A 57,671-nucleotide genomic window follows, 5' to 3' on the forward strand; every position below is an offset into this window, starting at 1 on the left:
TCAAATATCCTTTTTTACTACCCCTAAATCCCCTGAAGGGGACTTAAGCCTCCACTTTAGGGGAGGTTTGGAGGGGTAAAACGAAAGTAAAATAAGAAACTGTAAGTTTACTTGTTCACAAAAATACTTTTTGGACACCCTCTTTTTTATGATTATCAATCAAATTCAACGGGCACAACCAAAGTTGTTCTAACGGGCTTACCACGTTGCACACCAGGGCTCCATTGATCAAGTTCTGAAACAAGCTGTATTGCGTACTTTGCTTCTTTATCATTCGATCTATTAAGTGCTAAAATATTACTTAGTTCACCTTTGTGACTCAATTGAAACTGAACATCAACCGTTCCTCTTAAATCAGCATCTTCTTTTACCTGCTCGATTCGAGTATATAAAGTTGCAAAATAGGTTTCCAAACCACCTTGATACGAAGGCATATTTTCAACAACATAAAATACAGGTTTGCCATCCTTACCACTTGGTGGTGGTGGAGGAGGCGGAGGTAATTCACCTTTCTTTTCACCAGTTGGAGAAGGTAGTGGCGGAGGCGTCATTTTACCTTTGTATTTCTTTCGATATAATGAAGCATCTAATTTAAAGGCCGACTCTCTCATTACAACAATCATGAGTTCCTCCTTCTTCACATTTACCTCTTTGGTTTCCATTCCAACAAACGAAAAAACCAACTTATCTCCTGGAGTGACCTCCAACTCAAACTCCCCATTAATATCAGCGACACAACCATTAGTTGTTCCTTTAACAACAACACTAGTACCTGGCAATGGAAAGCCTACCAACTTATCTATTGATTTACCAGTATTCGGATCCAAAACGGCTTGCACTTCTTGTAAAAGGACTTCTCCTTTCACAATAAAAGTTTCCTTCTTACTTTGGTCTACAATTTCACTTGCAGGCTTATCACCTGACTTTAATTCATACACAGGCTCACTAAAAGCCCACAATAAACCGCCAATAAAAGGCAGCACCATCAGCAACTTTAGAAGTCGCCATTTGGATTTTCTGTCATTTTTCATCATTTTTAGTCTTCGTTTATTTTGGGAGAACCGGAAGTGATTGGCTAGCACTGATACTTCCGCTCCCATTGTTTCACTAATAATTGTTTGAATATATTCATCCTTACGAAAGCCTTCGTCCAAGACTTTTTTATCGGCAATAAATTCCAAATTCTGCTTAATTAATCGGGCGTAAGCCCAAGTAAATGGGTTAAACCATAAAATCACAAGCATTAGTTCGCTTAGCATTACATCCAACCAATGGCGCTGCTTTAAATGAACCATCTCGTGTACCATTATCTGCTCATTATCTCGCGACAGATATGATTCATCTTTCACAAAAATTCGATTGGCAAATGCAAATGGTGTATCCACCTTAGGGTTAAGACATATAATTACACCGTTCTTTTTAATTTTAACAGATTTATATGCAAGCTTAACTAATTTCAGAAGATTAAATAAAACTCTGGCTCCAAGAAAGAATGAAATGCTTAGGTAAATATATGGCAGAATAGATATCCAATTAAAATCAGGCTTTTCAGGTATATGTGGGGCAGAAGCTCCAACGGATTGTGCTTGTACAGGAATAAAACCAGCTTGCTCATTTATGCTTTCAACAATTACCACATAGTTGATCTTAATAAGTGGCAATATGATAGCTGTTATCAGTCCCAAAAGAAGAAACCACCTATTTATTGAATAGTGTGCATCATTCCGAAGAAAAAATTGATACACCGCATAAAACAAAATCAACACAAGAGCCGATCGAGATATTAGAAGTAAAGATTCCATCATGGTAATTTATTTATTTTGATTCTGACTCTTTCAACATTGCCTCAAGATCCTCCAAGGTCATGTCATTATCTTTTGCAAAGAAATTGGCAAAACGCGCAAAACTTCCACCAAAGTAATTAGTCATTAAATACTTCATTTGATACGATGAGTATTGCTCTTTTGAAATAAGCGGATAATACACATAAGTATTTCCCATTGACTTATTATCAACAATGCCTTTCTTCTTTAGCACCTTTAAAACCGTGGCTACCGTATTATAAGCGGGCACCTTAACACTAAAACCGTCAAGAAGCTCTTTTATGGTGCCTTCATTTAGTTGCCACAATATTTGCATCACTTCTTCTTCTGCCTTTGTTAATTGTTTAATTTCCATATCGATAATAAAAACACATAAACTACTACAATTATAATACTATATTTATAGTATTGCAAGACAAATGTGATATTTAATTAAATAACATGCTCTAATAAATTAAACCCAATCTATGCATTTGAAATAAAAATTTAAGCCCAAATGCATAGCGATAAAGTAACTCATCCATTTTGGAGAAAAACCAAAATGGTGATTTTCTAGATCGGGGTTAATCCTTGCTAAATGCAGATAGTTCGTCATTACATGACTCCTACTGCATAACCCGGGTTAAAATAAAAAACTTGTCCTTAGGCTAATTAGTGGAGAATTATAAGGAAAATAAAGGATCTATAATGGCAGTTTAAAAGTAAATTTCGACCCTAGGCCTTCCTCCGATTGCAACTCAATAGAACCTTCAAGTAATTGTACCAAGTTCTTCGTTATGGTTAAGCCTAATCCATTCCCTCTGTTAAGATTACTAACGTCATTTCCTACCTTTAGGAAACGCTCAAATATTTGTTTTTGATAGACTTTATCGATACCAACGCCTGTATCTTCCACATAAAATAATATGTATCTATCTTGCACTTGAAAACCTAACTTAACGTAACCTTTACTTGTAAACTTTAGTGCATTACTAACCAGGTTATTTAATATTTGCCTAAGCCTAAACTCATCGCTAACAATGGTAATATTATAAGACGGCACTTCAAGAATAAACTCAAGATCTTCTTTATTTTTATAGTAATCTGAAGTAAGGTAGTTATTATGAATTTGCTCCATTATATCACCAACAAGTATTCTACTTTTAACAATCTTTAGTTGACTTGATTCAATCATCGAAATATCAATGATATCATTTAATAAATGCAGTAAATCATCACCATTGGATTGAATCATATTGGCAAACTCAGTCCTTTCTTCCTCATTAAAATCCCCTTCTAACAACAATTCAGAAAAACCAACAATCGCATTCATTGGCGTTCTAATTTCATGACTCATATTTGATAGAAAGGCTGTTTTGAGTCGATCTGCCTCTTCTGCCTTCAGCTTTGAATTCAGCAACTCTTCTTCCGTTTGCTTATGCTCTTCAATCTCCTCTTCAAGACTTTGTGTACGCTGTTTAACGCCTCTCTCAAGCTCTTCATTAAGCAATTGCAATTTCCGCTTAAGCTTAATATTCGACAAATACCTAAAGTAAATAACGCCTGCAATAAGTATTAAAAGAACCGTAAAAAACACAAAGCTAAATAGGTAGTTTTTGTTGCGAGCTATTTCCAAATCCCGTTCGGCAATGTTCTTTTTTAAAACCAGCTTGTCTTTTTCAACCTGCTGTAAGGTATAATCCAGTTCCAATTGTGCAATCCTATTTAATTGATCAACCGTAAGTACCGAATCCTTCATTTGAGAATACAAAACATGTTTCTCAAGGCTTTTCTTGTAATCTCCCTTTTTCCGATATATTTCAGATTGAACCAGATAGTCCTCCATCAATATCTTTACTAAATTCGATTGCTCTGCCAAATTGATACTTTCGTTTAAACTGGCATTGGCCTTATTTAACTGGCCTTTTAAAAGAAAAGTCTTTGCCTGATTTTTTAAGGTGATTGCAGCTAAGTTAGCAAGTTCATATCTGTAACTCTCTTTCAAAGAAAGTTCATAATAATAAAGAGCACTATCTAATTTTCCAGATGTACGGTAGACATTTCCAATATTATTCAATACAGCACAGTGCCTCTCTTTTAATTGTAAAGTAACAGGCGCATAATTCAGCGCTTTTCGATAATAAATAAGCGCAGAATCATTTTTTTGTTGATACCAGAAAAATGAACCAACTGAGTTGTATACGGTTGCCAATAAATCTGAATGCACTTTATCTCCAAGCTCAATAGCATTAAAATATAACTCCCTCGCTTTGGGATAATCATTTAGATTACGATAAAGAATTCCTAAATTATTAATTGAATGAATTAAACCTGTCGTATCTTTTTGTTCGATGAATATATCTTTCGCCTTCAAATGATATTCCAATGCCTTTTCGAAGGCTCCACCGTATCGATATATACTCCCAATATTATCTAAACATTTGGCAATACCTAATTCAAAATTAGCCACCGTATAAAACTTCAAAGCCATGCTCATATTTGTAAAAGCAGTACGGTTTTGGCCTTGTAGCTGTTGATTTGAAGCGAGCCTAAAATAAGCATCGGCCAACTGTAGCGTATCATTAGCTAGCATTGCCTTATCAATATTTTTTTCTGAAGCTACCCTTTCTTCCGAAAATGAGATTTGCTCTGAGTTATTTGATGCACCATTCGTATAACCAATCGTATCCGAAACATTATTACCATCATTAGCTACACATGGCAGATTTGTCGCAACTATAATAAGAATAGTTAAAACCAGATATCTAATAATGTCAGTTACTTTCATGTGTCTATATTTTATTTTTCAATGGCCACATGGAACTCGCCACAATAGTCATTCCCCTGTGTGAGAAAACTTTTCTCATTGCTCGTTTCATCTGTTTATATTTTTGTTTTTAATGGTCTCCCGATAGCCATCGGGATTAGCCATGCTCCTGCGCGAGATAACCACTCTGATGGCTCGTTTCATAGACACAAACAAGTAGTATATCACGCAAATATAACAATATTAAAAAAGAAAAAGTTTCCAGAATGTAAAGAGGCTAGCACTGTGTTTGCTGAAGTAAACTCTTCTCAATTTATAAAAAGAACTGTAGAATAAAATTCTACAGAGGTAATTTAAAGGTAAATCGCGATCCTTTGCCTTCCTCGGAATAGAGTTCGATTGAACCATTAAGTAGCTGAACCAAATTTTTGGTAATTGTAAGTCCAAGACCATTGCCGCGGTTAAGGTTCGTCACATCATTTTTAACCTTTAAGAAACGCTCGAATATTTGTTTCTGATAAGCTCTATCAACACCAACCCCGGTATCTTCAACGTAAAAATAAACATTTTTATCTTTGGTAAAGAAACCGAGCTCAACATGTCCTTCTTTGGTGAACTTAAGAGCATTGCTAATCAGGTTATTTAAAATCTGTTTGAGCCTAAAAGCATCACTGTTAATAGTTAGATTCATTGCTGGTTTTTCAAGTCTAAATTCAAGCTTATGCTTTCCTGTAAGATCGTTAGATTTCAGAAAACTACTGTAAACCTGCTCTATCAAATCACCCACCACAACATCACTAAGCGATATTTTAAGCTGACTTGATTCAATCATCGATATATCAATAATATCGTTTAATAAATTTAGCAACTCATCTCCGTTGGACTTAATCATCTTTGCAAAGTCCATACGCTCTTCTGCATCAAAATTAGCATCCAGCAACAATTCTGAGAAACCAATAATTGCATTCATTGGTGTTCTAATTTCATGACTCATATTTGATAAGAATGCTGTCTTCAAACGATCAGATTCCTCAGCTGCGACTTTCGATTTCTCCAATTCCTGTGTTCGCTCCATTACTTTTTCCTCTAGATCCTTTGCAAAATCCTCAAGCTGAGATTTCTGAAAAGCAATTTCATCTCGATGCTTATTAGCAATGTTTCGTTGAATTTCAATCTCCCTGGTTCGATTAATCACCAACTTCTCAAGTTCTTGTTTAGCCGCGCCAAGTTTACGAATGCGGTATCGAATAAAATAAACCACAACAAATAAAACTATAACGCTTACAAGTACTATAAACCATGGCTCCAGCCACCAAGGAGGATGCACTTCAATGGTTAAAGATTTTGTATTATTACACAAAACCCTGTCTGAATTGGTTGACCTAATTTCAAGCGTATAGGTATCAGGAGCCAAATTTATAAATGTTAGGTGCCTCTGTTTTCCCAAGGGAATCCAGCTCTCTGAATTTGGCAACATCCTATAATAATAATCTATCTGAACCGGATTACTGTAGTCTAGGGCAGCAAAGTCCAACCTGAAAAAGCGCTCATTAGAATCAAATTCTATTCGATCGGTATTTATTATCGTCTTTTTTATTACACCATCATGCCATCTTGCCGTATCTTGTATTGTAATACTGTTATCGTACAACTGCATAGTTGTAAAATATAGAGGTGGCTCAAAATCAGATCGCTCAATCTTTTCAGGATCAAATATGGTTACTCCATTTATACCTCCAAATGCAAACCGTCCATCTTTAAGCCTTAATCCAGCATTATTAAATTCATTACTCTGTATGCCATCATGTACATCATAATTTACAACTTCTTCCGATTCAATATTAAAGCATGACAAACCATTATTGGTCGAAATCCACAGCTTATTATCGTGTTCAAGCGTTTGATAAACATGTGCATTATTAAGCCCATTACTTGCATCAATTCTGAGAACAACGTTTAAAGTATCATCCAACATATTAGCTCCACTACCAGTACTAACCAATATTCTTCCTTTTTCATCCTCATGAACGGAGTTTATGTAATTACTACTTAAAGAAGTGCTATCGTCTTTATAGTGATAAAGCGAAGTAAAGTCATCTGATTTAAAATTATAAACATTTAAACCGCCATAAGTTGAAATCCAAAAACGTCCTTGACTATCACTAAAAACATCCCAAATGACTGAACTACAAATATCATTTTCATTTGGACCATAATAGTATCGTGTAAACACACCTGAATCATCATCCAAACGAGCCAAACCCATAGCTGTACCAATCCATATTCGATTCAGTTTATCTCGAGCTATGGCATATATTTCTTTGTCAGGAATACCCGATTTATTTTGCTCAGAATACGTATAATGTACTTTCGAAGCAGTTGTCGTATTATACTTATACAAACCTGTTGATGTACCTATCCATAAATAATTTGGCTTTTCGAAATAAAGAGCCCAAACAGAGAAGTCTACACCTTCACCATTTATAAAAACACTTTTGTAAGAATTAAGCCTACTATTCCAACACGTTAATCCCACATTAGTACCAATCCAAATTTCATTATTAGTACCCTCTGCCAGTGCATAAACCGAGCGCCCAACTATACCATTATCATCCGTACCTTCTGTTATATGCTGAAACTTTTCTCCATCAAGGTTAACATGAAACAAACCACTACTCTTAGTACCTATCCACATATGGTTTCTATCATCAACAAAAAGGTCAATAATAAAATCATCAGGCACAAAGCTTTCGCTGCCAAAATTGTATTCAGTAATAATTCCCTTCGAATTTACATTACGAATACCACTACCCGATGTACCTATCCATAGGTCGTTTTCTACGCCCTTTGCTATTGATTTTACTATTGTATTTCTAAAGCCAATAAACTCATAAGTCGAGTCTTTCATGCAAAATCGATGCAAACCATCGTCGCTTGCAATCAATATATCACCATTATAATCTTCGGCAATGCGCGAAATGATATTAGAGTTCCCTGATTGTTCCTCAAACAGCGTATTATAGAAGGAATAAAAACGTTCGTTAGCGCGATCAAACTTTACAATACCTCTACCGTAGGTTCCTAACCATATATCATTAGCCGAATTAATCACAAGGCTAGTTATTGTTGTATTGGGTATCGAATATTCATTATCCTTCTGATATTCATAATTCTTAAACACCTCTGAATCCGGATTAAACTGACATAAACCATGCGAGGCTGCAACCCAAAGCATTCCTTTATTATCAAGAGCTATATCAAATAAATAATCAGAAATAATTGAGCCTGAATCATTCGAATACGTAAAATGCTTTAGTTTTTCTGTATTGTAATCAAAAACACTTAAACCTCCACCATTGGTACTAATGTATAACTTATTGCGCGATACATCTTCAACCATTTTCGTAACAGTCCCATTTATTAAATCAGTTTCTCGATTAGAACCTTCTTTAATAACACTTACTCCCACGCCATCATATCGATTAACGCCATCTTGTGTACCTACCCAAATAAAACCACGTTTATCCTTTAATATGGTATGTACCGTATTCTGAGACAGACCATTGTCGATTGAAAACTGCTTGGGCGAGTAATTCTTATCTTGCGCATTCAATTGATTTAAGGCAAACGTTAAGGCAAGCACAATAATAGTTGCGCATATCCTCACTCCCTTTTTCACAATCCTACACATTAAAAATCGCACGTAATTAATCATATCTGTGTTTGGCAATTTCAATCTACACAAAGTCATCTCTACCCAAATATAATAATTTGAAACAGTAACACAAACCCTAACTTACCTAACTATAAATCTGAAATACATTATCTAATTACCATAAACAATTAATAACGGCTATGCATACATACAGCATAGCGCACTTACATTTCTGAAAACTGTTTGGAATAAAATTCTTACCTTTTGCAAGTATTATATAATATCAACAACCCAAATCATACGTAAAATGATAAATTTTAATCTCAAAAAGGTGACTATACTATTTATGGTCTCCGGCATTCTTATGTTGCCATCTGGATTGATGGCTCAAAAAAAGAATAAAGAAAAAGACAGTGCAAAAGACACATTAATTACCAGCGGTTTAGTTTCCGGGCTGAAACTTCGAAACATCGGACCTGCATTTACCTCAGGTAGGATCGCCGACTTTGCGGTTAATCCATGTAATCACTCTGAATTTTATGTAGCAGTAGCCAGTGGCAACATCTGGAAAACAAGCAATAATGGCATCACCTTCGATCCTGTATTTGACAAGTATGGCACTTATTCAATTGGGTGTTTGGCCATGGATCCTAACAACTCAAATGTGGTATGGGCTGGCACTGGAGAAAACAATCACCAACGCGCATTAGGCTATGGCGATGGTGTGTATAAAACTGTTGACGGTGGCAAATCATGGACAAATATGGGTCTGAAAGAATCGCGCCAAATAGGCATGATTTTGATCGATCCTCGTAACTCAGATGTGGTTTATGTAGCTGCCGAAGGTTCGGCCTGGGGATCAGGTGGAGAACGTGGCTTATATAAAACTATTGATGGTGGTAAGACATGGGAGAAATCCCTTGATATAAGCATCCACACAGGTGTTAACAATATTATTTGCGACCCTCGCAATCCGGATATATTGTACGCCACAACCGAACAACGACGTCGTCATGTTCATACTAAAATTGGTGGTGGACCTGAATCAGCAGTATACAAATCAACTGACGCAGGTAAGAACTGGCGTAAGCTTAAAAGCGGATTACCTACCGAGCATATTGGTGGAATGGGTATCGCTATCTCGCCTCAAAATCCTGATGTACTATATTTAATCATTGAAGCTGCCAACAAGGCTGGTGGTTTTTTCCGGACAAGTGATCGCGGTGAATCATGGAAAAAAATGAGTGACCACCATTCCAGTGGACAATACTATAACGAAATATTCTGTGATCCTGTTGAATTTGATAAGGTTTATTCAGTTGAAACGTTTTCGCATGTCACCAAAGATGGTGGTAAAACTTGGACAAAATTAAGCACAAAAGATCGTCACGTAGATGACCATGCACTTTGGGTAGATCCAACCAACAATAAGCATTTCATGATTGGTGGCGACGGTGGTGTTTATATCACCTACGATGATGGTGACAACTGGAGACAAGTGAGCAACCTGCCAATCACTCAATTTTATCGTGTAGCTGTTGATAATGCTGAACCATTCTATAACATTTATGGGGGAACACAGGACAATGCAACTCAAGGTGGCCCAGTACAAAACACCAGTACTTTTGGTGTAACAAGTGGAGAATGGATTGTTACCGTTTTTGGTGATGGATTTTGGTCACGCATTGACCCAACCAACCCCGACATTGTATACAGCGAGTGGCAGTATGGAAACGTTGTTCGTTATGACAAAAAAAGTGGTGAAAAAATCAGCGTTAAGCCACAACCAAAAAAGGGTGAATTGACTTATCGTTGGAACTGGAATGCCCCGCTTATTTTAAGCAAACACAATCACAAAACCTTATACATGGCTGCCAATAAGGTGTTCAAAAGTGTAGACCGAGGCAATACATGGGAAGTGATTTCAGAAGATTTAACAACACAGATTGATCGCAATACTTGGCCAGTAATGGATAAATACTGGAGTTCTGATGCTGTGGTGAAAGATGTTTCTACTTCACAATTTAACACAATTGTTTCTCTGGACGAATCGCCTGTTAAAAAAGGATTGATATATGCAGGAACCGACGACGGACTGATTCAGGTAACTGAAGATGATGGAAAAACTTGGCGCAAAATCGCTTCATTTCCGGGTGTTCCTGAATACACTTATGTGAGCGATATTTATGCATCTCGTTTTGATGAGAACGTTGTGTATGCCACTTTCGATAACATGAAACGAGATGATTTTAAACCATACATTGTTAAAAGTAACGATAAAGGTAAATCGTGGATCGCTATTTCATCGAACCTACCTGAGAATGGAACGGTTCATACACTTGAGCAAGATTTCAAACGCAAAGAATTACTTTTTGCTGGAACAGAGTTTGGTGTTTTCTTTTCGATTAACGAAGGTGAATCATGGGTACAGTTAAAATCAGGAATTCCAACAATAGCTGTGCGCGACTTAGCTATACAAGAACGTGAAAGCGATTTAGCAATGGCTACTTTTGGTCGCGGATTTTATGTACTCGACAACTATTCGCCATTACGTGAATTAAGTGAAGAGTTAACTAAAAAAGAGGCTCATCTTTTCGAAATTAAGGAAGCCGACTTGTATATGCAAACAGGAAAAATTTATGGCCAAGGTGCAACCTATTACGGTGCCAAAAACCCTGTATTTGGTGCAACTTTTACTTTTTACCAAAAAGAAGTACCACAAACCAAGAAGCAAATTCGACAAAAAAAGGAGAAGGAATTATTTAAGAATGGAGAGCGAATTCCTCAAACTAGTCTGAAACAATTGGATGACGAAAGTAAAGAAGTTCCGGCTTATCTACTTATTACCATTAAAGATGCCGAAGGAAGTATCGTTCGTACCATGACGAAGAAACCATCGAAAAACATTACACGATTCACATGGGATCTTCAATACAACAGTCCAGAAATTATCAAAACTAAGAAGTTTGATCCATTCAAAAAGACTGAAGGAGGTATCTTTGCATTACCAGGAAAATACACCGTTGAAATCAACCAGGTAAAAGATGGGGTAAGTACTCTACTAGCTTCAGCCAAAGAGTTTGAGGTGAAAGCACTAAACAACACTACTCTTCCGGCCAAGGATAGAGCAGCCATGGTAGCTTTCCAAAAAGAAGTTAGCCAGCTCTCAAAAGCAATTAGTGGAAGTATGCGCTTAACATCTTCTCTTTTAGATGAAGTAAGAGACATGAAACAAACGGCCTTAACATTGCCAGGTGCACACGATGAGTTACTTCCAGCCTTATCATCTCTTGAAAATGAACTTAACGAAATCATGTTCAAATTCAGAGGAGCTAAAGCAAAAGCTAGTTGGGAAGAAATTCCTCCGGCTGATATGCCAATTTACAATCGTTTAAACAGCGTTATTTGGGCACAAATCAATAGCACATCTGATATTACCGGCACGTCAAATATGTCTTACGAAATTCTTAAAGAAGAATTTCCTCCAGTACTGGAGCAGCTAAGTACACTAGCTAAAACAAAGATAATTGACGTTCGTAAAATGATGGATCAGCTAGATGCACCATATACAGAAGGAAGAATTCCTGTATGGAATAATTAACCGAGATATAAAACACTTTAAAATAACAAATTACAAAACAGACCTTATTATTAAATAGGGTCTGTTTTTTTTATCAAAGCATTTTATTTTATTGTGTTGGTTTCATATATTTACTCCCTAATTAATTTAAACAATTAAAATCTAAAATGACAACAAGAGCCATTTTGCCGCATATTGGATTCGGCAACGTTAAATTCGGAATGGAAGAACACGAAGTATCAAGTTTAATTGGTGATCCTGATGAAACAGAAATTCAAAACTATGGCGACGGAGGCGAAGCTAATGTACTTTATTACGACGATCTCGGTCTTTCAATGTCTTTCGACAACGAAGAACAATTCAAACTTGTAGAAATTTCTTTCGAAAACGAAGCTTTTGTACTACATGGTACAATTAAGGTAGGAATGTTAAAAGAAGACTTCCTTAAAGCTCTCGAAAATCTAGAAATGGGCGACTATGATAGTGAAAAGATGGATGACGAAGGTTTTGAAAACATGGAACAATTAACCTTCGAAAAAGAAAATGTTAATGTTTGGATTGAAGGCGATAAGGTTTCTACTATTCAAATAGGACCAGAATTTGTTGATGACGAAACCATACGTTGGCCAGCAAGAGAAATTACAGAAGATTAAATATTTCAAGTCCTGCTGAAGCAGGACTTTTTTTTTCATTCGTTGAACCGAAGTATACCGTATTAATTACCCTCGCTTAATTCTTAGATCAATCTTTTTTCTATTTATTAGATTAAACCCCTTATTCTTTCATGGAAGAAAACAATCTATTCACGAAAAAAAAGCGGTCATTACCCAAGAAGCCAAAGGAAAACGAAACTAATTAAGCGACTGTCCGTTTCAAACAGTAAACAAACATTTTGGAGATAAGTAATAATCTCTTATTTTTACAGACAAGTAAAAGATATAAAAGATGAAAAAGATTTCGTTAGTTGCCGTTGTTATACTTTTTGTTGCATTAGGAATGAGTTCTTGTAAAAGTACTGAAGACTGCCCTGCATATAGCTCTGTTGAAACAGAACAAACTGCCGAAAGAGCATAAGGAAACAACCCAAAAAAAAATTACAAGTAACATGAATAAGATGTATAAATCTTAATTTATGTTACTTTTTTTATGTCCTTTTTTAACAAAACATCACACTTTTACCAGATTTTCTTTCTAATCGTAATTTTATGCGGATTTTTATAAAATCATTCTCATATTTCTTGATGATTTAATTATGAATTGCTACTTTTGTGACGCATTTTTGAAGACCTTATAAAACAATTCTTAAAAAAGCAATAAAATGTCAAAAATCAAGATTGGGATTAACGGCTTTGGCCGTATCGGACGCTTCGTTTTCCGTCAAGCTGTAGCAAAAGGAACAGTTCAAGTTGTTGCTATCAACGATTTGATTGATGTAGATTACATGGCTTACATGTTAAAGTATGATTCAACTCACGGTCGTTTCGACGGTACTGTTGAGGTAAAAGACGGTAAGTTAATTGTTAACGGTGACGAGATCCGTGTTTCTGCCGAAAGAAACCCTGCTGACATTAACTGGGGTGCTGTAGGTGCTGACTATGTTGTTGAATCAACTGGTTTATTCTTAACTAAAGAATCTGCACAAGGACACATTGATGCCGGTGCTAAGAAAGTTGTAATGTCTGCTCCTTCTAAGGACGACACGCCTATGTTTGTTATGGGTGTTAACAACAAATTGTACTCTAGCGACATGAACTTTGTTTCTAACGCTTCTTGTACTACAAACTGTTTAGCTCCTATTGCTAAAGTACTTAACGATAACTTCGGTATTGTTGACGGTTTGATGACTACTGTACACGCAACTACTGCAACTCAAAAAACAGTTGACGGTCCTTCAGCTAAAGACTGGAGAGGTGGACGTGGTGCTGGTCAAAACATCATTCCTTCTTCTACTGGTGCTGCTAAAGCTGTAGGTAAAGTAATTCCTGAGCTTAACGGTAAATTAACTGGTATGGCTTTCCGCGTACCAACTCCTGATGTATCAGTAGTTGACTTAACAGTTAATTTAGCTAAAGGTGCTTCTTACGAAACTATTTGCGCTGCAATGAAAGAAGCTTCTGAAGGAGAATTAAAAGGTATTTTAGGTTACACTGAAGATGCTGTTGTTTCTAACGACTTCATTGGTGAAACTCAAACTTCTGTATTCGATGCTAAAGCAGGTATTGCTTTAACTGACACTTTCGTGAAAGTTGTATCATGGTACGACAACGAAATGGGTTACTCAGCTAAAGTATGTGAATTAATTGAGTACATGGAATCAGTAAAATAATTCATTTTACACCATATAAGAAACGCCTTCATTTTTATGGAGGCGTTTTTTTGTGCTTTTTTATCGAATTGATCTACTAGGATTGAAAGAACCTAAGGTCTTAACAAAGAATTGATAAAAAAAGGATATTCTGGTTATGGAAATAATACCGATTACAAACCAAAACGATTGATAAAAAATCAATCTGTGCCTTTTGTATCGGCATTAACCATTGTAATTAGCAAAATGCTTTATCAATCATTTTGGAATACAACTGGTATAAGGTCAATTGTATGCAAACTAAAAATACCTGATAGAACGCATACTACCCTCCTCTTCTTTCTTCTTTCTTAAAAATCGTCTATCCTTATTACGGCGAATCATTGAGAATGAATCAAAATTTAGCGTAATCTCATGGCTTCCTTTGGTGATACCAACATTACCAATCGGAAGATCATAGGAATAGGCTATTTGGAATGTTTTATTAATTCGAAAACCGGCCAAAAAAGCAACTGCCTGATCTATTCGATATGAAACACCTGCCGAAAAGGATTCTTCGTAAAGCATTTGCATATTAATATCGAAACTACTGGATTTTCCAGCCATTCGCCAAAGCATTGAAGGTTTGAGGTATACTTTTTTACCCAAGCCAAATCCATATCCAGTAGAAAGATACAAACTACGCCGTGTTTGCATCACCACATTGGACACTTCTCCAACTTTATACTTGTTTTCTAAAACATAAGGCATTGACACTCCAAAATAGAAAGTGGGTGTATACACAAAAGCTCCTGCTCCAAAATTCGGACTAAAAGCATTAGTAACATCATTTATAAAACTCGGATCATCCTGATCAATGACTTCCAACTTATCGTTTGACAAGTTAAAATAATCGCCAGTTGCACTCACTCCCATCGACAAAAACATATCGTGCCGTAAACGAACCAAATAAGCATAGTACAGATTTAATCGGTGATTTTGTATCGGCCCTGCTTGATACGACTGAAATGCTCCACCCAGCGATACCTTAGACTTATTTAAGGGAGAATGCGCTGCCACCCAATAATTAACTGGCGCCCCCTTTATTCCCATCCATTGATGGCGCGCCACCAAATTCATTGAGAAAGCATTTCGCACTCCGGTATAAGCAGGGTTAATGATCAGTTGGGAATTAATATATTGCGTTGATAAAGGTTCTAATTGCGCACGACTTTCAATGGCTAAACCTACCAGCAAAAATAGCACTAACCTGATTCTATATAACTCATAAGCCTTTAATTTCATATCAGTGACTTAAGTATATATAACCAGTGAAAGAATCGTTAAAACCAGGTATAGTAAAAACGTAATAATAAGTGCCCGCATCAAGTAATTTGCCAGAAAATGCACCTTCATTTGCAACTCCATCCCAATTATTCAGATAATCGTCTGACGAAAAAACCAACTGCCCCCATGCATTAACTATTTGCACCTTTATATTCGCGTAAGTTTTAAAATCAGGAATATAAAATAAGTCATTTAAGCCATCTCCATTAGGCGAAAAACCATTGGGAATAAAGAAATCCGTTGTTCCATCATGCTGAACTGTAAATATCACCCATGCATTACTACAATCGTTATCAGCATCGCACAATACATATTGAAGCGAATCCTTTCCTCCATATGTTCTATTAAACGACGGGATAACTTCATTATTCTCATCTAAATAAGCATCACCATGTTTAACGTTTTGAAGAATATCAACCGTAAATGGAAAATCACCATTAATAATGTCGTTATTTAAAATTGGAACAGTTATTTCAGTTCCATGTAGATAGGTTACCGTATCGTTAACTGCAATTGGTTTGAAATCAACATCATCAACAATAATATCTACTGTAGCCCAATCACAGGATCCATGTACATTACACACTTCATAGGTAAAGACATCATTACCATGAAAAGATAAATCAGGTGTGTATTTTATAGTATTATCATCGTTAACTATTACAGTACCATTGGAAGGAAGCGATTTCACCACCAAAGACTTAATCCCATCAAATAAGCCGAAATCATTTTTAAGCACAGGTATATCAATGATGTCATCCTCATTGATACGAGCCTTATCATCATTGGCAAAAACTTCTGCCTGAGTCGCAGGTTTAATTGTATTATGCTGCGAAGTGGCAGTTAATAAAAAACCAAGGTAAACAACTAAAAATAAAACTAGGCGTTTCAAAATTAAACAGGCTTTGTGTGATAGTTTGGGATATAAAACTAATTAAACCCTTAGTCATTGCAAACAGAAAAGTGAAATAATGAAAAAATACGCTAAACGCATATCGGGATATCAAGTTTAGTAACCTAAGAACTTATAGTTATACTTCTTACTCCTTCTAATTTTTGAACAAGGAATAGCTCCCTTACTTTTATTCCTGCAAATACGATAACTAACTACTAATTGATAGTTCGAACCATAATCAATTTGTGAAGTGGTTAACCCCAACTGATATTCAAGCCCCACACTAAATTGTTGATAGACTATACCCGCTGTAACGGCCATTCCTAAACTTTTTCCAAACTGATGATCCATTGTTCGGCGATACGACAACAAGCCCCAAGTAGAAAAGTCCGGATCAGGCGTAGGTAAATACGCTTTCAGGTTTAAATCCATTCGACTATCTGTTAAAGCATTTCGGCGATACATAATAAGAGGTTCGAGGTACAAATCCCTGTCTGCTACTTTAAAACTTCCACCAGCATGAATATGCATATCCATTACACGTCGAGGCTCCATAGCTCCTTTGTACATTGGATTATTCTCGGGAATAATATTTGTAAATGCAACACCAGCATGCAATTCGTTATATTTCAATAAGGCACCAGCGCTGGCATTAAAACCTAAACCACTTTCGCCCGCACTCTGAATAACCGGATCAAAGGCATCGCCACCGGTAAATCCGCTCATATCCAAGGATGTTTGTTCCAGCATCATGGCTAAACCAAACGAAAGGGTCATTAGCTTGTTGCGCTTCTTTTGCAGCAGTACCTCGTACGAAAATGCCTGGTGCAAGCCCATCTCTTTATGAAAACCATTTCTATCGTTATACACATACGTACCAGAACCCAAATGACCAGTAACAGGCATTTGAAAACTCAATATTTGAGTGGTTGGTGCCAACTCGGTACCAAGCCATTGCTTTTGATAAAAACCACTTGCTGTGATGCAATTTTTCTGAAAAGCTGCCGCAGAGGGGTTCATCTGAAATAAATCGTATACATACTGATTTGTCAGATAATACTTTTGCCCATTAACCACCGACAAAGTGATAATGAGGCTTATCATTATTAATTGAAGCCTTTTCATCTCTTATTAGCGCTTTAGGGTTAGGTTGCCTTTTAAGATTTTTTGTACAGGATTTAACTCGATAACATACCAATAGTCATCTGATCGAACGTGCTTGCCAAGATAGGTACCATCCCAAGCAGGTTCTGATGCCAAATACTTTATCAATAATTTGCCGAAACGATCATAAATTCTAATCTCTGAATCAGGCAAGCGTTCAAGTCCATCAATCTGCCAACGATCGTTAAAACCATCACCATTTGGAGTAAAGAAGTTAGGCACATCAATATCTAAGATGTTATTAAATAAAACAGTTTCTGCTACCAAACAGCCATTATCATCCTCACAATATAAAACATGTTCTCCATTCTCCAGGTTACGGAAGACGTTCTCAGATTGAAATTCATTGTCATTAATGGCATATTTATATGGTTCTGTTCCTCCTTCGGGATATAGAACTACCTGAGCGTATATTGATGTATCAAGTCGTGCAATTACAGGAGTTTCGTTAACAACTAACTGCATTGTATCGGCATAAGTAAAACATCCATCATCACCTCGAATCCAATATTCACCGGCGTTGTATATCTCTAATAATGGATCAATTGAACCATCGCTCCACTCCCACATTTCCAGAATTGGATCCGCTTCTAAGCTTAAAGTATCCACACTACAGATAGATGTATCTGGCAATAATTCTATTTCAGGTGTTGGCATTAAGGTTACCAACTTGGTATCGAAACCATAACAGCCTGCATCATTTCTAACAATAACACGATTAATAGAATCAGCTGCTTCGGCATAAATCCAAGATGTACTCTCTCCATTTTTCCATGAATAGTACGGGAAATTTTCGTTCACTGCCACAATTTCGGAACTCAGATCCAAAGGACATATTAAAGTATCATTCCCTAAACTAAACTTAGGCACTGGATAAAGATTTACACGAACCGAATCTGTATTGCTACAACCATTTACATCTGTTATAGTCAATTCATATTTACCTCCATCTATTACCTGAATATTTTGAGTTGTTTCTCCCGTTGACCACAGGTAAGAATAATTACCAGCGATATTTCCTAATTCTACTGAAGTACCAGGACATACACTATGATCTGCTCCTAAGTCAAATATGGGAGCAGCATTAACAGTAACATTCACAACATCTTCTCCCCAACAACCATACACATTACTCACTTCCAATTTATAGTCTCCGCCACTTGTAACCAAAAGTTCATTGGCATTTAATGATGAATCATCATTCCATCTATAAGTAACATAATCAGTACTAGGCGTAACTCTTAAATAATCAAACTCACAGGTCACTACATCAGGCCCTAAATCAACCGTTGGCACAGGGTTAGCATTTACAACAACCGTATCAGAATCAATACAACCATTGGCATCAACAATATCTAATTGATAACTTCCTGACTGGTTTGCTATATAATCTGCATTATCTAACAAATGAGTATTACCAGTACTTTCAACTCTACTCCATGAGTAGCTTCTTGTGCTTGGATGTGTATTTTGCAGTCGTTGACCTACGTTTTCACATGTAGTAAAAGGCCCTTGCGATGGAATTGGATCAGTGTTATGAACTCCAATTGTTATTGCATCAGTGGCAACACAACCAAATTCATCTACAGCGCTTACTGTATGAGTACCTGCGGCATTAACCATCAACTTAGCACTTGTCCAATCATCATATCGCTGATTAGAGTCACCATTCCAATACATATAATCAAATACATTGGTTGAAGTTCCAGAAGAACCAAAACTCTGCACCTTAATACTATCTTCTGTTCCAGGACATAAATTAAAATCGTTTGGTAATTGAACTGTTGGCAAGGTATGTTCATCTACAACAATATTACTTGTTTTTATACAAGTAAGATAGGTCGCGGTCAATACATAGTTGCCAGGTTGATCAACTGTTATCTGCGTTAAATTATTAGTACCTGCAATTGAATTCCCTTCGTGCGTCCATGCATAAGTATCATATCCATCCGAAGTAATAATTTCTATACTTTCCCCCTGACACAATTCTCGTGTAAGATTTAATGGTGGTGGGTTTGTATCATAAAAACCAATCCTAACTGTATCACTTACAACGCAACCATTCACATCGGAAGCTTCAACAACATAATGCCCACTATCATCTTGCCTGGCATCAGTTATTTCATACTCATACTCTGGCACTGGCGTAGTTAATGTTGTCATTCCTGTTCCATCATCAAATTTCCAGGTAAAACCAGAAAAATCAGAACTATTTGAAATATTCAAAGTTGTTCGGGCACACTCATCTCTATCAGGACCTAAATCAATCGGAATTGGCATATGATAGGCAAACAAAGCAGTATCGCTCGCCACACAAGCATTGCCATCAGTTATTTGCAACCAATAATTTCCAGCGGCATTCAAATTAGCCGAAGCACTTGTGCTTCCATCGCTCCACAGATACGACAGACCGCTTCCCATAATTGGAGCATTAACCGAATGAACTAAACCATCACAGGCAATCTCATCGCTTAAAGTAAACGTAGGCAAAGCATTAACCACTATATTAATAGTTTCTGTTACTGAACATCCATCTGCTGTCCAGCCAGTTATAGTGTAATTTCCAGTTTGCTGCGGTACAATATAGTTTTGAGTCTGATCTATATTTAAAACAACACCACCAAACTCCCACTCATAACGATCGAAAGAAGTTGTATTAGTAATAACACCTCCTTCACACACCGTTGTAACATCAAGTACAATATCTGGTACTGGGAATGCTTCAATTAAAACGGTATCTTGATTATAACACCCTGATGGATCAGTAACTGTTACAGATAATTCACCATTATAATCTTCGACAACATCAACGCTTGTTTCATTTAACGAAGTACCATCACTCCAATTATACGTATTCGCATTAAGTTCACCACCAAAGGTTAAAGTAGTGCCAGCACAAACGGTTGTATCGCCTCCCAGATCAATTTCAGGTAATACAAAATGCACTTCAATACTATCGGTTAATTCGCAACCTCCAAACTGAACCTCGGCCGTTACCCAATAAGTGGCTGTTTGAGTTACTGATATCTCCTGGGTTGTTGACAAAACTGTATTACCAGTCAAATCGGAGTACCATGCATAGGAGCGCATTGGTTCATCTGTTCGTAATACAATGGCGTTACCTTGGCAAGCCTCGGTTATACCATTCACATTTAAATTACTAAACGAAGAAAAGTAACCATAACTGGCACTACTTCCATTCTCTTCTAAAAGACTTAAATGAAATAAGCCCGTTGAATTACTCACAAAATAAGGATCCGTTGTACCTATTTCTGCACCCAAGTCAATGTTTGCGGAATACCATGCTTCATTTAGATCACCCTCACCTGTTCCAGGCACTACAATCCAATTAATATTGTCAAGGTAATCTAAACTTTGTCCCAAATGGTTGGCCATCGAAAAATTATTTCGATCCTTGCCTTTAACTAACAATTGCATGAAAAAGTTATCACTAAAAATCCTTTTAAAACTAACCACTTCAGATCCAGTGCATGCAACATGAGGTAGTAATGAGCTTCCCATTTCATTGGTTCCACCATATCTCAAACTTGCCAATTGATATACATATATCGGCCTGTTTGACTCTATATGCATATTATCCGGTGTAATATCCAAAACGGTCTGCTCTCCTCGACTTAAGGTTTGAGTCAACATAGGATTACCATTTACTTCAATAGTAGTATTATCTACTGTAGCAAGCACAAAAACTTTTGTTATTGTATTGCTCAAGGTAGCGGTATTTACAACCACGTATTCATTTCCAATAACACTAGTTGGTATCAACTGATCGCCAATTAAATCATATGCTCCACGATAATCCATCCGCTCGTTAATTGAATCATCTGAAATGGTGATTGCGATTGGTTCATTTGAAGCAACATATGTTCCTGCTAAAGAAGAGGCATAGTGTTGTCCACGATTTTCAACACAAAAGGTCTGACCTCTATTTAACGTAACTCGAATGGTGTCACCTGCATCGTATCCAACTACATCGGCGGTTGGAACAATAATTACTTCGGTATCATCCTCACTGGCTACAATATCAACTTTTTCTGTGGCAAGGGGATTTTGATTTCGTTGATTATGGTAAATATTTTGAGAAGGAATAAAAAACTCCATCCCCATCGAGTTTGTTCCTTTCAAGGTAAATTTATCGGGATTAAGTGGACTTGCTACCTCATAATAAACACTAACATCGGCATCCTTAGCTGTAATTAATATTCCCTTGTTGTTTATAGTATTACTCGGCCTATTTTCAATATGATCTATATCAAAAGCATTTTCTGGAGTAGTATACTGCGTATTGGCCGGAATATTAACTGTTAATGTATTAAAAGAAGTATTTGCAGGACTCGAAATAGTAACCTCTGTGGGTTCGTCAAATGTAGTAATTCGAAAGAATATGGGTGCTTCGCCATGGCCACTAGTTACTTCAGGAGCCACAAACCAAAATTCGCGCCCTACTTGAGACAATGCAGTACTACTTATCATTAGGCTGATAAGTATAAATAAACAGGTTTTAAATAGCTTATTCATCGGTTCAGTTATAAGTATAGAACAACAAACCCTACCAAGCATTTACTCAGTAAGTATTAGTTAAATTCAATAAATTAAAAGCTGATACGTTATTTCTCCCCTTAATAAATCTTCACGCTAACATACCGGCAGTTTGGTGTGTGTGTTGTGGATTGATACGACCAAGTGAACAAAAAGTTATAATTATGCAGAAATATTTTAAATTATTTATACACTTTTTATATGCAATTAACTAAGTATAGGAGGTTTACACATTCGAATAAAAGTACTATTAGTACTTAAATTACTCTTTACTCTTCTATAGTCGAATTTAATAACAAAGAGCTATGCCAACACCAAGCTCCATCAACATTACGAGTTGTAACCGTTAAAGTACTGCGTCGCCTTGCTGGCATTTTTTCTATATTGATAGTAAATACTCCCTTATCTTTTAAAGAGTTACTCACTGGCTGTCCATTTACAAAACAATTGAAGGGCTCAGCATACAATCCTGTATTAAATGCGAACTTAAATTCCATTGATTTACCTGAGTTAACAACAATTGGGTAGGTTGAGATTCCTTGTAAGAATAGTTGTTTCATTTTTACTTTCTCAACAAAACGCTCCAAACTTATATTAGTACCGGACATTGGGAATCGAGGAACAGAATACGAGTTGGTCTTTTCAGTCCAAACTCCTGAAAACTGGGCAAATCCAGCTTGATATCCCTTAGCTCTTAAAACATCAGCCATAGCTTCACTAAACTCACCATAGGGATAGGCGTATGATTTGGGAACCATTCCAAGCTCATCCTTAAATAGTTTTTCTGACTGACTTAAATCCAATTCAAAGTCAGAATGACTTTTATTCATAAAATATGAATGTTTATGCGAATGGTTTCCAATTTCAACTCCCCGTGATTGTATATCTCTAAGCTCTTGCCAAGTCAAGTAATCAGCCCAACCAACACTTTCTGTGTTTACAAATAAGGTGGCCTTCATCCCATACTTTTCCAATATAGGTAAGCCATTTTCCATGAACGAACGATAACCATCATCAACGGTTATGCAAACCACTTTCTCGCCGAGCGTTCCTTTATTGATTTGCACATAAGCTTCACTTGTTGTTAAAGTTTGATAGCCATTTTGCTTTAGCCACTCCAATTGTTCTTCAAATTGTTTAACCGTAGTGTTGGTAGAAGGATATCGCTCATCACCAAAACGGTGATAAACAAGACCAGTTACTGAAAACTCTTTTTTATTACCTTCCTTTTGCCAAGCATTTAATGAAACAATAATACCCACGCTTAGAAAAAAGAATAAGACTAAACCTCTATAAACTTTGCCAAACCGGGTCATTTTTATCTGGATTTAACAGTTGAAAGCTATCATATTGCGTCAGTTGATTATGGCGAATCACTTTCCCCAGAATCTTCACATACTCCTCACGGAGTTCTGAGTAATTGACCAAATACTGAATCAACTCATAGGGGTCATCCGAAGTCATTCGTACTTCGCGAAACTTCTTATAGGCCGAAGCCCTTGAAATAGTAATTAAATAATCATACACCGATCCGTGCAAATCATTGTATTTTCTTAAATAAATGGCGTTATCACCTCTGGTTTCAAAAGCACGAATACGATCTTCTTTTTTATTATACGACCAAATTCCAAATACATTATTCGCTTCGAGAAAAAAGCGAGATGTTCCCCAGCCACTTTCAATAGCCGCTTGCGACAATACAATACTTATCGGGTGATTATGAAGGTTATTAACTACTTCTTCTAGATGTTTGCACTTATAATAGCTCAAGATTGAATCAATTTTCATGCTATCATTCAAAGATGCTGTCCCTTTCTCGGCACGTTGCCAATAGGACTCTATCTTTTCTCTTTCAGCCCTTACCTTATGCTGAGCCAATAAAATGGAAGGAAGCATCATGTTTATGAATAATTCCTTTCGCTTATCCCCCTTCACCTGGCGCATATCAGGATTACCATGATAAACGATAGGTCCAATAATTGAGTCTGTCTGGATAATAATTGAATCGGGATGTGTTAGCCACTTTTCTGTTATTGGATAAGTAGGTTCAACGCTTTTCACTCGTAAAACAACAAATAGGCTAATTATAGCAATTAATAATGCCCCCAAAGCAATTAACACTCCGTTTCTAACGGATCTTTTTCCCATATCTTAGTTAAATTTACTCAATAAACACAAAATTGAATCTGCCTTATTCATAACGCAAAGATTCGATTGGATCAAGCTTAGAAGCCTTCATCGCTGGCATTAATCCGGATAACAATCCAACAACCAAACAAATAAACACACCAAGTATCACCCAATTCCAAGGAACAATAAATGGAGCATCCAAGGCCATCGACATTAAATTACCAACCGAAATACCCAATATAATACCAACAAATCCACCAACCTGCCCTATGATGATAGACTCGAATAAAAACTGGTTTCGAATAGCTTTTGTTGTTGCTCCCATCGCTTTACGGATACCAATCTCACGCGTTCGCTCCGATACTGCCACAAGCATAATATTCATTAATCCAATGGCAGCTCCAACTAAGGTTATCAATCCAATAATAGAAGCAAGCATGGCCACCATGCCAGTACTTTCTATTAAAATGCGAGACAAGTTATCACTCTTGTTCACATTAAAGTTATCTTCGTCGTGCACCGTTAGTCGGCGAATTATCCTGAATAAACCGGTTGCTTCGCTAATAGCATTGTCGATTTGTTGACTATTAATTGATTTAACAACAATCTTGTAAGACATGTTTGGTCTGCTAAATTGCTGACGAACATTGGTTACTGGCAATAAAATAATGTTATCACTCTGACTACCAAAACCGGCACCTTTCTCCTCCAGAACTCCAGCTACCAAATATTTAGCACCACCTAAAGCTAGCACCTTATTAACTGGATTTACACCATCCGGAAAAACCTTCTTTGCCAAGGCACTGCCCAAAATAGCCAAATGTCGGTGATCCAAAATTTCCTGTTCACTGAAATTACGCCCCCACTTTAAATTATGACCTTCTACTTCCAGGAAGTTTTCATCTACACCATATACCGCCACATTCGGATTAGATTTTGCACTCTCCGACTTAACTGTTGCGCCCCCAGTTGCGTTATACGAAATGGTTACTATGGCCGGATAATCAAATTCTTCTTTGAAACTCATGGCTTCTCTAAAAGTAATCGAACCATAGTTTTTCTGACGTAGTTTACGCTTACCAATCTGTACGTTCATGCCACGATTCTGAATCGTGAACGAATTGGCGCCCATACCAGTAAACTGATTACTTATGGCACCTTGAATAGAAGAAATAGCAGTTAGTATACCAATAAGCGCAGTAATTCCAATGCCTATTATCAATATAGTTAGAATCGAACGCAACAAATTAGATCGAATAGATCCAAATGCAATGCGTAAATTCTCATAAATCAGTATCAACTTCATATTATGCGGGTTAAGTCGCTTCAATAAAATATAAATCAACTAAATCAGGCATCAAGTTACTAAAAGTATTGTAAAGGGTTTCAAAGGCTTCAACAAAAAGGGATTGTTGTTGGTTATATCCTTTATAAATTATGACTTTTTACTAGCTTTGCTTCGTCAACATTAAGCACAATAATCATTATCTAAATAAATTGAGAAATGGCTTTTGATATTGAAATGATAAAAAAGGCATACGCCGAAATGGCTGATAAAGTGGACTCAACACGTCAACTTTTAGGAAAGCCTTTAACATTGACCGAAAAAATATTGTATGCTCACTTAGCAGACAATCTACCGAATACACCTTATGAAAGAGGTAATTCGTATGTTAACTTTAATCCTGATAGAGTTGCCATGCAAGATGCAACTGCTCAGATGGCCTTATTGCAATTTATGCAAGCCGGTAAAGCAACAGCAGCAGTTCCGTCTACAGTGCATGCCGATCACCTTATTCAGGCTAAAGTTGGTGCCACAACTGATTTGGAATCAGCAGAGATTACAAACAAAGAAGTTTACGACTTCCTAAGTTCTGTATCGAACCGCTATGGTCTAGGCTTTTGGAAACCAGGAGCAGGTATTATCCATCAGGTGGTACTCGAAAACTATGCATTCCCAGGTGGAATGATGATTGGAACCGATTCGCATACAGTGAATGCTGGTGGATTGGGTATGGTTGCTATTGGTGTTGGTGGAGCCGATGCTGTGGATGTAATGGCAGGAATGGCTTGGGAGCTGAAGTTTCCTAAATTAATTGGCGTTAAGCTAAGCGGAAAACTAAATGGTTGGACCGCTCCAAAAGACATCATTCTTAAAGTAGCCGGATTACTTACTGTAAAAGGTGGTACTGGTTGCATTGTTGAGTATTTTGGCGAAGGTGCAAAATCAATTAGCTGCACGGGTAAAGGTACTATCTGTAATATGGGAGCTGAGATTGGTGCAACTACGTCTACTTTTGGTTACGACGAATCGATGGAGCGCTACTTACGTGCAACAAATCGTGCCGATGTAGCTGATGCAGCCAACAGTGTGAAGGAACATTTAACAGCCGATGCAGAAGTTTATGCTAATCCAGAGCAATATTTCGACCAGGTAATCGAAATTAATCTAGATACGCTTGAACCACATTTGAATGGTCCATTTACGCCAGATCGCGCCACTCCTATTTCGGAGATGCGTGCCGAAGCTGAAAAGAATGGCTGGCCATTAAAGATTGACGTTGGTTTGATCGGTTCATGTACCAACTCATCCTACGAAGATATTTCCCGTGCCGCCTCAATTGCGAAGCAAGCTGCTGAGAAAGATTTAAAAGCTAAAGGTGAATTCAAGATCACACCTGGATCAGAATTAGTTCGTTACACCATTGACCGCGATGGCTTGATTGGAACTTTCAATCAAATGGGTGGTGAAGTATATGCCAACGCCTGTGGACCATGTATTGGTATGTGGGCCAGAACAGGTGCTGAGAAACAAGAAAAAAACACTATCGTACACTCGTTCAACCGCAACTTTGCAAAACGTGCTGATGGCAACCCAAATACTTATGCTTTTGTTGGTTCACCTGAATTGGTAACTGCAATGGCTATTGCTGGCGATTTAGGTTTCAATCCTTTAACTGATACACTTAAGAATGAAAAAGGTGAAGATGTTAAATTGGATGCACCAAGTGGCTATGAACTACCTCCTAAAGGCTTTGATGTAGAAGATGCCGGCTACCAAGCTCCTTCTGCTGATGGTTCAAAAGTTGAAGTTGTAGTAAGCCCAGATAGTGAGCGCTTACAACTACTTACACCCTTTGCCCCTTGGGATGGTAAAAACATCTCTGGAGCTAAACTATTGATAAAAGCCAAAGGTAAATGTACAACTGACCATATTTCTATGGCTGGTCCTTGGTTGAAATTAAGAGGGCACTTGGATAATATCTCTAACAACATGTTGATTGGTGCTGTTAACTTCTTCAACGAAGAAACTAACAAAGTGAAAAATCAATTGAATGGAGAATACGATGCAGTACCTGCAACACAAAGAGCATACAAGGCAGCTGGAGTTCCAACCATTGTAGTTGGTGATCACAACTATGGCGAAGGTTCGTCGCGCGAGCATGCCGCCATGGAGCCACGTCACCTTGGTGTGAGAGCGGTATTGGTTAAGAGTTTTGCCCGTATTCACGAAACTAACCTTAAGAAACAAGGTATGTTAGGTTTGACTTTTGCCAACGAAACTGATTACGATAAAATTAAAGAAGATGACACATTCAACTTCCTTGATTTAGAACAGTTTGCCCCAGGAAAAGATTTACAACTTGAAGTTGTACATGCCGATGGAAGTAAAGAGGTGATTATAACAAACCATACTTACAACGAGCAACAAATTGAATGGTTTAAAGCTGGATCAGCCTTAAACTTAATCAAACAACAAAACGCTTAAGTAAGTTTTTTATAAGTATATGGAGGCTGTCTTTTTATTAAGGCAGCCTTTATTTTTTGCGATTAATTAAATATACACCAATCAAGATCACACTCATAAACAGGAGGTGATATATGGTAATAATTTCGCCATCCATCAATCCCCAAGCTATTGCAAAAATAGGAATGATATAGGTAACTGAAGAGGCAAAAACTGCCGAAGTATATCTTATTAACGTATTCATTAACAACATGGCAACAGCAGTGCCAAGTATGCCAAGTAAAGCTAATGCACCCAAATGAATGCCCCAATTTGGCGAATGCGTAACTGATTGGAAATCTGTAGTGAAAAAATATGCAATTGCAACTGGCCCCGTGAAAAAGAATGACAAAGCAGTAATTTGAACACCACTCAAATGTGTTAATTGCGTTTTAACTACATTAATGTTAAAGGCATAACAAATTGTAGCTAAAACAATAAAGAAGGCATACGAATTAATATTTGAAATTGAGATATCGGAACCAGATGTTATAAGACCTAATGCGCCAAGCAATCCTAATATGATACCAATAAGCTGAGCTCCTTTAAATTTCAAGTGGTAAAAAATAAGACCTACTAAAAAGGTAAATACTGGCGTTAAAGAATTCAACATACCTGCCAGAGCACTATCAATGCGTGTTTGCGCTTTAGTAAATAAGAAGGCCGGAATAAAACTACCGATAAATCCTGCAATTAAAAGTGCTTTTAAATCCTTCTTCTTAAGATTTTTTAAATGCTTAATGGAATAAGGCATCAAGAATAAAGATGCAAAACCAATGCGGAGCGTAGCGGCCTGCATACTGTCAAAACTCTTCAATCCAATTTTCATTAAAATAAATGAACTGCCCCATACAAAGGCAAGCAACATTAATATAGACAATTGAAACCAGGGCTTTTTCCACAACATAGTGATGAATTTTGTACGAAGCTAACATTTTTAATTTTATACGAATGCAACTTGGCTTATCCTACCTAAAGCACCTTGAAAAAATTGGAAGAAGACTTTCTTTTGCAAAATACATTACGTAATTTGCGTTACACAATTTGCGTTACACAATTTGCGTTACGAAGAATGCTTTTAATAGAATAAACATGAAAAACCCATTCTTACTATATGGCTACAAAGACCCTAATTTATTTTGCGATAGAGAATTAGAAGTATCAAAGCTGAACAATGCCATAAACAACGGGAGAAATATCACACTTATATCATTACGTCGACTTGGTAAAACAGGCCTGATAAAACATCTTTTTCATCATCTAGAGCAAGATAAATCAGCCATTGAAACGCTATATATTGACATTATGCCAACTAATAATTTAGGAGACATGGTGAAGGAAATAAGCAGTGTACTTATACTTCAAGAACAGAAAAAGAGTAAACGCTTCCTACAAAACATGAGCGATTTGATTAGTGGACTTAAAGCTAAACTATTGTTTAATCCAATAAGTGGTTCGCCCGAATTAGAATTTGGCTACAAAAGTGAAAGCGAATCCCTTAACGATTTAAACACACTATTTAGTTATATCGGAAACCTGAAAAAGCCATATGTTATAGCTATTGATGAATTTCAACAAATCAATAATTATCCTGAAAAACAGGTGGAAGCATGGTTTCGAAAATTTAGTCAGGAATACCCGGATATACGCTTTATTTTTTCGGGAAGCAGCAAGCACATATTAGAAGCCATGTTTACAAATATTAATAGGCCTTTTTACCAAAGCAGTGAGCTTCTTTATCTAGATAGGATAAATACCGACAATTACACCGAATTTATTCACCATCATTTCACCGTTAATAAAAAGTCCATTAAAATCGACGACATTAAAGAGTGGGTGAAAATTTTAGATACTTACACATTCTACGTACAATATTTTTTCAACAAATTATTTGCTCAAAACAAGAAAAACAATACTTATAAAATGATGTATGAGGTATCTCACGAAGTACTTAAAGAACGAGAAAACATATTCATTAATTACAAAAACCTTCTGACAAACAACCAGTTTCAATTAATCAAAGCCATCGGTAAAGAGGAAGCCGTTAATAAACCAAACGCACACCATTTTATTAAAAAGCATAACTTACCAGCCGCCAGCTCAATTAACACAGCCCTTAATGCCCTACTCGAAAAACAAATGGTTTATCATGAAAATGGGCAATACAAAGTGTACGACCACTTTTTCTCAATGTGGTTAAGAAGTCTTTAATTCTTATTAAAATAAGGAAATAATTAAGAAACATAATTCATTACATTTATTTTTAAACAACATAACTCTCATGAAGCAACTACTAACCCTGCATATATTACTTATTCTTTCGTTAACAACCTTTTCTCAAAATGATCTACGAAATGGGAAGATTATCACCAATGAAGGAGATACTATTTCTGGTCAACTCAATTATGTTGGTGACATTAATTGTTTTCATAAAATACAATTTATAACTACTGAAATAGATACAACTTTTTTACCATTTGATATATTGGGTTATCAATTTGAAAATGCAGAATACTATGTTTCAAAAATTGCCATATACCTAAATGATACAGCTAAAATATTTGCAGAATATTTAGTCAAAGGCGAGAAAGATCTATTCTTTCATCGATCTTATACTGGATTTCATTACTCTATAAGTATTTCACCAAATGAAATTGAACGTATTCCATACGAGAATGAGGTCGTAACCATAGACGGTGTGAAATACCAAAAAGAATCGAAACGACATATTGGCTATTTAATATCTTACTTTAGAGATTGCCCCGAATTATTTCCTGAGATTGAGAAACTTAAGAAACCAAACCGCAAATCTTTAACTTCCATAACTAAAACATATCACGACATTACATGTGGCGAAGGCACTTGTGTTATTTACGAGAAAGCAAAAGACCCCATCAAGATAGCTATTGAACCAACTTACACTTATTACTTCAGAAATATTTTTGAGAATGGAGGTTCTACTAGTGCGTATGGAGCTCTTATTTACTTTCAGATCTCAAAAGCAAGCGAAAGAATTTACTTAAAAACTGGATTAATTCATGCAAAAGTTTGGGATCACAGACACAATCAAATTCCCTTTCAATTTGAATATAGTTTTCCAAATAAAATACTAACACCCAAGTTTGGAATAGGAGTCAACTGTCATTATTTGAATAATGGGGATGTTGCGTTAACAGCATTAGTTAATGCTGGCTGCCGAATAAAACTAAGCAATAAACTATTTTTGAATACTGAATTAAGCTCTGACCTATTCCCATTAGTCTATGACAAAGAATTAATGCGTACTACTTTCGCCATCCAAACTGGCCTGCACATAAAGCTAAATTAAACCATACCGACTCAGCGGTGCTGACAGCAATTAATCCCTATTCTTTCTATCTTTATTTCAAATTTCAATCAACACTATTATGAAGACGTTAATAAAAACCAGTTCAATGCTAGCATTTCTATTCATTGTTAGCATATTAAATTCCAAAGCGCAGGATGTTCTTACACCCGAAGAACTGATTCAGCTAAAATCAAGCAGATGTGTTCAAATGCATCCTGATGGCAAGCAACTCATTTACACTGTTTATACGCCACGCACACCAAATGAAAAACCTGGCGGTTCTCATGTTGAATACAACTTAGTAAATTTAGACACTAAAGAATCTCAACCGCTTTTCACAGAAGAAACAAAAGGTAGTTCGCCTAGCTGGAGCCCGGATGGAAAAACGCTTGCATTCAAAAAGAAAGTAGATAAGCTATATCAGATTTTTGTTAGCACAGATAATGTTGATGATGCCATTCAGGTATCAATGGCTAAAAATGGCGTTAATGCATTTAAATGGAACCCTGATGGAAAAGGCTTTGCATATACATCAACCACTGCTACCAGCAAAAAAGAAAAGGAATTAAAGAAACGAGGTTACGACTTCATTTTTTACGAAGAGAATATCAAAAATGATAATCTATTCCTGATTGAAATTGATGAAAACTTCAAGCAAACAAAAGAAACCCAAATTACCGAAACAGTAAATATTTGGGATTTCAACTTCGACAAACAAGGAAAACAATTGGCTTATACGGCTACCGAATTAAAACTTACTGACCAACGTTACATGTTTCGTAAGCTTCATATTTACGATATAGAAAATATGAAGGTGAAGCAAGTACTTAAAAACATAGGTAAGTTAGGCAATTACGCCTTTAGCCCGGATGGCACTCAACTGGTTTATACCGGAGCATTCGATATTAATGATCATGCCGTTAGTCAGGTTTACAAAGCGACTATAGCTGATGGTTCTATTACTAATCTCACCCCTGAAAAATACAAAGGGCATATTACATGGGCCGAATGGAAAAACGACAAAGAAGTAGTTTGTTTGGCACATGAAGGTGTTTACCCTAAACTGTATACACTTACCTTAAAAAACATGAAACGCAAGCTTTTATTAGATGCCGAAACATCTGAAACCATATTTGGATCACCTGTTTTCTCATCTGATTTCAAATCATTTGCATTTAGTGGAAGTACACCAACAGACATGTCAAATATTTACACCTGGAATGGTAAAGACGATCTTAAAATAGTTACCGACCTTAATCCAGAACTGCGCAAAAACACTCTTGGTGAGCAAGAAGTTATCAACTTTACCGCACGTGATGGCCTCAACATCGAAGGCATGCTTATGAAACCTGTTGGTTATAAAGCAGGTGAAAAATACCCATTAATAGTTTTTGTTCATGGTGGACCTGAAGCACATCACTCCAATGGCTGGTTAAGTGGTTATTCATCACCCGGGCAGGTAATGGCAGGAAATGGTTACTTAGTTGCCTATTTCAACTACAGAGCAAGTACTGGTTATGGCGTTGATTTTGGAATGGAAGGTTTTGAAGATCCTGCAGGAAAAGAATTTGACGACTTAGCGGACGGCATCGAATATTTAATTAAAGAAAAAGGCGCAGATCGTGAACGTGTTGGAATGGCTGGTGGATCGTATGGTGGATATGCCTCAGCTTGGTTTGCTACTTATTACACCGAATATGTAAAAGCAGTTGGTGTCTTTGTTGGAATAACCAACATCATAAGTAAAAAAGGCACTACAGATATAGCTTATGAAGAACTATTAGTTCACAGCGGAAAACCACTTGAAGAGCAATGGGAGATGAACCTAAAGCAAAGCCCTATTTATCATGCTCACAAAAGCAAAACAGCTACTTTAATTTATGGAGGAGCTGCCGATGCACGTATTCATCCATCGCAAAGCATGGAATTATACCGTCGCATGAAAATGAACAATCACCCAGCTGTTCGTTTAGTACAATACCCGGGCGAAGGACATGGAAACCGCAAACAAGTTGGGCGCATTGATGTACTGTATCGTCAACTGGCTTGGATGAACTGGTATGTTAAAGACCTAAAACCATTGGACGGCCCAATGCCACCACTTGATATAAGTGATCAATATGGATTAGACTGGTAAAAAATCATGGAGCCTCTGGAGTTTATCTTCAAAGGCTCTATTTTTTTAGAAACCAAGTAGGTAAACCTCAAGATTAATACCACTTTCTATATTCAATTTCTTTCGTAAGCGAGAACGGGATACTTTAATACTATCCACCGACAAGTTAAGAATAGAAGCAATTTCTTTATTGAGCATACCCAAACGAACAAAGGCACTTAATTTTAGCTCAGTTGGTGTTAGGTTTGGATACTTGGCTGTTAGGTTACGTTCAAAATCTTTATGCACCTTTGAAAACGATAGATTAAAACGCTGCCAACTTTCATCCTTACTTCTTTGACGCAGATCGTTTTTCATCAAAACAAGTTGTTTCTTAGCTCCTTGAGGATCTTTATCAATGGCATCACTAATACTTTCGATTTTTTGCTCAAAATTATTAATGAACTCACTACTCTTAACCATGTATAACGAACTCTCGGTCAGCTCCTGATCCTTCTGCTTAACTATTTGTTTATAATAATTTGTAATTAATAAAGCTGCCCGTGTACGTGCTATTAATTCAATGGCATCAATAGGCTTACGAATATAATCGATAGCTCCTGCGTCCAATGCAATTTTTAAATGATCGGCTGTTAACATTACACCAGTTGCCATAATTATTGGAATCTCTTGTGTTAATGAATCCGCCTTAAATTGGTCAATAAGCTCTATACCCGAAAATTGTGGCATGTCCCAGTCGGTAATAATTAGATCGGGAACAACCTCTTTGGCGATTTGCAAAGCATTTATTGGGTTGCTACATTGATAGCATCTGTATTGTGGCATTTGTTCTGAAAAGATGGATACCATCAATTTCAAATTCTCTACCTTATCATCAATTATCAACAATTTATTGGACTCCATATTGTATTTTTCTTCAAACAATTGAGTGGATAAAATACCAATATAATTAACAACTACCTATTATTATAGTTGGCAAAAGGTAAACAGTCGCTTTTTATTTTAACACAAGAGATAAATGCAAATTATACCCATCAATATCGGAAGCATAAGCCGTATTTTCTATGCTTTGAATCCACTCTTTCATAGCCTTACTCGAACACTCAATCGTATTCAACAAGCCCATTATCTTCGAGATATCATAAAGCTTAAATCCTTTTAATTGTACAGCAAAGGGCCTTAAATAATCTATTTCACTTTCCGTTAAACCCAATTCTAAAATTTCTTTTTGCCCAGATTCTTTCGAAATGTGACTCTTTTGTACATAAGGAATGGTGAACCAAAATTCAGCTCCTATCCGCTCAGAAAACACACCTATTTCTCCCCCATGTGCCTCAATTGCCAAACGGCAAAATGTCAAACCCAGACCACTCGACCCTGCTTTTGATTGGCCTTCTTTTGATTGAGCAAAACGATCAAAAATGTGTTCATGATCTGACTTTTTGATGGGCGGACCTTGATTAGAAATTTTCACCTTTAAAACACCAGTATCCTGCAGTTCGTTAGAAACAACGATACATCCTCCGGTAGGAGAAAACTTTACAGCATTTGACAATAAATTAACAATAACACGCTGAATCAATGACCTATCAACGCTCAATACATAATCCTCAACTCGATCTAAATCGATCAGTATTGAGCGCATTTTAACTGACAAGCTAATTTCATTAATAGCATCATTAATTAACAACAAAAAAGAAACCTCCTCTTGAGTAATGTTTAGTTCTGTATTTTCACTTTTATAAACATCCAGAACATTTTGAATCATATTTAATAAATGGAAACCTGATTGCTGAACAGTAAGCGTGCGCTCATCCTCAGGTAAAATATCAGCATTTACAACTGTATTAAGTGGTGCTTTTAAATCATGAACTAACATATGAGTCAGGTTTTCTTTATAAGCATTCAACTTTTTTAATTGCTGCAATGAGCTATTTAACTCCTCTGTTCGTTCACCTACCTTTTTCTCCAAATCAACATTTAGTATTTTGAGATTAGCCGAAAGCTGTTTATTTCGATTATACATAACAACAATGCGTCTTCCTTGCAATATTGAAAGTAGAAACACAAATACCACCAAGCCTGTCGACACCAAACTCTGCGTATGTATCAACTCAAACATATTCAGAATATCGTTCACAGCACACAGTGAAAACAATAAATAAGCGACTAAAAAGAAGTTTGCTCCTTCTCTTTTTTTAAGCACTGCTTGAATAACCACCTTGAATATGTAAAAGATGATAAAGACAATGTATACATAATGTGGCTTTACAATAAAACCAGAAGCTCGAGTACCAAGAATTAGTGTGAAGGCAATAAGTAATAAGGATACTATTGCGGATAGATTGCGAAATAGTTTTGAAACCTCATTTGGAAATATGGCATATAAGAAAAATAAAAATGACGATGGTAACAAATATGGCATTGTTAAATGCATAAACGACGAAAGTTCAAAACTTACATTAGGCAATAACAAAAAGAAAGTCATCGAATCCTGAAATGAAAAATCGATGGCAAAAATTAAACAAGTCAAACTAAAATATAATGATACCTTCTCCTTCATATTACTGTAATACAAAACAAAATGGTATAAAAACATGATTAAAAGACTTATAATAATAGCTAAGTCTGACATCACATTTTGCTGTTGTTCAAATTGTAGATCCTCAGCTAAACCAAACTTAATGCCATTAAACAATCCTCCTCTAAAATGATGAAAATTGGATGCATATACAATTACTTCAAGTATTGAACTATCCGCTACTACAGGTATTACTCTTGTATTACGCGATGGTTGGTAATCGATATCACTAAGCGTTTTACCCACACGCCCATTAAAAGCAGACAACTGTCCATTAACATAAAGTTCTGATGCATAAGCAACAAAGCTAGTAGGTTTTAAAATAACGGTTTTACCAACCATATTACTGGGTACCTTAATCTTGAAACAATAGGTGCCATATGTAAAAACAGGCAAGCTCGAAGCTTTATTTGCTTGATTATTCCAGCTATGAGATATAGATAATAAGTTAGAAATATGGGTCGATTGATCAACTTGATCGGTACTTAAAAAAACTTCTGGGTAAAAATCAACATCGCCTCGAATATTGTAAATACGGTTATCTAGATCATAGGAGCTCAAATCCAACATTGCGCTGTCTAGGCTTACATCATCGATTGTAATTGCACAAATTGTATTCGTAAAAATAAGGTTTGTGAAAAAACAAATGAATAGCTTTTGCAAAATAACTCTATGTACCATATTCACAAAGAAGACTTAAACAAATTGACATAAACCACAAGATACTCGAATTGTTAAATCATCAAAACAGAATACATTGAAATTTAAAACTATATTTAGAAAACTCTATAACTTAATACAACATTCCAAGCCCTAAAGTCTACAGGATCAGTATCCGTCATTCCAAGCAAATCTTGTTTAAATTCATAACGCATTTCTATCCCCATTTTTTTATATTTTCCACCTATGGCCACAATCGGATTTACATAACTATCCATCGCTCCTTCTTTCTCATACTTAACTTCTGATTGACCTTTCGCTCTCGTTGTTCTTTTAAAACTTGAATCAATCATCATATGATAACCTGCGCCTGCTTGCCCAAAAAGTTTCCATGCGGGCTTTGTAATAAAATAATGCCTAAAACTAATAGGAAATTGTAGTGCTTTATAATCAACTGTCCCTTCAATATCATCATGATAGGTGTAAAACTCACCATAAGGCATGGTTGAATTAAACCGAACAAAAGCTGGTTCTATCATTACTGCCCAATTATTCTTTTTTGAAAAAGCAGCTTCTAGCTCGAGCCCTATGTACCAACCTATCCCTGATATAGATTTATCTTTATATGTAATTAAACCAGCGGGCAAATCAACCTGATAATTAGTTATCCCTGCTTTTATACTTCCCTTAAATGTTCGTTCCGTTCTTACACAAACAGCAAAATCGGATTGATCAGAACTTATGCATTCATTAAAATCCTGAAATAGTTTTAGCAAATCCCGTGAAGAATATTCAATGGATTGAAAATTCTCAAAGCCAAATCCTTCACATTTTAAATCACCCGCCAATTGAGATCGAAATGAATAATCAGCTTTTGTCTGATAGACTCTATCAACGAGCTTTTCCGACTTAGAATAAATCAGCATTCTTACTTTATCAGTACCTAGTTGATAATAAAACCTATCTTCTTTCTCAAATGGAAGAACAAACAATGTAGCTTCTCCTTCAATCAAAACCTGCAATAATACGGTTGTAGTTTCTTCCATCGGCAAATCTTGAACATAATCTACTATTTCTCTTCGAACATACTTCACTTTTTCATAGGCCACCAATTCAATAATTGAATCAGATGGTATTTTATCAATATTACCACCACCATCAAGTGTGTATTCGAAATACTCAGGAATAACATTCCATTTCCTTAAACTAAATTCACATTCAATTTTTTCTTGACTAGCATTGATAAAGTATCCTGGCACAAGTTTATACTGTCCCTTTGCAAGAACATTAAATAATATCCCAAAAGTTATTAATAAAAAATATTTCATTCTAATATGAGGTATGGTTTAAATCGTGAAAATAGCAAAAACTTTAAACTTGCATTTCTTAACTTAAGTCAATGCACAGCTTCTAACAGCACACTAATTTAGCACCCATAATATTAAATCAAAAGTTATGAAAGCTGTTTATTGTACAAAATATGGCGCACCGGATGTACTCGAAGTAAAAGAGATCAGCATACCGCAACCAAAGGAAAACGAAATCCTAATTAAAAACCATGCATCAAGTATAACAACTGCCGATACTATTATGCGCACTGGCACGCCATGGTTTACGCGATTATTTATGGGGTTTAGCAAACCTAAAAAACCAATTATGGGAACTGGCTACGCTGGACAAGTTATTGGATTGGGAGCAAATGTAAAAACTTACCAACCAGGTGATCGAGTATATGGCGAAACCACATTTTGCTTTGGTGCTAATGCCGAATATGTTTGCGTTGATGTTGACAAAAGCATAATTAAATCCATACCAACTTCTTTGAAGTATGAGGAAGCAGCACCAATTTGTGATGGTTTACTTACCTCCTATAATCTTTTAATAGATAAGGCCAGCTTAAAACCAAATCAACACGTCTTGATCATTGGGGCGTCTGGCTCAGTAGGTAGTGCAGCCATTCAGATTGCAAAAAACATTGGTGCAGAGGTAACGGCTGTTTGCAGTGAGACTAATGCTGAAATGGTTAGAGAATTAGGAGCTGACCACCATCTTGATTATAACAAGGACGATTATACACACAACTTAAATTGTTACGATGTGGTTTACGATACGGTTGGTAAAAGCTCATTTGCTAAAGCTAAAAACTCTTTAAAAACAAGGGGCATCTATCTTAGTCCTGTTCTTACATTAACTCTATTAGGACAGATGCTATTAACTGCAAAAACAAAACGTAAAAAAGCTCAATTCTACGCCACAGGTTTAGAAGCACCTAAGGTCTTAAATCACTTTTTAGATAAGCTAAAGCCTTTTATTGAAATGGGTAAAATCAGAACCGTAATAGATCGTAGGTATTCCATAGAAGAAATATCAGATGCGCACGCCTACATTCATACTGGCCGAAAAAAAGGTAACGTTGTGTTGGTGCATTCCCAGGCGCTCTATTCCTAACGTTTATAGATACGTTTTTTAATTCGACTAAATGATTCTGGAGTAATGCCCAGATAACTTGCTATTTGATGCTGTGGCACTCGCGTTACCAGCTTCGGGTTTTCCTCAATTAATTGGATAAACCGTTGCTCGGGACTCGATGTCATAAATCGAGCTAAGCGATCTTGCAACTCACCTGAATGACGTTCAACCTCTTGCCGCATTATAGACTCTAAACGAGGAACTCGCTTACACATTTCTTCCTCAAGCCTTTGTGTACCAACCGTAACGATTGAATCTTCGGCACAAACTAAATAATGTTTTGATGGACTGGCATCGGTAAAACTTGTGAAAGAATTAACAGGCTGCATTTCGGTATAAAAAGCTGTGGTTTTCTCAATGCCATCTACTATGTAATATTCACGTATACAACCTTTTAATACAAAGTAGCATTCCTTAGCTATTTCACCTTCTTTCAATAATAAGGTACCTTTATCAAATGACTGTATGTTAGAACTTTCAACAATAGTATTAACCTCATCAGTAGTTAATATCTTAAATTCTTGAATAAAACCACGCAAAATATCTTCCATTTGTTTTACATCATTTTAAAATGATAACCAATAATAACACATTAGAAACTAGCTAACGAATTCTATTGTCATGTGCAAAGTAGATATTATTTTTATTTTTTTTTGAAAAAAATGTAACGATCCACCCCTTCGCTTCTCTAATAAGCAAAACCAACATCAAAAAATGACAAATAAGGAAAAACAGTTTAATGCAATAATTGCTGAAAATGGAGATAAAATATTGCGCATCTGTCAATACTACAATTCAAATTCTGATGATCAAAAAGACATGTATCAGGAAGTATTGGTCAACATTTGGAAAAGCTTGGAAACCTATAGAGGTGATGCTGCCATAAGTACCTGGATTTACCGAATAGCTGTGAATACATCACTTAGTTACACGGGTAAAGCATACCGAAAGATGAAATTAATTGTAAACAGTGACACCCAGAATTTAAGTAGTTTGATTGAAGATGATTCATTGGAAGACAAATTGCAAGTGGAAAAACAATTGAGTCAGCTTCAAATAGAATTGAACCAGTTGTCAGTCATTGATAAATCACTAATCTCACTCATGCTCGAAGGATTAAGTATGCGTGAAATAGCCGATGTAATTGGCATTACAGAGCCCAATGTTAAAGTGAAGATTCACCGCATTAAAGAACACCTAAAAAACCAATTTAACACTCAGAACAATGACTAACAATATAGAAAACAACCACATAAACCTAGAATCATTAACGACTAAACTGGACAAAGAAGATCGTAGAAATGAAAAAATAACAAAAACATTAAGTTATGTTTACTTTGGATTTAGTGCGCTATATGCCTTTATTTATATTCTTGATTATATATTAGACCCAAGTAATTTTAGCTTATTTACCGCCTTAAGTGGAACTAGTTTTATTATAGCGTTTACCTTCTTTGCATTACTTTTCAGGTACGCAAATAAAGAATACCGAGAAGTTAATTATGCTTTACCCACTATACAGATGCTGAGCAAAGCCGCCAAACGATATAAACTATTTAATATCAAATTACCATTGGCAATCATAGCTGCGCTCTTTATTGATGCTGGTATAGCACTTAACCATATTGAGCTACCAATGGATGAAGCCATCATCAATGATTTAATTAAAACACAAATTAATTTCTTCTCAGCAATTGGCATTGGAGTTATTGCTGGAGTAATAATCTGGCACATTCGACAAAAACCAATTCGAGACAATGCTCTAGCCTTAATTAAAGAATTAGAGAATTAATTTAAAGAATAGTGTAACAAACTGACCTATCTATGCCTCTTACTAGCAATCATCAAATGTAAAAGAAAATGAAAACAGCACTTATTGCAGGCGCAACAGGGCTTATTGGCCAAGCCATACTCAAGCAATTACTTGATTGCAAAAGATACCATAAGGTAATTGCACTAGTAAGAAGGCCTCTGGACTTAAACCACCCAAAACTAGAAGAATTAGAAATAGACTTTAACCAAGTTGATAATTTTAAGGCTTCGGAAGCGGTTACTGATGTTTTTTGTTGCTTGGGAACAACCATTAAAACAGCTGGGAGTAAAGAAGCTTTTACAAAAGTTGATTACACCTATGTTGTTGAACTGGCAAACTGGGCGAAACAGAATGGTAGTCAACTCTTTTCTGTGGTAAGTTCAGTTGGAGCAACACCAAACACTTCGAACTTTTACTTGCTTACCAAAGGAAAAATGGAAACGGAAGTATCCTCCATTGGACTTGAAACAGTTCATATATTCCGACCATCATTATTAATAGGTAAACGTAACGAGTTTCGATTTGGAGAAAAGGTTTCAGAAGTATTAATGACACTTTTTCAACCGCTATTAGTTGGCAGGTTTCGAAAATTCAGAGCAATTAAAGCAAATGAAGTTGCGCTGGCAATGTGCAAAAGAGCACAGTCAGAAGAGAAAGGCAAGTTTATTTTTGAAGGAGATCAAATCTGTTAATGTATCTGCTTTTAGTATATACACTCATAATCGAATAATTTAAGTACTTTTGTGCCTCATTTTTGATTAAGAAGCCGTCTCAGGAAATATACATCCTTAGACCTAACAAAATAATTACGTCGATTTGCTTAACCCAAACAAGAATATTAAATATTTTTACCGGATTAGTATCACCTGTTTATTACTGTACCTATCGTCTACGGATATTTATTCTCAAATGAATGTCCATGCACGTAATCTTCCTGGCAAAGAAGATCAGAACTTAGCTTCAAATATTATAAGCAAGCAGCAGTTCAATAAAGAACTAGAAATTATTGAAGCTCAAAAGAAAGATGCCTTGGAACAACAAGCCATGAAGTTTCATCGCAACGAACGCAAGTATATCTTTAGTGCGCTGTTAGCAATTGTTATTATCGGTTCAATCTTTTATCGTAATTATCAACGAAAGAAAAAGGATAACAAACGTTTATCGAGGCAAAAAGAAGAAATAGAGCTACAAGCGAAAGAACTCAGTGAGTCGAACAAGAAATTACTCCGTTTAGCTAAATTTAAACAGGACATGACCAATATGATTGTTCATGATTTAAAAAATCCGATCAGTGCCATCATTAACGTTTCTAAAATTGACGATTGGCCCGACAAGGATTTAATGATTGAATATTCAGGAAAGCAATTATTGAACTTGGTCACCAACATACTGGATGTAGACAAGTATGAACAAATGGACTTTCAACTTTTCAAACGTGAGGTTAACATTCAAAAATCCATTAACATAGCCCTTGAAGACGTTAGTTTTATTTTAAAAAATAAAGGCATCAACATTGAACTTAACCTTGTCGAGAATAGCTGTGTTATAGCTGATCGGGAAATTATTAATCGCGTATTGGTCAACCTACTAACCAACGCGATCAAATTCTCGCCGAACAATGGCACTATTGACATTACAGCTTCTATAAAGAATCAGGATGAACTATATGTTGGCATCAAAAACGATGGTCCAGGTATACAAAAGGATATGCACAAAAGTATTTTTGAAATGTATCAACAACATGATGTTCGTCCATCAGGAGGTGTTGCATCATCGGGCATTGGCCTATCCTTTTGTAAACTATCCATAGAAGCTCATAATGGTACCATAGGGGTAAAATCAGAAACCAAAACTGGTGTCGAGTTTTGGTTTACCATACCAAATGCGGAGCTTATTGAAGAATAGAATAAAAAATGTGCTATTTCGAAATACCCATTTTCAACTTCTTTCCCTTAATTTTCTCTCCTTTTAAGGTCTTGAGTACCTTATCAACTTTCTCACTTTTTACAGCAACAAAAGCTGAATGATCCAATACATCGATCAAACCCAAATCATCTTTTTGGAGCTTACCTTTTTTTAGCAATAAACCTACGATGTCAATTTTATTAACCTTGTCCTTTTTACCATTAGCAATATAGAGTGTTACCCAATCAGGCTCCTCTGGCAATTCTCTGTACTCTCCAATAGCTTCAAAAGCTAGTGTTTCTGAAATATAATCCGGTAATGGCTCTGCTTCCGACATCAATAAATAAACCGTTCCATCAGCATTCATACGTGCCGTACGTCCATTCCGATGAATATAGGCATCTTCCTTGGATGGTAAATGATAATGAATGACATATTTGATTTCAGGAATATCCAAGCCTCTTGAAGCCAGATCAGTAGTAATCAATAAATGGTGACTTCCATTTCGAAACTTGATCAAAGCCCTTTCTCTATCTTCCTGTTTCATTCCTCCATGAAAAACATCGTGCACGAGATTCATATCCTTGAGGTGATTACTAATTCGATCAGCTGCGTCGCGATGATTGACAAATACCAGCATTGGCTCGTTTCCTAATTGACAAACCAATCGGAAGAAGGCATCTAACTTATCTTTTCCTTCGGAACGAACACCTTTTAATTTCAATCCTTTAATTGGCGCTTGATCCTTAATGTAATCCAAAGTTAGAGGTTTGTTCAGACCAACAAATCCGGGAACCTCATTTAGATTAGTAGCCGAAGTTAATACGCGTTGCTTTAGCGCACTTAACTCGCGTATTATTTCTTTCATATCAATCTGGAAACCCAAATCTAATGCCTTGTCAAATTCATCAAGAACAAGAAAACGTAATGAAGATAATGAGAATCGTTCGCGACGAATATGATCAGCAATACGCCCAGGCGTACCTATTAGCACGGCAGGTGGATGTTTTAAACTGTTACGTTCTGTTTGAATGGAATGCCCGCCATAACAGCAATTTACCTTGAACCCGGTTTTAAGCTGGCGGAATACTTGCTCAATTTGCAAGGCCAACTCACGCGAGGGTGCCAATATTAGCAATTGTACCTGCTCATTATTACGATCTAATCGTTCAATAAGAGGTAACAAAAAAGCTAAAGTTTTGCCTGACCCTGTCGGTGATAATAAAATTAAATCATTACGATCTTTAATCTTAGCAGCCGTTTCCAACTGCATTTGATTAAGTTCACTTATTCCTATATTTTGAAGGTATTCCTGTTGCTGATTATCCGCTTTTTGCATGGCACAAAGATACACGCATGTATTAAATAATTAGTACATACCAGTATTTAGTTATAATGATTCTTCCCGCAGCAGCGTTTAAACTTAAGTCCGCTTCCACAAGGACATTTGCTATTTCGCCCCAATCGAGCCGAAGCTTTATTTAACTCCTTAGCTGACATATCTTGCTGGAAAATTTTTTCCAATAATTCATACAACTCAGGATGTTTCTGCTTCAGTAACTTTGGGCGTTCAAAGAAGTATTCGCTGATAACCGAAAAAAACTCTGCCCGGTTAGTGCCACCATAAGGATTGATATCCGACTTTGCCTCATAAATTTCATCAATCTTTTTGTTGATTAAATCAATCCAGGGAATGGCAAATTGATTATCCAGCAATAAAGCTGGCACACCATCTATCTTACCATCCGATTTATCAATTAAATGCACAAACTCATGAATCGCCGTATTTTTCTTATCCGAAGTATTTTTAAAACCATGACGCAAAGCCTCCTGGGACAATATCATCTTTCCTTCCATATAGCCACTTCCCACCATGCCTAGAATAGATCTATTCTCTCCCGAAGTTTCAAACTTTTCATTAAAAGATGAAGGATAAACTAACACTTCATGAATGTTGGTGTATCTCCAATGTGGAAATTGAAAAATTGGAATAATAGCACTTGCCGCTACCATTATTTCATCTTTAATATCCACCTCTGTTTCAATACCGGTTATTCTACAATTCAGAAGAAACTCCTGAATTTTGAATTCAAATCGTTCTTTTTCCTCCTGACTTAAAGCCAAGTAATACGGCACTTGTTGACTTAGAATAATTCTCCATTCTTTTGGGAATGCTTGTTTTGGCTTTCTCCATCTTCGTTTTGATTTACTAAAGAGACGTAACAATAACAAAACAACAACTGCTACAACTAATACATAAAGTAAAATTTCCATTTCAAAAGGATGAATTAAGTTAAGGGAAATAGGTTAGTAATAACTTTTATAAATGCTAAAATAGCATAATATTACAGCATGGGGTTTAATTTTATCATTTAAGGATGAATTACAAAAGTCAAGTATAACAATCACTTACTCTCCTTTTTTGAATTTTCTTTCAAAACGAATTAACTCAAGGTAAACTTCCTCCACTTCATCTCTTGCCCAAGGTGTTCGTCTTAAAAACTTCAAACTCGATTTAATGGATGGATCATAATTAAAGCAGCGAATATTCACACGTTCACCAAGCTGTTTCCAGCCATATTCTTCAACTAGCCGCTCTAATATATCAACCAGTTTAACCCCATGAAGAAGGTTATTAACATGTTCATCTTTCATTCGTTTATCTTCATCCATAAGGCATCAACTTCAAGCGTGTTTTATTAGTAACCACAAAGATAATTACTTTCTGAATTCAAAGCTCCTTTTCTGAATTTCATATGATAAACATCAATTACTTTATTCAATATAACTAAAATATTATCTTTAGAGAGATAATAAAACACTAAACCAAAAACCCATGAAAAGAATAAGCTTAACACTATTTGGCTTGTTATTGATTCTTCAAGTAACTTCGAGCCAATCAGAAACTGACAAAGGACTACAAGCGATTAATAAAGATGTGCTTAAAGGCCAACTTGATTTTTTAGCCTCCGACTGGATGGAAGGTCGTAATACGGCTGAAAAAGGTGCCTATATGGCGGCTGATTACATTGCCAGCATGTTTAGAGTATATGGTTTAAAACCTGGTGGCGACATGCAATGGATACGTCCATCGCGTGAGGAACGCTCTGAAGGAAAGAAATCATATGAAGAACAAACTTATTTCCAGAACTTTCCGCTCATTCAATATACCGAAGGCGAAGAGCAATCTTTCTCAATTATTGAAAAAAGCAAACATGGTGAAAAACGTTTTCAACTAAATTATAAAACGGACTATTCATTGTATGTTTCCAGCCATGGCATTGAATGCACAGCTCCTCTCGTATTTGTTGGTTATGGCTTAAGCGATAAAGAAAATGGATATGATGATTATAAAGGCCTTGATGTGGAAGGTAAAATAATTGTGAGACTGAATGGCTTACCTGGCTACAAGGACAAAACTTCAGAAGCGTACAAAAAGCTGATCCCTAAAGATAGATATGCCAAATGGGCTATTTATGATAAAAAGGATGATTTGGCTGCTGAAAAAGGAGCCATTGCCATCATTGAAATTACACCAGGAGAAGACAACAGCTTGAACTGGGCCATGAACACTCCGTTTCACGTACGCTCTGAAAACTACCAAGGTCCAAAGCAAAATAAACCATATGTGCGCTTAAGAGCACCAGGGAAAAATTTGGGCAAAAATCTAACCACAATTAGACTAACATCACGTGCTGTTAATAAATTATTTGAAGGGTTTGATTTTGACTTGGAGGATTATGAGAAGAAGGCTGCTCGCTTAATAAATCAGAAAAATTTCAGCTTAAACAAGTCCGTTCACCTAAAAACAACCGTGGAATCAAAAATTGTGAAAGCGCGAAATGTGATTGGAGTTATTGAAGGTGAAAACACTGACGAATATATTGTTGTGGGCGCCCATTACGATCACCTAGGTATTAAAAATGGCTTTATTTATAATGGTGCAGATGACAATGGTTCAGGAACAGTAGGAATTATGTCAATCGCAAAGGCAGTAATGGCAACGGGCAAGAAACCTGAAAAAACGATCATTTTTGCGGCATGGACTGGTGAAGAAAAAGGCTTAATCGGTTCGAGGCATTACTGTGAAAACCCTACAGTGCCATTGGAGCAAATTAAGTACTATGCTAATTATGATATGATTTCGCGCAATGTAAAGGATACAGCAGGCGTTAAATGCTTTTACAGCTATACCAAATCGAGCGAAGTATTAAAAACAATAAGTGATGATAATATCAAAGCCCATAAGCTAAAGCTCGAACTAAATTACCGGGCAATGGAACGACCAGCAGGTGGAAGCGATCACGTATCCTTTGCTAAAAAGAGTATTCCTGTTACGTGTATGATAACCGGTTTGCACAACGAATATCACACACCTAAGGATGTTATTGGAAAAGTTAACTACGACAAAATGTTGGAAATAGTTAAACTAGGCTTCCTTAATATTTGGCAGTTATCCAACGATCCTGAATTATTGAAAAAGAATTAAACTATAACAAGAGCGTCACAGTATGAACTCTGGCGCTCTTTCTTATAAATCCTGTTAAGTATAATTTGTACTTATCTTTTAATGTGATCACTTTTACTTCAAACAAGCTCCAGTATCTCTATCGATTTGCCCTGGAATGTAACAACATCTGCTACTCGTTTATCTTTTAAAGCTTTACCTATGGGCGAAGCCAACGATAGAGCATAATATGCACTCCCATCCATATCTATTTTACCCATAGCGACTGATACAAAATAAAAGCCCATCGACGATTTCACCAGACTACCAAATGCAATTGCTGCATGAGCTTTGTCCAATTCTATTTTTGAAATATCCTTTTGTAGATCCAACAACTTACCAAGTTGCATTTGTTGATTATTCAACTCAATCTGCATCATTTCGCGGCCAGTCTCAAACTTATCACCAGCACTACTTTTGGTGTCATTTTTCATCGACTCAGAAGTCTCCTGCATAGCAACACGAACAGCATTAATCTTTTCTTCGAGAATAGCATTTAATTGCTGATGTAAAGCTATTTTTAAATCCAATGTAAAGTACATGATGCAAAACTAATACTAATAACCGGAATATATTAAACAGTGCGACGCACTATTTAATCACAAGCTTACGAGTTATGGTTCTATTGGTCGCGGTCGTAATTTTCATGAAATAGATGCCTGAAGATAAACCAGCCACATCCATATGTATTTTTTCCTCCTTGTGACTATTATCCTGCGATTTTGAAAGCGAACCTACACTATTAAATAATTGAACATTACGAATTGCATTTTAGTTTAACTGGTATCGTTCATTAATACTATCTTTACAACTCTTGCATACGGAATCACATGGATATACTCACACACGGCCTTACCGGAATTGCCTTTTCAACAGCTATAATGGCACACTCAAAAAATACATGGCGACAAAAAGTAGTAATTGGCTCATGTGGATTATTGGGTGGAATTTTACCCGATGTGGATGTGATTTCGAAGTGGAGCGGTTTTGATGCGACCTTTGGTGTATGGTTCGGTTTAAAAGAAAGTGGCAATGCTATATTCGGGCAGACACATTGGTACTCTCACCATGTATTTACCCACTCCATTGTTGGTGCCTTATTTTTTACATTACTACTTATTGGCAGCTACATCGGCATTAAGCAACTACAAAAGAGGAAACACAGTCCGCAATTAAAACTTTATGCTTTGGCCTTTCTACTTGGCTATATGGGTCATTTATTTGAAGATATGATAACCCCTGGTGGTCCTTGGAAAGGCATCGCTTTCTTTTGGCCTTCAACTGATTTTACAGGTGGCTGGGGTAAAATATGGTGGTGGGATAACTACGATCTTTTTCTCATTGTTTGTGCTGCCATATTAATAAATGGCATCATCCTACTAAGCAGATATAAAACTAAACTACTCTCTAAACTCACTTTGTTGATTGGACTGCTTCTCTTCGTAATTCAGATAGAAAGAAGAGATTATGACTATAATCAAAAAGCCCATGCTCAAAATACCAAGGAAGCAAAAGATGCACAGAAACGCTATTTGGGTGAGCCGCTTTACACTTTCATACAGAAAGTTGACGAGATGATACCCGTGGCCTTTTAAGATTTTACTTATCAAGCCTTCTATTCTTGTGCTTCGAAAACATAAAAAAAACAAAAGCCGCAACAATTTGTGTTACGGCTTATTTCTTAAATATTGAAAAGCTAATTTACTTCTTCATAATTCTATCAGCAACCTGCTGTGCATCGCGGCAATATTTATCATCACCTTTAAGCTTCCACTCTCCGGTATTCTCAATGTAATACTTAACCGTTTTCTCAACAACTTCCTGGTAACCACCGTGTGATATTAACAGTTTTTGCACTGTTTTAGTGTAGTCTTTCATGCGCGAATCATTTTCGAGCACCAAATCCCACAGCCTGTTCATTCGCTTAGATTGCTCCTTGTAAATTGGATCTATCGATTTATGAGACATCAAAAAAAGTGACAACGCTTTCGCCTCTGGTGATGGTTTTTCTTTTCTTCTATCCATGCTTATTTATGTATTTAACCAAGGGCAAAAGTACTTGATTAATTTTTACCATCGCTTATCTATTGCATTAGATTTCAAATAGTTTTTTCCATTGTATAAGCTAAACATGAATAATTAGCCCCTTTGTTTAAGCTTAGTCTGAAGATGATTATACTTCAATAAGCGTATTTGTCTCTATATATTTATAAAAATCAAGCGGAAATTTCATGCTTCATATTTTACTCCGCCAGTTGTTTGATAAGAACCTGACTCATTAATAATACCGATTGGTTAATGACCTTAGCGTTAAATAAGCTTCGCATTTGACGCTGTCATTAATCCATCGGCATTATACCAAGCGCTAAGTTCATTGTAATAATGGTATAATATACCAAATCATGTTGTGCCTTTGTCTTGTGACAATAGCTCATTTAAACTAATTATTTTACAGCCTTTACTTTCATAATATTCTATCATTTCTGGGATTTTCTTTTTACTCCAACTGGTAATGCCATCGGATAAGACAGTCACTTCGTGATTTGCCTTACGTAAATTAAAACAAGTTGATTTAACACAAATAGTAGCATCTCCTCCTACTATGTACAATTCACTTATTTTATTTTCACTAATAAAATCTGCAAATTCCTCACTTGTTAATGCATTTCCTTTATTTTTCGTAAAAACATTTTTTGATGCTATTTTCAAGTCTGAAGCTAATTCGGCCCCGACCGTATCTGGTTTGAAGTTTCTTGCACCAGCTGATAAATTTTCATGCCTTATATAAACAACATGAATCTCATTATTGACTGCCCAATCAATGGCTTTATTTATAGTATCAATTACCTCTTTGTAATTCTTTGGTGTATCATTTTGAATATCTACTATTACTAATGCTTTGCTCATTTTCCTTACTTTACCTATGTGTTTTATAAATCTTCGAGTAATTATCTTTAGTTACCGTTTTGCCTGTTTCCAAATAGTACTTCAAACCAAAAAGGTGTTGTTTTAGCCCTTTCCCTAATTGCCCCTTCATTAAGTAAATCATAAAACCAGGAGAAGTTGAAACACTAGAAGTCATTTTTACTTCAGTCTTATCCGCTCCAATAGAAGATATTTCATAGATGGCAGACATTTCTTTTAGAAATGGGAGGTTATGCTTATAGGCCACCACTTTAAAATTCTTATTCTCATCTGCCTCAGTTATTGTTTCCTCTAAAAATAGCCTATCATCGAAGGTAACATGCCTTGAACAATTTATTTCCCCTTTAGTAGCATTGTATAAATATTTGGATGTTGGCATGCTTGGATTATGAATGTGTATATCTCCATATTGATTAAATAACACGTCCCATGTTTTTTCAACTGAGGCATTAATTACCTCTTTAAATTCTGATGTTTTCATTTTTAACATTTTAACTTAATACTTCTGCAAATGTAATTGGCAGAGGTGACAGAGGTGTGTCAAGGGTGCTATTGATTTTTCACATATTTTTCGAAATACTCATTTATGGTCATATTATGTGGATCAAATGTTTCACCCTCTGCAACAAGTTTTTCAATGAAATCAATTCTAAAGTGACGAAATTGATTTCGCTTTCGACAAAAGGCGATTAGCAGAAAATTTCCATTAGTGCTATAGATGGCAAAGGGCTCAATATTTCGAGTCGTACGTTTGTCTTCCGATGAGAGATAGTCCATGCTTAGGACTTTGTATTGAGTAATAGCCGATTGAATTTGCATAAGGTTATTACTCGTTTTTTCCTCAGAATTATTCCCACCAAAGTAAATCCTATCGGCCAATAAATCAGCATTCCCTTTTTGGGAGTATCTCAAAATGGCTTTTATTTTTTCGATGGCGCTCGACATGTTCTCAACAAACGACAAGTCTTTATTTTTAATGGCTAATTGTTGCATGGTGATTAAGGCATTTGCCTCATCCTCGGTAAATAGAACCGGTGGAAGATGATACCCCTCCATTATTGAATAACCTTTGCCTTCTTCGGTTACAATAGGAATTCCAGATTTCTCCAAGGTTCGAATATCCCGATAGATGGTTCTTACGCTTACATCATGTCTTTCGGCCAATTCTGTTGCAGTAACAATTCTTTTTGCCTGAAGCTGAGTAAGTATTGCGGTTAATCTCGAAAGCCTTGGTTTCTCTTTTTCTTCCATTGTGTTTTATTTCTGCTTGTGGCTTACGATTAGTATAGATTTTAAACCTTTTTCAGTAACCTTTCTAGGTTTTCAATTAATATATCTATCTCATTTTCGGTAATTGTCAATGGAGGTAGAAATCTCATAGCATTTTGCCTAAAACCAAATACAAAACCCAAATCAAAAAGTTGCCTATTAATTTTATTACCATCATAAGTGGGTTGAAACTCAATAGCCAACATTAGACCTTTACTTCTAATTTCTTTAATTTCAGTGGGGAATGAAAGTCTTAATTTTTCCAACTTATCGCTAAAGTAACTACCGATTTTAGCACAATTTTCCAGAATACGTTCTTCTTCAATTATTTTAATGACCTCTAGTCCGATAGCACATCCCAATGGATCGTTTTGATGCGATTGGGCATAAATAAATAACTCATTTTCTAAACTCTTCAGTGTATTCTCATTTACCGTAACTGCACTTATTGGATAGCCATTCCCAAGAGCTTTCCCAGTTACAACAATGTCAGGTTTACAGTCATAATTTTGAAATCCAAACCATTTACCAAGTCTTCCAAACCCTGTTGTAACTTCTTCTGCAATTATTAACAGCTTGTTCTTTTTCGAAGTTTCTACCAATTCCTTTACGAATTCTTTCTCAGGGAACTGCACAATATCAATTGAAGCACCACCTGTTTCCATTACTAGTGCACTGATTTCTTTAAAGTCAATTTTTTTGATGGCTTCGATATCATTGAATGGCACATTGACAAGACTCTCATTAGTTGGGTCAATTTTCCCTAAACCATAAGCACTTAAATATGAATTTGAAATTTTTAAAACTTTCTTTTTTTTCGTCAGTTTTTGGGCAATTGAAATTGATAAGTTTACGGCCTCAGATCCCGAACTTAGAAATATACTTGCTCCATTTTCATATCCAATAAGTCGTTGAAGCTCCTCTGACAATTTTTCAGACATTTTATTTCTAAATCGATAACCGTGATGAATTGAAGTTTTGGCTTGTTCAGTTATTACAGAAACAATCCTTTCGTGACTATGTCCAAGGTTTGTGCACCAAACGCCTGATTCAAAATCAATATATCTCTTACCATCTGAGTCGAATTGGTAAAAACCTGATGATTTCTCAACCAGTTTATTACTGGATGGATAAAATGGAATTATGTTTTTTTTCATTTTGATACTTGTTTGTCGCACGTTCCTTAAAATTACAGCCAAGCCTCTAGTATATGAATAGTAGCCGATTTACGTACGGTTATCCGTCTGAGATGAACGGCTAATTGGGCAGTGAATTGAGCCTTATTTACCAAGTTTAAACGTCACCCAGTTCTTGTCAAGCATATAGTTTGCAAATTCGGCTTCTCCTTTTTCCCTTATCATTTCAATCCCTTTTCTCCGATTTGTACGTGTTATAAACTGACCAAATCGAATCATAAACGGATTATAAATCTTACAATCTTTTACTGATGAATATTCATCACAATCAGCACATGAGCTGATTCCTTTCTCAATGCAACATGGTCTCACTTTACATGCTTTGTAGCCTACAGCACATTTAGGACTTTCACCTTTACAAGCCTGACAATCTCCTTTCACATATTTTGGACATGCACCACAATAGAATCCGCAGTATGAAATTAAACCAATCGGTGTTGAACTATCACTTTGATTTGCAACCATTTTATCCATGCCATTATTATTTTACATTTTTAATTTCAAGTGCTTCCAAATCCTCGACTTTAGCGATAAAACCCCAACCGAATTTATCTTCGGATATTTCAAATATTAACTCATTTTCACCTTTAAGCAAAGGCAATTCTATGGTTTTATCTTGATCTACAACATATCCTCTATCCTCATATCGTCCTGAATCGGAAAAGCTATTATCTCCCGTAAACAACTCTTTCGAGTTGAGGTAAACCTTTATTTTATCACTATATCCAAAATGAATTTTCTTCCTTTGTGCCTTGTCTGAACTCAAAATTGTTTTTGCCAAAACCGTATTTTTGGTTTTTGATTTGGTAAAATGTCTATTCAGATTTATTACATAATTTTCTTCAGCATTTACCGTATGCCATTTACTTATTAAATCGTCATCCAGAAATGGTTTTTCAAGAGCAAAATCAAAGTTATCGTAGGGCTCGGATATAAGCCAGCTCGATATATATGTTTTATCATCTAAAACTGGTAGAGCTTTTCTTTTTAGTATGCTTATTGGGGCATGTTTTGTTATTTTCAGATTTGCAAAAATCGCTGGATGATAGCTACAAACACCTAGCCCACCCGAAGTATAATCGTGTTTTAATTTTACTGAGAGAATATGATTCGGATTATTATGGAGATATACTTTTGCAGAGTCGTCAGCAACTTCAATTTTTACATGGAACCACTCATTTGTTGGAATATTTGCAACGGCCTGATACGGTTTACCATTATAAAGTTGCCATGTGGCTGAGCTATTAAAAATCGGGTCGTATTGCACCGCATCCCATTTACCACTTGTGTGAGGTTGAAAATAGATGTACTCAAAATTCGTAAGTGATCCAATCCGAAAAACAATCCCTAAGTACGCTTTGGGTGAAGGTGAATATAAATCGCACTCGATTATTCCATTTTGAAAATCTATTCCATCCAGATATGCTATTCCAGATCCATCCGAAATACAAGTGGCTAATTCCGAATCAAATTCTTTCACCTCAACAGAACCTAATGTTTTCCACTCATTCGATGAAAAATCAACGTCTATGGTACCTTTCTGTGCCACACAAATGTTTGTGCTTATAAGTAGAAAAAGGAATGTAATTGATTTATAGTTCATTTTAGCTCTATTTATTAATTGAACATTGGTCGGTATTATCTTAAAAGTAACTAATATTTTTCATCTGTTTATAATCTTATATTTATTGTCAGATGGAACTCTCATGAAATTTCAATCATTCTCCTGTGTGTAAAATGAATAATTGAAATTTACATGTTCGTTTCATGAGTCAATTTGTTATTGAATGCGTTTTTCTAGCATAGCCCAGAACACAAGGTTTCATTTATCATTCGTCTTTCTATTATTTGCTCAAGGTTTCACTAGAAATACTGTATTATTCTTTATCTTAAATCGAACGTCACAATCCTTATTGATTAGGAACAAAAACAGGTGGCACACTCCGCGCTAGCTGAGACTTTTAAACTTTATTTCCACACTCTCTTTTTATTTATTTCCTCTTTTTCTCGAAATGCCTCTTCTAAATCAATATCATAACGATTAGCAATAGAACACAGGTAGATTAATATATCAGCAAGTTCTTCTTTTACAGAACCAACGTTAGCGTTAATATCGGTTTTAATTTTGTTTGTCTTACGGATGGCCTTAAATAGTTCGCCTATTTCCTCTCCTAGCAACAAACCTTTCACTATCACATCCTGATCAATAAAGCCTCTTTGCACCTCAAGCATATTTACATATTCCTGATAATCCTTTAATGTTGGTTTTTCCCTTAGTTCTAAATCTTTCACACTCTACTATTTTGTGTTAATATTATATTTCTTTTTTCTCAATGGAATAGGTGTATAATAAAGCCCACATCCTAGCTCCTTAATCACAAACTAAAACCTATCCCCCTAACACCTGACTTCAATATACCAACAAAAAGCCACCTGCACGAAGCAGATGGCCTTAAATATAGATTCCCGAATTAATTTATCAGTAGATCATTGACAAGTGTTTATTTCACAACCATTCTGTTCGTATGAATAGCTTCACCATTCACAATTAGTCGGTAGAAATACATTCCACTGGCTAATTTGTGGGCCTTATAAACTACTTTATGCTCACCACTTGTTTGGTTTTTCGCTATCAGAACATCCACTGTATTACCTTTCAGGTCTACAATTTCGATTCTAACATCGCCACCCGTTTCAATGTTGTAGGCAAATGTAGTTGATTCAACAACTGGATTCGGATAGTTGATTAACCCGGCATCGATGCTAACTTCATCAAGCTTGGTTGCAATACTTCCTACCTCAGCGTTAAAGCTTGTATAAGCTATTCCACTCTGCTCATCACTGGCATAAATAATTATTTCGCTTGTTCCTTCTGCAAGTGGGTTAACTTGTAACACATTATCCACAATTTCTACCTCAACAGATTCTCCTTTAGTAACTTTTGCTATGAAAGTCAAATTGTCATTTTCAGGATCAGCAAATACCTCGTTAAGATCAATGTTATCTTTCGAGTCAGAAACATTATAGCTTCTATTATCCAGCATATTTACAAGGTATGGTGCACCATTGGCATCACCTAACACAATTACACCAACAGTTGTGGCAGTTACACCACCACGGCTATCATCAGCATAAATAGTAAGTACAGCCATTCCCGTCTGATAAGGATTGATGGACATCATATTGGCATTTAAACTCACATTCACCGATGCTGTGCCTGAAAGCGTAAAGCTATAAGTCATCTCATCCCAATCAGGATCAACAAAATGATTGCCTAGATCCAAGCTAAGTGATTCCTCAGGCCATATCATGATGTTATCCAAAGGAGTTACTAACTCTGGTGCATGATTTTCAACAGCTCGCACACGCACATTAAAGGTAATAGCTGTATGTGCGCCTTCCGGATCGGTAGCCAGCACGGTTACCACAGCTGTACCCAAATCTCTTGGTGTAATGCTTAGAACACTTCCATGCACTTCAAGATCGAATGCGTCGTACGAACTGGCATATGCAGTAAATACCAAGTCTTCTCCATCAGGATCAATGAAATAGTTATTTAAATCTATTTGATCTCTGGCATCATCAACGAAATACAATTTGCTCATCACATCTTCAAGAACAACAGGCATTCTGTTGACATTATTCACAACAATGGTAAATGGCAGACTAATGCTTTCACCCATATCATCCGTAACGTGCATTATAAATCCGTATGTACCTGCCTGCTCGTAATCAGGCGAGTAAGTTACAGTTGCAAAGTTACCATCCACCTGCATCGTCATAAATTCATTCGAATTTTCAACTGCAAATTCAAGTACCCCGCCTTCTGGGTCAACCACTTCGAAAATAGTTTCAACAACTTGTCCCTCATTAACCACTAGTTCATCAGCGGCTTTCATAGTAACAGGAAGTTGATTCACATACAATTCAACCGGATATTCGAAAGTAGAATTAAGTGGATCATTGGTATTGTAAACCACTTTCGCATAATTAAATCCACCTTTTGCTGCATTTGCATCAACATAAAGCGTGTTATCAAGCGTTGTTCCTGCTTCTACCTCACCAGTAAGTAAACTTGGGTTCAACCATTCGCCTTGTACCGAGCCAGCTGCTTCGTAAGCTCTGATCTTGTATACATAACCAGGGTCTTCGTTCAACCATGTAGCTGAATTAGTATCGTACCAGTACGATACGCCTTCAACACCTGCAATGCCATTATTAAATCCGGCAGGGAAGGTCATAGCTTGTGGATAATGCATCACAACGAAGAACTCATCACCATTAACAAATTGTAGAGCTGTATTTAGTTCGATGAAGCAATTAGCACCACCTGAAGCTTCGGCATGTGTATAGGCTTGTGTGGCTATCAATTCACCTTCAGCAGGTAGAGTACCGCCTTTGTAAATTTCAAGCACAACTGCATCAGTAACATCAAAGTTCTGATAATAGTTAGCAATATGTGTTAGTTTAAATGTGCTACTTGTTACCGTAAACTTGTTGGCTGCACTGTAAGCAGCTGATCCATTGTATCCATAATAATCATCCGGAGCCACTTCTGGATCGTAGATAATTGAATTAATGAACGAAGCTGTTTCTACTGCCGCTTGCTGATACCTTAGCGATCTGCCACCTTGTGCAAATGAACGCTGTGTATTTACATTTACATCATTTCGCTGATAGATCGGACTAACAGCTGTTGTCTCACCAAATCCATCTGGTAGATAAACGACATTAGCATCAAAGTTTAATAGGCTTGCACCTTCATTACCAATTGTACTTATGGATGAAACACTTTCATCGGAACGTAAATGCAGTTTCAAAGTACTTGTTGGATTTAAGGTTGCCACTGGAGGGGCAATTGCCTCTGCCTGTAGTTCGGCCCATACTAAAGCCATATCTTCATCATTAGAAGCCACTTTTAGTTTATTAGAAAA

General features: G+C 36.3%; 45 protein-coding genes (1 of these 45 running past the window's edge). 15 read left to right on the forward strand and 30 right to left on the reverse strand.

What is annotated here, in order from left to right; all coding sequences use genetic code 11:
* Positions 1–155 precede the first annotated feature (155 nt).
* From ACRD7B_RS10825 to ACRD7B_RS10840, 4 genes are all read right to left on the reverse strand, one after another.
* On the reverse strand, positions 156–1,805 hold the full coding sequence (locus ACRD7B_RS10825) for a M56 family metallopeptidase (protein ID WP_430824568.1): 1,650 nt from the start codon (positions 1,803–1,805) through the stop codon (positions 156–158).
* A gap of 10 nt (positions 1,806–1,815) precedes the next feature.
* Positions 1,816–2,178: a BlaI/MecI/CopY family transcriptional regulator gene (locus ACRD7B_RS10830; RefSeq protein WP_430824569.1), complete on the reverse strand. Its 363-nt coding sequence runs from the start codon at positions 2,176–2,178 to the stop codon at positions 1,816–1,818.
* 327 nt (positions 2,179–2,505) lie between these two features.
* Entirely contained in the window at positions 2,506–4,590 is a 2,085-nt protein-coding gene (locus ACRD7B_RS10835) for an ATP-binding protein (protein WP_430824570.1), read from the reverse strand.
* 319 nt (positions 4,591–4,909) lie between these two features.
* Positions 4,910–8,248: a two-component regulator propeller domain-containing protein gene (locus ACRD7B_RS10840; protein ID WP_430824571.1), complete on the reverse strand. Its 3,339-nt coding sequence runs from the start codon at positions 8,246–8,248 to the stop codon at positions 4,910–4,912.
* A 283-nt stretch (positions 8,249–8,531) separates the two neighbouring features.
* On the opposite strand from ACRD7B_RS10840, the gene ACRD7B_RS10845 reads away from it, so the two are divergent.
* The 4 genes from ACRD7B_RS10845 (at position 8,532) to gap (ending at position 14,130) form a co-directional block, all read left to right on the forward strand.
* Positions 8,532–11,825: a WD40/YVTN/BNR-like repeat-containing protein gene (locus tag ACRD7B_RS10845; protein ID WP_430824572.1), complete on the forward strand. Its 3,294-nt coding sequence runs from the start codon at positions 8,532–8,534 to the stop codon at positions 11,823–11,825.
* Between the two features lie 146 nt (positions 11,826–11,971).
* Entirely contained in the window at positions 11,972–12,457 is a 486-nt protein-coding gene (locus ACRD7B_RS10850) for a hypothetical protein (RefSeq protein WP_430824573.1), read from the forward strand.
* A 292-nt stretch (positions 12,458–12,749) separates the two neighbouring features.
* On the forward strand, positions 12,750–12,878 hold the full coding sequence (locus tag ACRD7B_RS10855; RefSeq protein ID WP_430824574.1) for a hypothetical protein: 129 nt from the start codon (positions 12,750–12,752) through the stop codon (positions 12,876–12,878).
* Positions 12,879–13,122: 244 nt separating this feature from the next.
* Positions 13,123–14,130 (forward strand): type I glyceraldehyde-3-phosphate dehydrogenase, encoded by a 1,008-nt coding sequence (gap, locus tag ACRD7B_RS10860; protein ID WP_430824575.1) that lies wholly within the window; start codon positions 13,123–13,125, stop codon positions 14,128–14,130.
* Positions 14,131–14,409: 279 nt separating this feature from the next.
* Here the strand turns inward: gap and ACRD7B_RS10865 are convergent, their stop codons facing one another.
* The 7 genes from ACRD7B_RS10865 to ACRD7B_RS10895 all read right to left on the reverse strand — a co-directional run bounded on the left by ACRD7B_RS10865 (position 14,410) and on the right by ACRD7B_RS10895 (position 25,487).
* Positions 14,410–15,393, reverse strand: a complete 984-nt coding sequence (locus ACRD7B_RS10865; protein WP_430824576.1) for a PorP/SprF family type IX secretion system membrane protein — start codon at positions 15,391–15,393, stop codon at positions 14,410–14,412.
* A 1-nt stretch (position 15,394) separates the two neighbouring features.
* Positions 15,395–16,327 (reverse strand): Ig-like domain-containing protein, encoded by a 933-nt coding sequence (locus tag ACRD7B_RS10870; RefSeq protein ID WP_430824577.1) that lies wholly within the window; start codon positions 16,325–16,327, stop codon positions 15,395–15,397.
* A gap of 117 nt (positions 16,328–16,444) precedes the next feature.
* Entirely contained in the window at positions 16,445–17,455 is a 1,011-nt protein-coding gene (locus ACRD7B_RS10875; RefSeq protein ID WP_430824578.1) for a PorP/SprF family type IX secretion system membrane protein, read from the reverse strand.
* Between the two features lie 6 nt (positions 17,456–17,461).
* Positions 17,462–22,030 carry a T9SS type B sorting domain-containing protein gene (locus ACRD7B_RS10880; RefSeq protein WP_430824579.1) on the reverse strand — a complete coding sequence of 1,523 codons (4,569 nt, stop codon included), beginning with the start codon at positions 22,028–22,030 and terminating at the stop codon, positions 17,462–17,464.
* 290 nt (positions 22,031–22,320) lie between these two features.
* Positions 22,321–23,367, reverse strand: coding sequence for a polysaccharide deacetylase family protein (locus ACRD7B_RS10885; RefSeq protein ID WP_430824580.1), 1,047 nt, complete (start codon positions 23,365–23,367; stop codon positions 22,321–22,323).
* Positions 23,342–24,199, reverse strand: a complete 858-nt coding sequence (locus ACRD7B_RS10890; protein WP_430824581.1) for a glucosaminidase domain-containing protein — start codon at positions 24,197–24,199, stop codon at positions 23,342–23,344. Before ACRD7B_RS10890 ends, ACRD7B_RS10885 begins: the two co-directional genes overlap by 26 nt.
* Before the next feature lie 43 nt (positions 24,200–24,242).
* Entirely contained in the window at positions 24,243–25,487 is a 1,245-nt protein-coding gene (locus tag ACRD7B_RS10895) for an ABC transporter permease (protein ID WP_430824582.1), read from the reverse strand.
* Positions 25,488–25,685: 198 nt separating this feature from the next.
* On the opposite strand from ACRD7B_RS10895, the gene ACRD7B_RS10900 reads away from it, so the two are divergent.
* On the forward strand, positions 25,686–27,950 hold the full coding sequence (locus ACRD7B_RS10900; protein ID WP_430824583.1) for an aconitate hydratase: 2,265 nt from the start codon (positions 25,686–25,688) through the stop codon (positions 27,948–27,950).
* Positions 27,951–27,999: 49 nt separating this feature from the next.
* On the opposite strand, the gene ACRD7B_RS10905 is transcribed toward ACRD7B_RS10900, so the two are convergent.
* Positions 28,000–28,875 (reverse strand): DMT family transporter, encoded by an 876-nt coding sequence (locus ACRD7B_RS10905; RefSeq protein WP_430824584.1) that lies wholly within the window; start codon positions 28,873–28,875, stop codon positions 28,000–28,002.
* Positions 28,876–29,060: 185 nt separating this feature from the next.
* Here ACRD7B_RS10905 and ACRD7B_RS10910 point away from each other — a divergent pair, with 185 nt between their 5' ends.
* The 3 genes from ACRD7B_RS10910 to ACRD7B_RS10920 all read left to right on the forward strand — a co-directional run bounded on the left by ACRD7B_RS10910 (position 29,061) and on the right by ACRD7B_RS10920 (position 33,433).
* Positions 29,061–30,179 carry an AAA family ATPase gene (locus ACRD7B_RS10910; protein ID WP_430824585.1) on the forward strand — a complete coding sequence of 373 codons (1,119 nt, stop codon included), beginning with the start codon at positions 29,061–29,063 and terminating at the stop codon, positions 30,177–30,179.
* A gap of 70 nt (positions 30,180–30,249) precedes the next feature.
* Complete coding sequence (locus ACRD7B_RS10915; protein WP_430824586.1) at positions 30,250–31,296, forward strand: hypothetical protein; 1,047 nt, start codon at positions 30,250–30,252, stop codon at positions 31,294–31,296.
* A gap of 79 nt (positions 31,297–31,375) precedes the next feature.
* Entirely contained in the window at positions 31,376–33,433 is a 2,058-nt protein-coding gene (locus ACRD7B_RS10920) for a S9 family peptidase (RefSeq protein WP_430824587.1), read from the forward strand.
* 45 nt (positions 33,434–33,478) lie between these two features.
* On the opposite strand, the gene ACRD7B_RS10925 is transcribed toward ACRD7B_RS10920, so the two are convergent.
* The 3 genes from ACRD7B_RS10925 to ACRD7B_RS10935 form a co-directional block, all read right to left on the reverse strand.
* The gene (locus ACRD7B_RS10925; RefSeq protein WP_430824588.1) at positions 33,479–34,315 is read right to left on the reverse strand and encodes a response regulator; all 837 of its coding nucleotides are present in this window, start codon (positions 34,313–34,315) and stop codon (positions 33,479–33,481) included.
* A gap of 94 nt (positions 34,316–34,409) precedes the next feature.
* Entirely contained in the window at positions 34,410–36,563 is a 2,154-nt protein-coding gene (locus ACRD7B_RS10930; protein WP_430824589.1) for a sensor histidine kinase, read from the reverse strand.
* A gap of 206 nt (positions 36,564–36,769) precedes the next feature.
* Entirely contained in the window at positions 36,770–37,981 is a 1,212-nt protein-coding gene (locus ACRD7B_RS10935) for a porin family protein (protein ID WP_430824591.1), read from the reverse strand.
* Positions 37,982–38,108: 127 nt separating this feature from the next.
* On the opposite strand from ACRD7B_RS10935, the gene ACRD7B_RS10940 reads away from it, so the two are divergent.
* Entirely contained in the window at positions 38,109–39,101 is a 993-nt protein-coding gene (locus ACRD7B_RS10940; RefSeq protein WP_430824592.1) for an NAD(P)-dependent alcohol dehydrogenase, read from the forward strand.
* Here ACRD7B_RS10940 and ACRD7B_RS10945 read toward each other — a convergent pair.
* Positions 39,098–39,673 carry a Crp/Fnr family transcriptional regulator gene (locus tag ACRD7B_RS10945; RefSeq protein WP_430824593.1) on the reverse strand — a complete coding sequence of 192 codons (576 nt, stop codon included), beginning with the start codon at positions 39,671–39,673 and terminating at the stop codon, positions 39,098–39,100. The genes ACRD7B_RS10940 and ACRD7B_RS10945 overlap by 4 nt on opposite strands.
* Positions 39,674–39,836: 163 nt before the next feature.
* Here ACRD7B_RS10945 and ACRD7B_RS10950 point away from each other — a divergent pair, with 163 nt between their 5' ends.
* The 4 genes from ACRD7B_RS10950 (at position 39,837) to ACRD7B_RS10965 (ending at position 42,840) form a co-directional block, all read left to right on the forward strand.
* A complete protein-coding gene (locus ACRD7B_RS10950; protein ID WP_430824594.1) occupies positions 39,837–40,355 on the forward strand; it encodes an RNA polymerase sigma factor in 519 nt (172 codons plus the stop codon).
* A complete protein-coding gene (locus ACRD7B_RS10955; protein ID WP_430824595.1) occupies positions 40,348–40,914 on the forward strand; it encodes a hypothetical protein in 567 nt (188 codons plus the stop codon). Before ACRD7B_RS10950 ends, ACRD7B_RS10955 begins: the two co-directional genes overlap by 8 nt.
* Positions 40,915–40,982: 68 nt before the next feature.
* The gene (locus tag ACRD7B_RS10960; RefSeq protein ID WP_430824596.1) at positions 40,983–41,627 is read left to right on the forward strand and encodes an NAD(P)H-binding protein; all 645 of its coding nucleotides are present in this window, start codon (positions 40,983–40,985) and stop codon (positions 41,625–41,627) included.
* Between the two features lie 217 nt (positions 41,628–41,844).
* Positions 41,845–42,840 carry a sensor histidine kinase gene (locus ACRD7B_RS10965; protein WP_430824597.1) on the forward strand — a complete coding sequence of 332 codons (996 nt, stop codon included), beginning with the start codon at positions 41,845–41,847 and terminating at the stop codon, positions 42,838–42,840.
* A 13-nt stretch (positions 42,841–42,853) separates the two neighbouring features.
* Here ACRD7B_RS10965 and ACRD7B_RS10970 read toward each other — a convergent pair whose 3' ends face one another.
* From ACRD7B_RS10970 to ACRD7B_RS10980, 3 genes are all read right to left on the reverse strand, one after another.
* A complete protein-coding gene (locus tag ACRD7B_RS10970) occupies positions 42,854–44,179 on the reverse strand; it encodes a DEAD/DEAH box helicase (RefSeq protein WP_430824598.1) in 1,326 nt (441 codons plus the stop codon).
* Between the two features lie 47 nt (positions 44,180–44,226).
* The gene (locus ACRD7B_RS10975; RefSeq protein ID WP_430824599.1) at positions 44,227–45,114 is read right to left on the reverse strand and encodes a zinc-dependent peptidase; all 888 of its coding nucleotides are present in this window, start codon (positions 45,112–45,114) and stop codon (positions 44,227–44,229) included.
* Between the two features lie 135 nt (positions 45,115–45,249).
* On the reverse strand, positions 45,250–45,513 hold the full coding sequence (locus ACRD7B_RS10980; protein WP_430824600.1) for a VF530 family protein: 264 nt from the start codon (positions 45,511–45,513) through the stop codon (positions 45,250–45,252).
* A 163-nt stretch (positions 45,514–45,676) separates the two neighbouring features.
* Between ACRD7B_RS10980 and ACRD7B_RS10985 the strand changes: the two genes are divergently transcribed.
* Positions 45,677–47,329, forward strand: coding sequence for a M20/M25/M40 family metallo-hydrolase (locus ACRD7B_RS10985; RefSeq protein ID WP_430824601.1), 1,653 nt, complete (start codon positions 45,677–45,679; stop codon positions 47,327–47,329).
* Between the two features lie 98 nt (positions 47,330–47,427).
* Here the strand turns inward: ACRD7B_RS10985 and ACRD7B_RS10990 are convergent, their stop codons facing one another.
* Together ACRD7B_RS10990 and ACRD7B_RS10995 are read right to left on the reverse strand one after the other, a co-directional pair.
* Positions 47,428–47,889, reverse strand: a complete 462-nt coding sequence (locus ACRD7B_RS10990; protein WP_430824602.1) for a hypothetical protein — start codon at positions 47,887–47,889, stop codon at positions 47,428–47,430.
* 49 nt (positions 47,890–47,938) lie between these two features.
* Complete coding sequence (locus tag ACRD7B_RS10995) at positions 47,939–48,112, reverse strand: T9SS type A sorting domain-containing protein (RefSeq protein WP_430824635.1); 174 nt, start codon at positions 48,110–48,112, stop codon at positions 47,939–47,941.
* A 65-nt stretch (positions 48,113–48,177) separates the two neighbouring features.
* Here ACRD7B_RS10995 and ACRD7B_RS11000 point away from each other — a divergent pair, with 65 nt between their 5' ends.
* Positions 48,178–48,942 (forward strand): metal-dependent hydrolase, encoded by a 765-nt coding sequence (locus tag ACRD7B_RS11000; protein ID WP_430824603.1) that lies wholly within the window; start codon positions 48,178–48,180, stop codon positions 48,940–48,942.
* Positions 48,943–49,048: 106 nt separating this feature from the next.
* Here ACRD7B_RS11000 and ACRD7B_RS11005 read toward each other — a convergent pair whose 3' ends face one another.
* From ACRD7B_RS11005 to ACRD7B_RS11045, 9 genes are all read right to left on the reverse strand, one after another.
* Entirely contained in the window at positions 49,049–49,372 is a 324-nt protein-coding gene (locus ACRD7B_RS11005; RefSeq protein ID WP_430824604.1) for a hypothetical protein, read from the reverse strand.
* A gap of 375 nt (positions 49,373–49,747) precedes the next feature.
* Positions 49,748–50,254, reverse strand: a complete 507-nt coding sequence (locus tag ACRD7B_RS11010; RefSeq protein ID WP_430824605.1) for a cysteine hydrolase family protein — start codon at positions 50,252–50,254, stop codon at positions 49,748–49,750.
* 10 nt (positions 50,255–50,264) lie between these two features.
* Entirely contained in the window at positions 50,265–50,753 is a 489-nt protein-coding gene (locus ACRD7B_RS11015) for an SRPBCC family protein (RefSeq protein ID WP_430824606.1), read from the reverse strand.
* Positions 50,754–50,821: 68 nt separating this feature from the next.
* A complete protein-coding gene (locus ACRD7B_RS11020) occupies positions 50,822–51,523 on the reverse strand; it encodes a helix-turn-helix transcriptional regulator (protein WP_430824607.1) in 702 nt (233 codons plus the stop codon).
* A gap of 41 nt (positions 51,524–51,564) precedes the next feature.
* Positions 51,565–52,698 carry an aspartate aminotransferase family protein gene (locus tag ACRD7B_RS11025; RefSeq protein WP_430824608.1) on the reverse strand — a complete coding sequence of 378 codons (1,134 nt, stop codon included), beginning with the start codon at positions 52,696–52,698 and terminating at the stop codon, positions 51,565–51,567.
* Positions 52,699–52,821: 123 nt separating this feature from the next.
* Complete coding sequence (locus ACRD7B_RS11030) at positions 52,822–53,211, reverse strand: DUF3795 domain-containing protein (RefSeq protein WP_430824609.1); 390 nt, start codon at positions 53,209–53,211, stop codon at positions 52,822–52,824.
* 7 nt (positions 53,212–53,218) lie between these two features.
* Entirely contained in the window at positions 53,219–54,340 is a 1,122-nt protein-coding gene (locus tag ACRD7B_RS11035; protein ID WP_430824610.1) for a hypothetical protein, read from the reverse strand.
* Positions 54,341–54,705: 365 nt separating this feature from the next.
* Positions 54,706–55,029 carry a MazG nucleotide pyrophosphohydrolase domain-containing protein gene (locus ACRD7B_RS11040; RefSeq protein WP_430824611.1) on the reverse strand — a complete coding sequence of 108 codons (324 nt, stop codon included), beginning with the start codon at positions 55,027–55,029 and terminating at the stop codon, positions 54,706–54,708.
* Between the two features lie 209 nt (positions 55,030–55,238).
* Positions 55,239–57,671 carry the 3' portion of an Ig-like domain-containing protein gene (locus ACRD7B_RS11045; RefSeq protein WP_430824612.1) on the reverse strand. 6,807 nt of this gene lie beyond the right edge of the window, so the window shows 2,433 of its 9,240 coding nt (coding positions 6,808–9,240); its start codon lies off the right edge, out of view; it ends in the stop codon at positions 55,239–55,241.

This window comes from Carboxylicivirga fragile (genome assembly GCF_050589805.1).
Classification (GTDB): Bacteria; Bacteroidota; Bacteroidia; order Bacteroidales; family Marinilabiliaceae; genus Carboxylicivirga; species Carboxylicivirga fragile.

What these genes read in the sequence shown, in the direction of transcription:
- ACRD7B_RS10825 (WP_430824568.1), bottom strand. Translation starts at nt 1,805, where the DNA reads ATGATGGAATCTTTACTTCTAATATCTCGATCGGCTCTTGTGTTGATT.
- ACRD7B_RS10830 (WP_430824569.1), bottom strand. Translation starts at nt 2,178, where the DNA reads ATGGAAATTAAACAATTAACAAAGGCAGAAGAAGAAGTGATGCAAATA.
- ACRD7B_RS10835 (WP_430824570.1), bottom strand. Translation starts at nt 4,590, where the DNA reads ATGAAAGTAACTGACATTATTAGATATCTGGTTTTAACTATTCTTATT.
- ACRD7B_RS10845 (WP_430824572.1), top strand. Translation starts at nt 8,532, where the DNA reads ATGATAAATTTTAATCTCAAAAAGGTGACTATACTATTTATGGTCTCC.
- ACRD7B_RS10850 (WP_430824573.1), top strand. Translation starts at nt 11,972, where the DNA reads ATGACAACAAGAGCCATTTTGCCGCATATTGGATTCGGCAACGTTAAA.
- ACRD7B_RS10855 (WP_430824574.1), top strand. Translation starts at nt 12,750, where the DNA reads ATGAAAAAGATTTCGTTAGTTGCCGTTGTTATACTTTTTGTTGCATTA.
- gap (WP_430824575.1), top strand. Translation starts at nt 13,123, where the DNA reads ATGTCAAAAATCAAGATTGGGATTAACGGCTTTGGCCGTATCGGACGC.
- ACRD7B_RS10865 (WP_430824576.1), bottom strand. Translation starts at nt 15,393, where the DNA reads ATGAAATTAAAGGCTTATGAGTTATATAGAATCAGGTTAGTGCTATTT.
- ACRD7B_RS10875 (WP_430824578.1), bottom strand. Translation starts at nt 17,455, where the DNA reads ATGAAAAGGCTTCAATTAATAATGATAAGCCTCATTATCACTTTGTCG.
- ACRD7B_RS10880 (WP_430824579.1), bottom strand. Translation starts at nt 22,030, where the DNA reads ATGAATAAGCTATTTAAAACCTGTTTATTTATACTTATCAGCCTAATG.
- ACRD7B_RS10885 (WP_430824580.1), bottom strand. Translation starts at nt 23,367, where the DNA reads ATGACCCGGTTTGGCAAAGTTTATAGAGGTTTAGTCTTATTCTTTTTT.
- ACRD7B_RS10890 (WP_430824581.1), bottom strand. Translation starts at nt 24,199, where the DNA reads ATGGGAAAAAGATCCGTTAGAAACGGAGTGTTAATTGCTTTGGGGGCA.
- ACRD7B_RS10895 (WP_430824582.1), bottom strand. Translation starts at nt 25,487, where the DNA reads ATGAAGTTGATACTGATTTATGAGAATTTACGCATTGCATTTGGATCT.
- ACRD7B_RS10900 (WP_430824583.1), top strand. Translation starts at nt 25,686, where the DNA reads ATGGCTTTTGATATTGAAATGATAAAAAAGGCATACGCCGAAATGGCT.
- ACRD7B_RS10905 (WP_430824584.1), bottom strand. Translation starts at nt 28,875, where the DNA reads ATGTTGTGGAAAAAGCCCTGGTTTCAATTGTCTATATTAATGTTGCTT.
- ACRD7B_RS10910 (WP_430824585.1), top strand. Translation starts at nt 29,061, where the DNA reads ATGAAAAACCCATTCTTACTATATGGCTACAAAGACCCTAATTTATTT.
- ACRD7B_RS10915 (WP_430824586.1), top strand. Translation starts at nt 30,250, where the DNA reads ATGAAGCAACTACTAACCCTGCATATATTACTTATTCTTTCGTTAACA.
- ACRD7B_RS10920 (WP_430824587.1), top strand. Translation starts at nt 31,376, where the DNA reads ATGAAGACGTTAATAAAAACCAGTTCAATGCTAGCATTTCTATTCATT.
- ACRD7B_RS10925 (WP_430824588.1), bottom strand. Translation starts at nt 34,315, where the DNA reads ATGGAGTCCAATAAATTGTTGATAATTGATGATAAGGTAGAGAATTTG.
- ACRD7B_RS10930 (WP_430824589.1), bottom strand. Translation starts at nt 36,563, where the DNA reads ATGTTGGATTTGAGCTCCTATGATCTAGATAACCGTATTTACAATATT.
- ACRD7B_RS10935 (WP_430824591.1), bottom strand. Translation starts at nt 37,981, where the DNA reads ATGAAATATTTTTTATTAATAACTTTTGGGATATTATTTAATGTTCTT.
- ACRD7B_RS10940 (WP_430824592.1), top strand. Translation starts at nt 38,109, where the DNA reads ATGAAAGCTGTTTATTGTACAAAATATGGCGCACCGGATGTACTCGAA.
- ACRD7B_RS10945 (WP_430824593.1), bottom strand. Translation starts at nt 39,673, where the DNA reads ATGGAAGATATTTTGCGTGGTTTTATTCAAGAATTTAAGATATTAACT.
- ACRD7B_RS10950 (WP_430824594.1), top strand. Translation starts at nt 39,837, where the DNA reads ATGACAAATAAGGAAAAACAGTTTAATGCAATAATTGCTGAAAATGGA.
- ACRD7B_RS10955 (WP_430824595.1), top strand. Translation starts at nt 40,348, where the DNA reads ATGACTAACAATATAGAAAACAACCACATAAACCTAGAATCATTAACG.
- ACRD7B_RS10960 (WP_430824596.1), top strand. Translation starts at nt 40,983, where the DNA reads ATGAAAACAGCACTTATTGCAGGCGCAACAGGGCTTATTGGCCAAGCC.
- ACRD7B_RS10965 (WP_430824597.1), top strand. Translation starts at nt 41,845, where the DNA reads ATGAATGTCCATGCACGTAATCTTCCTGGCAAAGAAGATCAGAACTTA.
- ACRD7B_RS10970 (WP_430824598.1), bottom strand. Translation starts at nt 44,179, where the DNA reads ATGCAAAAAGCGGATAATCAGCAACAGGAATACCTTCAAAATATAGGA.
- ACRD7B_RS10975 (WP_430824599.1), bottom strand. Translation starts at nt 45,114, where the DNA reads ATGGAAATTTTACTTTATGTATTAGTTGTAGCAGTTGTTGTTTTGTTA.
- ACRD7B_RS10980 (WP_430824600.1), bottom strand. Translation starts at nt 45,513, where the DNA reads ATGGATGAAGATAAACGAATGAAAGATGAACATGTTAATAACCTTCTT.
- ACRD7B_RS10985 (WP_430824601.1), top strand. Translation starts at nt 45,677, where the DNA reads ATGAAAAGAATAAGCTTAACACTATTTGGCTTGTTATTGATTCTTCAA.
- ACRD7B_RS10990 (WP_430824602.1), bottom strand. Translation starts at nt 47,889, where the DNA reads ATGTACTTTACATTGGATTTAAAAATAGCTTTACATCAGCAATTAAAT.
- ACRD7B_RS11000 (WP_430824603.1), top strand. Translation starts at nt 48,178, where the DNA reads ATGGATATACTCACACACGGCCTTACCGGAATTGCCTTTTCAACAGCT.
- ACRD7B_RS11005 (WP_430824604.1), bottom strand. Translation starts at nt 49,372, where the DNA reads ATGGATAGAAGAAAAGAAAAACCATCACCAGAGGCGAAAGCGTTGTCA.
- ACRD7B_RS11010 (WP_430824605.1), bottom strand. Translation starts at nt 50,254, where the DNA reads ATGAGCAAAGCATTAGTAATAGTAGATATTCAAAATGATACACCAAAG.
- ACRD7B_RS11015 (WP_430824606.1), bottom strand. Translation starts at nt 50,753, where the DNA reads ATGAAAACATCAGAATTTAAAGAGGTAATTAATGCCTCAGTTGAAAAA.
- ACRD7B_RS11020 (WP_430824607.1), bottom strand. Translation starts at nt 51,523, where the DNA reads ATGGAAGAAAAAGAGAAACCAAGGCTTTCGAGATTAACCGCAATACTT.
- ACRD7B_RS11025 (WP_430824608.1), bottom strand. Translation starts at nt 52,698, where the DNA reads ATGAAAAAAAACATAATTCCATTTTATCCATCCAGTAATAAACTGGTT.
- ACRD7B_RS11030 (WP_430824609.1), bottom strand. Translation starts at nt 53,211, where the DNA reads ATGGATAAAATGGTTGCAAATCAAAGTGATAGTTCAACACCGATTGGT.
- ACRD7B_RS11035 (WP_430824610.1), bottom strand. Translation starts at nt 54,340, where the DNA reads ATGAACTATAAATCAATTACATTCCTTTTTCTACTTATAAGCACAAAC.